Origin of the sequence: Streptomyces sp. NPDC088810 (genome assembly GCF_044750305.1) — a bacterium.
Classification (GTDB): Bacteria; Actinomycetota; Actinomycetes; order Streptomycetales; family Streptomycetaceae; genus Streptomyces.
The window spans coordinates 658,954-712,251 of record NZ_JBIVJQ010000003.1 but is presented as its reverse complement, the minus strand read 5'-3'; the positions used below and the strand labels follow the sequence as shown (position 1 = coordinate 712,251).

Annotated in this window: 58 protein-coding genes and 1 pseudogene (1 of these 59 only partly in view); 22 read left to right on the top strand and 37 right to left on the bottom strand. The window is 72.9% G+C overall.

The window, feature by feature from the left end:
* From ACIP4Y_RS14100 to ACIP4Y_RS14090, 3 genes are all read right to left on the bottom strand, one after another.
* Positions 1–872: the 5' portion of an FAD-dependent oxidoreductase gene (locus tag ACIP4Y_RS14100; RefSeq protein WP_401392267.1), read on the bottom strand. 1,141 nt of this gene lie to the left of the window's left edge; only the first 872 of its 2,013 coding nucleotides appear in the window; its start codon is at positions 870–872; its stop codon lies beyond the left edge, outside the window.
* Between the two features lie 228 nt (positions 873–1,100).
* Entirely contained in the window at positions 1,101–1,475 is a 375-nt protein-coding gene (locus ACIP4Y_RS14095; RefSeq protein WP_358636625.1) for a hypothetical protein, read from the bottom strand.
* Between the two features lie 95 nt (positions 1,476–1,570).
* Positions 1,571–2,452 (bottom strand): hypothetical protein, encoded by an 882-nt coding sequence (locus ACIP4Y_RS14090; RefSeq protein WP_401392263.1) that lies wholly within the window; start codon positions 2,450–2,452, stop codon positions 1,571–1,573.
* A 311-nt stretch (positions 2,453–2,763) separates the two neighbouring features.
* Here ACIP4Y_RS14090 and ACIP4Y_RS14085 point away from each other — a divergent pair, with 311 nt between their 5' ends.
* On the top strand, positions 2,764–4,842 hold the full coding sequence (locus tag ACIP4Y_RS14085) for a SpoIIE family protein phosphatase (RefSeq protein ID WP_401392260.1): 2,079 nt from the start codon (positions 2,764–2,766) through the stop codon (positions 4,840–4,842).
* A 17-nt stretch (positions 4,843–4,859) separates the two neighbouring features.
* Here the strand turns inward: ACIP4Y_RS14085 and ACIP4Y_RS14080 are convergent, their stop codons facing one another.
* Entirely contained in the window at positions 4,860–5,648 is a 789-nt protein-coding gene (locus ACIP4Y_RS14080) for a putative protein N(5)-glutamine methyltransferase (protein ID WP_401392257.1), read from the bottom strand.
* A 275-nt stretch (positions 5,649–5,923) separates the two neighbouring features.
* Positions 5,924–6,988, bottom strand: a complete 1,065-nt coding sequence (locus ACIP4Y_RS14075) for a hypothetical protein (protein WP_401392254.1) — start codon at positions 6,986–6,988, stop codon at positions 5,924–5,926.
* Between the two features lie 125 nt (positions 6,989–7,113).
* On the opposite strand from ACIP4Y_RS14075, the gene ACIP4Y_RS14070 reads away from it, so the two are divergent.
* Positions 7,114–7,512 (top strand): MarR family winged helix-turn-helix transcriptional regulator, encoded by a 399-nt coding sequence (locus tag ACIP4Y_RS14070; RefSeq protein WP_401392528.1) that lies wholly within the window; start codon positions 7,114–7,116, stop codon positions 7,510–7,512.
* Between the two features lie 13 nt (positions 7,513–7,525).
* Here ACIP4Y_RS14070 and ACIP4Y_RS14065 read toward each other — a convergent pair whose 3' ends face one another.
* On the bottom strand, positions 7,526–8,290 hold the full coding sequence (locus ACIP4Y_RS14065) for a GNAT family N-acetyltransferase (protein ID WP_401392251.1): 765 nt from the start codon (positions 8,288–8,290) through the stop codon (positions 7,526–7,528).
* 237 nt (positions 8,291–8,527) lie between these two features.
* On the opposite strand from ACIP4Y_RS14065, the gene ACIP4Y_RS14060 reads away from it, so the two are divergent.
* The 6 genes from ACIP4Y_RS14060 (at position 8,528) to ACIP4Y_RS14035 (ending at position 14,070) form a co-directional block, all read left to right on the top strand.
* Positions 8,528–9,133, top strand: a complete 606-nt coding sequence (locus ACIP4Y_RS14060) for a sulfite oxidase-like oxidoreductase (RefSeq protein WP_358636637.1) — start codon at positions 8,528–8,530, stop codon at positions 9,131–9,133.
* Positions 9,126–9,881, top strand: coding sequence for a ferredoxin reductase (locus ACIP4Y_RS14055; RefSeq protein ID WP_401392247.1), 756 nt, complete (start codon positions 9,126–9,128; stop codon positions 9,879–9,881). Before ACIP4Y_RS14060 ends, ACIP4Y_RS14055 begins: the two co-directional genes overlap by 8 nt.
* A 257-nt stretch (positions 9,882–10,138) precedes the next feature.
* Positions 10,139–10,723 carry a DUF3592 domain-containing protein gene (locus ACIP4Y_RS14050; RefSeq protein ID WP_401392525.1) on the top strand — a complete coding sequence of 195 codons (585 nt, stop codon included), beginning with the start codon at positions 10,139–10,141 and terminating at the stop codon, positions 10,721–10,723.
* 192 nt (positions 10,724–10,915) lie between these two features.
* The gene (locus tag ACIP4Y_RS14045) at positions 10,916–11,884 is read left to right on the top strand and encodes an acetylxylan esterase (RefSeq protein WP_401392244.1); all 969 of its coding nucleotides are present in this window, start codon (positions 10,916–10,918) and stop codon (positions 11,882–11,884) included.
* Positions 11,885–11,992: 108 nt separating this feature from the next.
* Complete coding sequence (locus ACIP4Y_RS14040; protein WP_401392241.1) at positions 11,993–13,174, top strand: serine hydrolase domain-containing protein; 1,182 nt, start codon at positions 11,993–11,995, stop codon at positions 13,172–13,174.
* Positions 13,175–13,326: 152 nt separating this feature from the next.
* Positions 13,327–14,070, top strand: coding sequence for a GntR family transcriptional regulator (locus tag ACIP4Y_RS14035; RefSeq protein WP_401392238.1), 744 nt, complete (start codon positions 13,327–13,329; stop codon positions 14,068–14,070).
* Here the strand turns inward: ACIP4Y_RS14035 and ACIP4Y_RS14030 are convergent.
* The 3 genes from ACIP4Y_RS14030 to ACIP4Y_RS14020 all read right to left on the bottom strand — a co-directional run bounded on the left by ACIP4Y_RS14030 (position 14,048) and on the right by ACIP4Y_RS14020 (position 16,307).
* Positions 14,048–14,812: a class I SAM-dependent methyltransferase gene (locus tag ACIP4Y_RS14030; protein ID WP_401392235.1), complete on the bottom strand. Its 765-nt coding sequence runs from the start codon at positions 14,810–14,812 to the stop codon at positions 14,048–14,050. The genes ACIP4Y_RS14035 and ACIP4Y_RS14030 overlap by 23 nt on opposite strands.
* A gap of 44 nt (positions 14,813–14,856) precedes the next feature.
* Positions 14,857–15,330 carry a hypothetical protein gene (locus ACIP4Y_RS14025; RefSeq protein ID WP_401392232.1) on the bottom strand — a complete coding sequence of 158 codons (474 nt, stop codon included), beginning with the start codon at positions 15,328–15,330 and terminating at the stop codon, positions 14,857–14,859.
* 119 nt (positions 15,331–15,449) lie between these two features.
* The gene (locus ACIP4Y_RS14020) at positions 15,450–16,307 is read right to left on the bottom strand and encodes a hypothetical protein (RefSeq protein ID WP_401392229.1); all 858 of its coding nucleotides are present in this window, start codon (positions 16,305–16,307) and stop codon (positions 15,450–15,452) included.
* Positions 16,308–16,828: 521 nt separating this feature from the next.
* On the opposite strand from ACIP4Y_RS14020, the gene rho reads away from it, so the two are divergent.
* Positions 16,829–17,977, top strand: a complete 1,149-nt coding sequence (gene rho / locus ACIP4Y_RS14015; protein ID WP_401392226.1) for a transcription termination factor Rho — start codon at positions 16,829–16,831, stop codon at positions 17,975–17,977.
* A 113-nt stretch (positions 17,978–18,090) separates the two neighbouring features.
* Positions 18,091–19,263: a D-alanyl-D-alanine carboxypeptidase family protein gene (locus ACIP4Y_RS14010; RefSeq protein WP_401392223.1), complete on the top strand. Its 1,173-nt coding sequence runs from the start codon at positions 18,091–18,093 to the stop codon at positions 19,261–19,263.
* A 361-nt stretch (positions 19,264–19,624) separates the two neighbouring features.
* On the opposite strand, the gene ACIP4Y_RS14005 is transcribed toward ACIP4Y_RS14010, so the two are convergent.
* From ACIP4Y_RS14005 to ACIP4Y_RS13945, 13 genes are all read right to left on the bottom strand, one after another.
* Positions 19,625–20,554, bottom strand: coding sequence for a glutaminase (locus ACIP4Y_RS14005; protein WP_401392221.1), 930 nt, complete (start codon positions 20,552–20,554; stop codon positions 19,625–19,627).
* 118 nt (positions 20,555–20,672) lie between these two features.
* Positions 20,673–22,085 (bottom strand): aspartate ammonia-lyase, encoded by a 1,413-nt coding sequence (aspA, locus tag ACIP4Y_RS14000; protein WP_401392218.1) that lies wholly within the window; start codon positions 22,083–22,085, stop codon positions 20,673–20,675.
* 132 nt (positions 22,086–22,217) lie between these two features.
* Entirely contained in the window at positions 22,218–23,234 is a 1,017-nt protein-coding gene (locus tag ACIP4Y_RS13995) for an asparaginase (protein WP_401392215.1), read from the bottom strand.
* A 40-nt stretch (positions 23,235–23,274) separates the two neighbouring features.
* The gene (locus tag ACIP4Y_RS13990; protein WP_401392212.1) at positions 23,275–24,714 is read right to left on the bottom strand and encodes an amino acid permease; all 1,440 of its coding nucleotides are present in this window, start codon (positions 24,712–24,714) and stop codon (positions 23,275–23,277) included.
* Complete coding sequence (locus ACIP4Y_RS13985; protein WP_358636802.1) at positions 24,711–25,388, bottom strand: FadR/GntR family transcriptional regulator; 678 nt, start codon at positions 25,386–25,388, stop codon at positions 24,711–24,713. Before ACIP4Y_RS13985 ends, ACIP4Y_RS13990 begins: the two co-directional genes overlap by 4 nt.
* Positions 25,389–25,560: 172 nt before the next feature.
* Positions 25,561–26,397 carry an undecaprenyl-diphosphate phosphatase gene (locus ACIP4Y_RS13980; protein WP_401392209.1) on the bottom strand — a complete coding sequence of 279 codons (837 nt, stop codon included), beginning with the start codon at positions 26,395–26,397 and terminating at the stop codon, positions 25,561–25,563.
* A 75-nt stretch (positions 26,398–26,472) separates the two neighbouring features.
* Positions 26,473–26,847, bottom strand: a complete 375-nt coding sequence (gene crcB, locus ACIP4Y_RS13975) for a fluoride efflux transporter CrcB (RefSeq protein ID WP_401392206.1) — start codon at positions 26,845–26,847, stop codon at positions 26,473–26,475.
* A complete protein-coding gene (locus ACIP4Y_RS13970) occupies positions 26,844–27,224 on the bottom strand; it encodes a DUF190 domain-containing protein (protein WP_401392203.1) in 381 nt (126 codons plus the stop codon). Before ACIP4Y_RS13970 ends, crcB (ACIP4Y_RS13975) begins: the two co-directional genes overlap by 4 nt.
* Complete coding sequence (gene crcB, locus ACIP4Y_RS13965) at positions 27,221–27,682, bottom strand: fluoride efflux transporter CrcB (protein ID WP_401392200.1); 462 nt, start codon at positions 27,680–27,682, stop codon at positions 27,221–27,223. The genes ACIP4Y_RS13970 and crcB (ACIP4Y_RS13965) overlap by 4 nt, the downstream gene beginning before the upstream one ends.
* 68 nt (positions 27,683–27,750) lie before the next feature.
* On the bottom strand, positions 27,751–28,710 hold the full coding sequence (locus ACIP4Y_RS13960; RefSeq protein WP_401392198.1) for an SMP-30/gluconolactonase/LRE family protein: 960 nt from the start codon (positions 28,708–28,710) through the stop codon (positions 27,751–27,753).
* A 62-nt stretch (positions 28,711–28,772) separates the two neighbouring features.
* Complete coding sequence (locus ACIP4Y_RS13955) at positions 28,773–29,060, bottom strand: ArsR family transcriptional regulator (RefSeq protein WP_401392195.1); 288 nt, start codon at positions 29,058–29,060, stop codon at positions 28,773–28,775.
* 190 nt (positions 29,061–29,250) lie between these two features.
* Positions 29,251–30,813, bottom strand: coding sequence for a glycosyl hydrolase 53 family protein (locus tag ACIP4Y_RS13950; protein WP_401392192.1), 1,563 nt, complete (start codon positions 30,811–30,813; stop codon positions 29,251–29,253).
* Positions 30,814–30,929: 116 nt separating this feature from the next.
* Positions 30,930–32,951: a beta-galactosidase gene (locus ACIP4Y_RS13945; RefSeq protein ID WP_401392190.1), complete on the bottom strand. Its 2,022-nt coding sequence runs from the start codon at positions 32,949–32,951 to the stop codon at positions 30,930–30,932.
* Between the two features lie 236 nt (positions 32,952–33,187).
* Here ACIP4Y_RS13945 and ACIP4Y_RS13940 point away from each other — a divergent pair, with 236 nt between their 5' ends.
* From ACIP4Y_RS13940 to ACIP4Y_RS13925, 4 genes are read left to right on the top strand one after another with little or no spacing between them, the layout of a single operon-like run.
* Positions 33,188–34,504, top strand: coding sequence for an ABC transporter substrate-binding protein (locus ACIP4Y_RS13940; protein ID WP_401392188.1), 1,317 nt, complete (start codon positions 33,188–33,190; stop codon positions 34,502–34,504).
* A complete protein-coding gene (locus ACIP4Y_RS13935) occupies positions 34,501–35,427 on the top strand; it encodes a carbohydrate ABC transporter permease (RefSeq protein WP_401392185.1) in 927 nt (308 codons plus the stop codon). The genes ACIP4Y_RS13940 and ACIP4Y_RS13935 overlap by 4 nt, the downstream gene beginning before the upstream one ends.
* Positions 35,424–36,329, top strand: a complete 906-nt coding sequence (locus ACIP4Y_RS13930; protein ID WP_401392182.1) for a carbohydrate ABC transporter permease — start codon at positions 35,424–35,426, stop codon at positions 36,327–36,329. The genes ACIP4Y_RS13935 and ACIP4Y_RS13930 overlap by 4 nt, the downstream gene beginning before the upstream one ends.
* Positions 36,326–37,357 carry a LacI family DNA-binding transcriptional regulator gene (locus tag ACIP4Y_RS13925; RefSeq protein WP_401392180.1) on the top strand — a complete coding sequence of 344 codons (1,032 nt, stop codon included), beginning with the start codon at positions 36,326–36,328 and terminating at the stop codon, positions 37,355–37,357. The genes ACIP4Y_RS13930 and ACIP4Y_RS13925 overlap by 4 nt, the downstream gene beginning before the upstream one ends.
* A gap of 26 nt (positions 37,358–37,383) precedes the next feature.
* Here ACIP4Y_RS13925 and ACIP4Y_RS13920 read toward each other — a convergent pair whose 3' ends face one another.
* Complete coding sequence (locus ACIP4Y_RS13920) at positions 37,384–37,761, bottom strand: hypothetical protein (protein WP_401392177.1); 378 nt, start codon at positions 37,759–37,761, stop codon at positions 37,384–37,386.
* Here ACIP4Y_RS13920 and ACIP4Y_RS13915 point away from each other — a divergent pair.
* The gene (locus ACIP4Y_RS13915; RefSeq protein ID WP_401392174.1) at positions 37,760–37,972 is read left to right on the top strand and encodes a hypothetical protein; all 213 of its coding nucleotides are present in this window, start codon (positions 37,760–37,762) and stop codon (positions 37,970–37,972) included. The genes ACIP4Y_RS13920 and ACIP4Y_RS13915 overlap by 2 nt on opposite strands.
* A gap of 10 nt (positions 37,973–37,982) precedes the next feature.
* Here ACIP4Y_RS13915 and ACIP4Y_RS13910 read toward each other — a convergent pair whose 3' ends face one another.
* Together ACIP4Y_RS13910 and ACIP4Y_RS13905 are read right to left on the bottom strand one after the other, a co-directional pair.
* Positions 37,983–38,690 (bottom strand): response regulator, encoded by a 708-nt coding sequence (locus ACIP4Y_RS13910; RefSeq protein ID WP_401392171.1) that lies wholly within the window; start codon positions 38,688–38,690, stop codon positions 37,983–37,985.
* Positions 38,687–39,379, bottom strand: a complete 693-nt coding sequence (locus tag ACIP4Y_RS13905; protein ID WP_401392168.1) for a sensor histidine kinase — start codon at positions 39,377–39,379, stop codon at positions 38,687–38,689. Before ACIP4Y_RS13905 ends, ACIP4Y_RS13910 begins: the two co-directional genes overlap by 4 nt.
* Positions 39,380–39,397: 18 nt before the next feature.
* On the opposite strand from ACIP4Y_RS13905, the gene ACIP4Y_RS13900 reads away from it, so the two are divergent.
* The 3 genes from ACIP4Y_RS13900 to ACIP4Y_RS13890 all read left to right on the top strand — a co-directional run bounded on the left by ACIP4Y_RS13900 (position 39,398) and on the right by ACIP4Y_RS13890 (position 40,510).
* The gene (locus ACIP4Y_RS13900) at positions 39,398–39,568 is read left to right on the top strand and encodes a hypothetical protein (RefSeq protein WP_401392165.1); all 171 of its coding nucleotides are present in this window, start codon (positions 39,398–39,400) and stop codon (positions 39,566–39,568) included.
* Positions 39,569–39,675: 107 nt separating this feature from the next.
* On the top strand, positions 39,676–40,026 hold the full coding sequence (locus tag ACIP4Y_RS13895; RefSeq protein ID WP_401392163.1) for a VOC family protein: 351 nt from the start codon (positions 39,676–39,678) through the stop codon (positions 40,024–40,026).
* A gap of 73 nt (positions 40,027–40,099) precedes the next feature.
* Positions 40,100–40,510, top strand: a complete 411-nt coding sequence (locus tag ACIP4Y_RS13890) for a MarR family winged helix-turn-helix transcriptional regulator (protein ID WP_401392161.1) — start codon at positions 40,100–40,102, stop codon at positions 40,508–40,510.
* On the opposite strand, the gene pqqB is transcribed toward ACIP4Y_RS13890, so the two are convergent.
* The 7 genes from pqqB to ACIP4Y_RS13855 form a co-directional block, all read right to left on the bottom strand.
* On the bottom strand, positions 40,507–41,346 hold the full coding sequence (pqqB, locus tag ACIP4Y_RS13885) for a pyrroloquinoline quinone biosynthesis protein PqqB (RefSeq protein ID WP_401392158.1): 840 nt from the start codon (positions 41,344–41,346) through the stop codon (positions 40,507–40,509). The two genes, ACIP4Y_RS13890 and pqqB, sit on opposite strands and share 4 nt — an antisense overlap.
* A gap of 159 nt (positions 41,347–41,505) precedes the next feature.
* Positions 41,506–41,904, bottom strand: coding sequence for an SseB family protein (locus ACIP4Y_RS13880; RefSeq protein WP_358636711.1), 399 nt, complete (start codon positions 41,902–41,904; stop codon positions 41,506–41,508).
* 184 nt (positions 41,905–42,088) lie between these two features.
* A complete protein-coding gene (locus ACIP4Y_RS13875) occupies positions 42,089–42,796 on the bottom strand; it encodes a GntR family transcriptional regulator (RefSeq protein WP_401392155.1) in 708 nt (235 codons plus the stop codon).
* Entirely contained in the window at positions 42,793–43,344 is a 552-nt protein-coding gene (locus tag ACIP4Y_RS13870) for an isochorismatase family protein (RefSeq protein ID WP_401392152.1), read from the bottom strand. Before ACIP4Y_RS13870 ends, ACIP4Y_RS13875 begins: the two co-directional genes overlap by 4 nt.
* Positions 43,345–43,384: 40 nt before the next feature.
* Complete coding sequence (locus ACIP4Y_RS13865; protein ID WP_401392149.1) at positions 43,385–44,890, bottom strand: purine-cytosine permease family protein; 1,506 nt, start codon at positions 44,888–44,890, stop codon at positions 43,385–43,387.
* A gap of 90 nt (positions 44,891–44,980) precedes the next feature.
* Positions 44,981–45,298 carry a DUF2795 domain-containing protein gene (locus tag ACIP4Y_RS13860; protein ID WP_401392145.1) on the bottom strand — a complete coding sequence of 106 codons (318 nt, stop codon included), beginning with the start codon at positions 45,296–45,298 and terminating at the stop codon, positions 44,981–44,983.
* Between the two features lie 9 nt (positions 45,299–45,307).
* Positions 45,308–45,460: a hypothetical protein gene (locus tag ACIP4Y_RS13855; RefSeq protein ID WP_358636720.1), complete on the bottom strand. Its 153-nt coding sequence runs from the start codon at positions 45,458–45,460 to the stop codon at positions 45,308–45,310.
* 201 nt (positions 45,461–45,661) lie between these two features.
* Between ACIP4Y_RS13855 and ACIP4Y_RS13850 the strand changes: the two genes are divergently transcribed.
* Positions 45,662–45,856 carry a DUF2795 domain-containing protein gene (locus ACIP4Y_RS13850; protein WP_358636722.1) on the top strand — a complete coding sequence of 65 codons (195 nt, stop codon included), beginning with the start codon at positions 45,662–45,664 and terminating at the stop codon, positions 45,854–45,856.
* A 139-nt stretch (positions 45,857–45,995) separates the two neighbouring features.
* On the opposite strand, the pseudogene ACIP4Y_RS13845 reads toward ACIP4Y_RS13850, so the two are convergent.
* Positions 45,996–46,208, bottom strand: a pseudogene (locus ACIP4Y_RS13845) (hypothetical protein); the annotation flags it as partial.
* Positions 46,209–46,686: 478 nt separating this feature from the next.
* Here ACIP4Y_RS13845 and ACIP4Y_RS13840 point away from each other — a divergent pair.
* On the top strand, positions 46,687–47,505 hold the full coding sequence (locus tag ACIP4Y_RS13840; protein WP_401392141.1) for a CAP domain-containing protein: 819 nt from the start codon (positions 46,687–46,689) through the stop codon (positions 47,503–47,505).
* Here the strand turns inward: ACIP4Y_RS13840 and ACIP4Y_RS13835 are convergent.
* The gene (locus ACIP4Y_RS13835; protein ID WP_401392139.1) at positions 47,481–48,668 is read right to left on the bottom strand and encodes an MFS transporter; all 1,188 of its coding nucleotides are present in this window, start codon (positions 48,666–48,668) and stop codon (positions 47,481–47,483) included. The two genes, ACIP4Y_RS13840 and ACIP4Y_RS13835, sit on opposite strands and share 25 nt — an antisense overlap.
* A 54-nt stretch (positions 48,669–48,722) precedes the next feature.
* Between ACIP4Y_RS13835 and ACIP4Y_RS13830 the strand changes: the two genes are divergently transcribed.
* On the top strand, positions 48,723–49,460 hold the full coding sequence (locus ACIP4Y_RS13830; RefSeq protein ID WP_401392136.1) for an AraC family transcriptional regulator: 738 nt from the start codon (positions 48,723–48,725) through the stop codon (positions 49,458–49,460).
* Here ACIP4Y_RS13830 and ACIP4Y_RS13825 read toward each other — a convergent pair.
* Positions 49,455–51,155: a sigma-70 family RNA polymerase sigma factor gene (locus ACIP4Y_RS13825; protein WP_401392134.1), complete on the bottom strand. Its 1,701-nt coding sequence runs from the start codon at positions 51,153–51,155 to the stop codon at positions 49,455–49,457. The genes ACIP4Y_RS13830 and ACIP4Y_RS13825 overlap by 6 nt on opposite strands.
* A 139-nt stretch (positions 51,156–51,294) precedes the next feature.
* Entirely contained in the window at positions 51,295–51,714 is a 420-nt protein-coding gene (locus ACIP4Y_RS13820; RefSeq protein ID WP_401392131.1) for a winged helix-turn-helix transcriptional regulator, read from the bottom strand.
* Positions 51,715–51,811: 97 nt separating this feature from the next.
* Here ACIP4Y_RS13820 and ACIP4Y_RS13815 point away from each other — a divergent pair, with 97 nt between their 5' ends.
* A complete protein-coding gene (locus tag ACIP4Y_RS13815) occupies positions 51,812–52,675 on the top strand; it encodes an alpha/beta fold hydrolase (protein WP_401392128.1) in 864 nt (287 codons plus the stop codon).
* A gap of 24 nt (positions 52,676–52,699) precedes the next feature.
* Here ACIP4Y_RS13815 and ACIP4Y_RS13810 read toward each other — a convergent pair.
* A partial coding sequence (locus tag ACIP4Y_RS13810) for a DUF4232 domain-containing protein (RefSeq protein ID WP_401392125.1) occupies positions 52,700–53,298 on the bottom strand: 599 nt, incomplete at its 5' end.

Below are 53,298 nucleotides of genomic sequence, written 5' to 3'. Positions count from 1 at the left end.
ATGCGGTTGGTGGTCACCAGGGGCACGGAGACCTCGCCCATGAGCTTCTTGGTGACCCAGGTGTAGGCGCCGCGCGGCACGGAGGTGGCGATGGTGGGGATGCGGGCCTCGTGCCAGCCGATGCCGGTGTTGATGATCGTGGCCCCGGCGGCCTCGACGGCCTTGCCGAGGGTGATCACCTCGTCCAGCGAGGAGCCGCCCGGGACCAGGTCCAGCATGGACAGCCGGTAGATGACGATGAAGTCCTCGCCGACGGCCTCGCGCACCCGCTTGACGATCTCGACGGGGAACCGCATCCGGTTCTCGTACGAGCCGCCCCAGCGGTCCGTGCGCCGGTTGGTCTGCGCGGCGATGAACTCGTTGATCAGGTAGCCCTCGGAGCCCATGATCTCGACGCCGTCGTAGCCGGCTCGCCGGGCCAGGCGGGCGGCGCGGGCGTAGTCCTCGATGGTGCGCTCGACGTCGGCGTCGCTCAGCTCGCGGGGCACGAAGGGGCTGATCGGCGCCTGGATCGGGCTGGGCGCGACGAGGTCGCGGTGGTAGGCGTACCGGCCGAAGTGGAGGATCTGCATCGCGATCCGGCCGCCCTCGCGGTGCACGGCCTCCGTGACGGTCCGGTGCTGCTCGGCCTCCGCCTCGGTGGTGAGCTTGGCCCCGCCCTCGTAGGGCCGGCCCTCCTCGTTGGGGGCGATGCCGCCGGTGACGATGAGTCCCACTCCGCCGCGCGCGCGGGCCGCGTAGAACGCCGCCATCCGCTCGAAGCCGCGCTCGGCCTCCTCCAGGCCGACGTGCATCGAGCCCATCAGGACACGGTTGGGCAGCGTGGTGAAGCCCAGGTCGAGCGGGGTCATCAGGTGCGGGTAACGGCTCATCGGGCCCTCCGTGCGCGGTGTCGTCGCCTCTGTTGTAGAGGAAGCCCGACGCTTTATGCAACTAGTTGCACAACCGGCTGACGGTGACCCCGCCCACGTACCTGCTCTGTAACTACTGGTATGTACACCCACTGCTGAGCGGTACGCCCCGGCCGACGAGGGGTCGGCCGGGGCGCTGTCCTGGACATGCGGCCCGACGCATTCAGCCGGCGGTCACACCCCGGGAATTCAACGGCTTTCCAGGCGCAGGTGCAGGTCACGCTCCTGGTCGCCGGAGGCCGTGCAGGTCTCCTGCACGGTGAACATCGCGTCCAGGGTGGTGCGGAAGCGCTCCACCGCCCAGTAGCTGCCCTGCACGTCCGCCTGAACGGGCGAGCCGAGGCGGACCGGCGGGCAGCCCCCGCCGCGGGCGTCCGCGACGTCGTACGTGCCGAGCCACACCATCGGACGTGACTCGTGGAGTTGCTGTGGTACTTCTTCGGGATCCCGGTCGGAGGAGAAGCAGGCGCTGAGCGCTTCGAAGACGAGCCGGGCGTCGTCCTTGGAATATCCGCTGATCTCCACCGAGACGGTTTCCGGATGCGACCGCTCCGTGTCTGCCATTGATCGCTCCTTTCGTGGCCGTGCTGCGGTGGAACGGGGTACCCCGCCGAACCGCGTCCATCCTCAGGAAAGCACCACGAGCCGCCGGACACACCTCAGCCGCGTGAGAACTTGTACGTCTTGCTGTCCGTGAGCACACAGAAGCCGGGCGAGATCACGATCACGCGCAGGACGCCGCTGCGCCGGTCGTAGTCGATGCCCTCCGCCTCGAAGCCGCCCGAGCAGGAACTGCGCAGCGGCAGCTGGCGCAGCGCGGTGACATGGCCGGAGACGTCGGCGGTGCCGTTCGGGGCGGCCGACAGGTCGATCTGGAGCAGCGGCTTGGTGAGCCCGAAGAGGCTGCCCTCCGGGTCGTCGGAGGAGCACAGCAGGGTGGTGGGGCCGGAGAAGTCGCAGCCCTGGACGTCACGGACGGCGTGGTCCAGGCGGACCGTGGAGGCCTGCGGGAGGTTCGCCGAGGGGGACGTGGACGGGTTGACGCCGGGGGTCGGGAAGACCAGCAGGCGGGTCATCGTGCCCCACTCGCCGGACAGCATCCACTGGCCGTCGGGCGAGATCGCGACCCAGGAGTTGTTCGGCGCCTCGCCCGCGCCGAGCGTGTGGACGTACTCCGTCCAGGCGCCGCCGGGCGCCTGGACGCGGAACATCTTGGAGTTGCCGGAGTCCCGCTGGTAGGGCTCGATGTAGTAGCCGTTGTACGAGGCGTCGGGGTCGCCGACGTGGTTCCAGCCGCGACTGGAGACGCCGAGGGGGATGGTGCCGATGCCGGTGTAGTGGTTGGGGCTGTTCGCGGGGACCTCCACCGAGGTCAGGCCCTGGCTCTCGGTCAGCGGGTCGGCGCGGTCGGAGCCGGCCTCGGTCCAGATGCCGGCCGCGCCGGCGGGCGTGGGCGCGGCGAGGGACACGACGGCGGCGGTGGCGAGGGTGACGAGTCCGGCGAGGACTGCGTGACAGCGTTGCCGTGCGGACGCGGGCATGGCCGGCTCCTCGGAGGTGGGGGGCACTCGGTCGGCGGACAGTCTGGCGTGGCGCGGTGGTCATGTACAGACCAAATGCGCAACATGGGCGTGAACTCTCACGGCCCGCGGGACCGCGCTGTACGGTCTCGGCAGGAGACCCCGCACGCGCAGCACCGGCGCGGCGACTTCGGCGGACGTCCGCCGCCGTGTTGAGAGATGGTGGAGGTAGACGGCGACGGCGTCGGAGAGTCGGGTGTGAGCGCGGTAGAACAAGGGGAGTCGGCACGGGGGACGACGTGCCGTGCGGACGGGCGAAGGCGGTGCGTGGCATGAGTGCAGCCGAGGCTCCGGCGACGGAGAACGGCGAGCCGGCGCGCGGGCCGGTGCCGCCGGGCGGACTGCTCGACGTCCTGGGCGTGGCCTCGGTGGTGCTGGACACCGACGGCCGGATCGTCCTGTGGAGCCCGCAGGCGGAGGAGCTGTTCGGTTACACCGCGCAGGAGGCCCTCGGCCAGTACGCCGCCCGGCTGATGGTGCACGAACGGCACATCCAGCTGGTCGGCAGGCTCTTCGCCGACGTGATGCGGACCGGGGAGAGCTGGGCGGGCGGCTTCCCGATCCGGCGCAAGGACGGCAGCACTCGGTTGGTGGAGTTCCGCAACATGCGGTTGCTGGACGACCAGGGGGACGTGTACGCGCTCGGGCTCGCCGCCGACCAGTCGACCATACGGCGGCTGGAGCAGGACGTGGCGCTGTCCGAGCGGATGGTGAAGCAGTCACCGATCGGGTACGCCGTCCTCGACACCGAGCTGCGGTTCGTCTCGGTCAACCCGGCCCTGGAGAAGATCAACGGGGTGCCGGCGGCCGAGCACGTGGGCCGCACGCTGCGCGAGGTGCTGCCGATGCTGGACTCCACGTCCGTGGAGGCCGGCGCCCGGCAGGTGCTGGAGACCGGCGTGCCGGTGATCGACGACACGCTGGTCGGCCGTACGCCCGCCGACCCGGACGAGGACCACACCTGGGCGCACTCGCTGTACCGGCTCGAGGACGCGATGGGCAACGTGCTGGGCGTGGCGGTGTCGGTGGTCGACATCACCGAACAGCACCGGGCCTCGGTCGAGGCGGAGGCCGCCCGGCGCCGGCTCGCGGTCATCGCGGACGCCTCCGCCCGGATCGGTACGACGCTCGAACTCGAACGCACCGCCTGCGAGCTGGCCGACGTCGCCGTACCGGAACTGGCCGACGTGGCCGCCGTGGACCTGCTGGACGCGGTGGTCGAGGGCCGGCAGAGCACGCTGGGTCCCTCGGAGGCGGCGGTGATCCGGGCCCTCGCGGTGCGTCCGCCGAACGGGACGGAGGCCGTGCGCGCCGCCGACCCGCCCGGCCAGATCGCCCGGTACGCGCCCGACCGCCTGGTCACCGAGTGCGTGCGCACCGGCGAGGCGGTGCTGGTACGGCAGGTCAAGGACGAGGACCTGCCGCGCATCGCCCGCTCCCCCGAGGCGGCCGTCCTGCTCGGCCGCGCGGGCCTGCACTCGTACCTCGCCGTGCCGCTGATCGCGCGCGGCGAGGTGCTGGGCGCGCTCGACCTCAAGCGCACCCGCAATCCGGCGCCCTTCGACGAGGACGACGTCCTGCTGGCGAGGGAGCTGGCCGCCCGTGCGGCCGTGCAGATCGACAACGCGCGCTGGTACCAGAACGCCCGCAACACCGCCCTCACCCTCCAGCGCAGCCTGCTGCCCAGTCATCCGCCGGTGACCACCGGCCTGGAGGTGGCCTCCCGCTACCAGCCGGCGGGCGCGACCAGCGAGGTCGGCGGGGACTGGTTCGACGTCATCCCGCTGGAGGGGGGCAAGACCGCGCTCGTCGTGGGTGACGTGATGGGCAGCGGCATCAGCGCGGCCGCCACGATGGGCCGGCTGCGCACCGCGACGACCACCCTGGCCGCCCTGGACCTCGACCCGGCCCGGCTGCTGGAGCACCTGGACAAGACCACCTCGGCGCTGGACCACTCCATCGCGACCTGCGTGTACGCCGTCCACGACCCGCATCTGCGCCAGTGCCGGATCGCCAACGCCGGCCATCTGCCGCCGGCCCGGGTACGGCCCGGCCACCCGCCGGAGCTGCTGGACCTGCCCACCGGGGTGCCGCTGGGGGTGGGCGGGGTGGAGTTCTCCACCGTCACGGTCGACTTCGCACCGGGCGACGAGCTGGTGTTCTACACCGACGGGCTGGTGGAGACCCGCCGCCACTCGCTGGACGAGCGGCTGGCCTTCATGCTGTCCCTCCTCGACGATCCGGCCCGCCCCCTTGAGGAGGCCTGCGACCTCCTCCTGCGCACGCTGCACCACCCGGACAACCACGACGACGTGGCCCTGCTGATCGCCCGGGCCCAGGAACTGCCGTAGCGCCCGGCGGGCGTGCGTCACCGGCGCAGTACGCCGATCACCACATGCGCGTACAGGTCCTCGTCCACCGCCAGACGGGGCGTCAGACCGGCGTCCGCGAAGGCCTGTACGGCGGCCGGTGCCTGGCGCTCGCTGGTCTCCGTCAGCAGGCAGCCGCCGGGGGCGAGCCACGCGGGGGCCCCGGCGGCCACCCGGCGCAGCACGTCCAGGCCGTCGGCGCCGCCGTCCAGCGCGACCAGCGGCTCGTGGTCGCGGGCCTCCGCCGGCAGCAGGGCCACTTCGGCGGTGGGAACGTAGGGCACGTTGGCGGTCAGGATGCCCACCCGGCCGCGCAGGCCGGCGGGCAGGGCGTCGTACAGGTCGCCCTCGTGGACCCGGCCGTCGAAGGGGACGAGATTGCGGCGGGCACAGCGTACGGCGGCCGGGTCGACGTCGGCGGCGTGCACCTCGGCTTCGCCCAGGGCGGCGGCCAGGGCCACGCCGAGCGCCCCGGAGCCGCAGCACAGGTCCACGACCACGGTCGCATCCGGTACGGCGGCCAGCGCCTGGTCCACGAGGAACTCGGTACGGCGGCGGGGCACGAAGACGCCCGGTTCCACGGTGACGCGCAGCCCGTGGAACCCGGCCCAGCCGAGGACCTGTTCGAGCGGCAGTCCGGCGGCGCGCCGGTCCACCATGCGGGCCGCCTCCTCGGGCGTACGGGCGGTGGCGAGGATCAACTCGGCCTCGTCCTCGGCGAAGACACAGCCGGCGGCGCGCAACGCGGAGACGGTGGCGGAGGGGGAGAACGGTGCGGGAGTGGGCATGGAAGCCGAACCTTTCGGGAGCGCGAAGCCTTCAGGGCGCTCCCGCGGTCACCGCTGCCGGTGTACCGCGCCGTCACGAGGAGAGAGCACCCCAGCCGACACAGCGGTAATGGGACTCACCTCCTCGTCATCGGCGCCGCGTTCACCGCGGCCGGACGGCCACTTTAGCGCACCGCCCACGAGGACTCTGCGGCCACGACCACGCGAAGGCCTTGGCGAGCCGCGGAGTTCGGCGGCCGCGGGCGGGCGGGGCGTCGCACGGCAGCCCCGGCGGGTCAGACGCCCACCGTCTCCTCGGCCTCCTCCTCGGCGTCCTGCTCCACGTCCTCGGTGTCCCGCTGGTGCTTGCGCTCGGCGTCGGGGGTCGCGGCTGTCTGCCGGGGGCGGCGGGTGTGCTCGTACAGGGCGGCGATCGCGGTCACCGCCAGGCCGGCCAGGAGCCAGGCGGCGAGGGTCCATACCGTGCGGGCGAGGCCGTCGTCACCGAAGTAGAGCAGGCTGCGGACGCCCTCCACGAAGCCGGCGCCGTTCCAGAAGGCGTGCAGGGTGCCGAAGAAGCCGTTCTGCAGTTCGGGCCGGAACAGGCCGCCGGAGCTGGTGAAGTTCAGCATGACGAACAGCACCATCATGGTGAGCGTGGTCCACCGCTTCAGGAAGGTGTGCAGGCCGACGCCGATGAGGAGGATGCCCGCCGAGTACAGCCAGGCCATGCCCCAGACGCCCGCGAGGTCGTGGTGGGCCAGGTGGAACACCGGCCCGGCGAGCAGCGCGCCGATGCCGCTGACCACCGCGGAGACGCCGAGCGCGAGCAGGGCACGGACCCGCATCGCGAGGGCGGCACCCGCGGCGCCGAGGGCGGCGACCGAGGCGTAGGAGCCGATGCTGACCGCGATCAGCAGGAAGAACAGGCCCTGGCCGGTGGGGTCGTCGGCGACGGGCTCGGCGACGTCGGTGATCTTCAGCGGGAGGCCTTCCCCGGCGGCGACCGGCGTGAAGACCTTCTCCACGGCGGTGGCTCCCATGTCGGACGCGGCGCTCGCCACCAGCAGCTCGGGCGCCTTGGCGCTCGGCACATAGGCGCCGGTCACCTCACGTGACCGCAGCAGCCGGACGGCGTCCCCACGGGTGGCGACCGTACGGACGTCGAGCTTGTCGCCCGCGGTGTCCTTGACCGTCTGCGCGAAGACCTTGGCCTCCGGGGCGGTGCCGACGACGGCGACCGGCAGGTGGTTCGGCTCCGGGGTGACGAACGCCCCCATGTACGCGAGCCCCATGCCGATGCACATCAGCAGCGGGGTGATCAGGTGCGTGAGCACATGGCGCAGTGCCGGTGACCTCATCGCGCGCGACCTCCAAAGGTTGGCTTATACAACTTTCACTCCAAGTTGTACTATACAACTACAATGCCGGAGGAGGTATTCCCGTGAGCGCAGCGGAGTCGGCCGTGGAGACGATCCAGCGCGAGATGACCATCTTCGCCCGCCGGGCCCGCGCCTCGGCGGGCCGCATGCACCCCGAGTTGTCCCTGGTGTCGTACACCCTGCTCGGCCACCTGGAGGAGCGCGGCGGCTGCCGGGCGACGGACCTGGCGGCGCACTACGCCCTGGACAAGTCCACGGTGAGCCGCCAGGTGGCGGCGCTGGAGCGGGCCGGGCTGATCGAGCGCCGGCTGGACCCGGAGGACCACCGGGTCCAGGTACTGCATCTGACGGAGGCCGGCCAGGAGATCCTGGCCCAGGTCACCCGCAGCCGCCGGGCCGCGTTCCGGGAGCGGCTCGCGGGCTGGCCGGAGGAGGACCTGGTGCGGTTCGCGGCCTACCTGGAGCGGTACAACGCGGAGCCGGGCGGCGCCGATCCGGCCTGAGGGAGCCGCCGGGTCACGGCACCGGCACCGCCGCGCGGCCGCCGTCCGTCAGCCGCTGCGGCACCCGGGCGGCGAGGAACGCCGTGCGGCGGCGCAGCCGGAAGCCGAGCGACTCGTACAGCCGGATCGCGGTGCCGTTCTCGGCACTGGTGTGCAGGAACGGCGCCTCCCCGCGCTCCCGGATGCCGTGCGCGACCGCGAGGACCAGCCGGGTGGCCAGGCCCTCGCCGCGGAAGGCGGGATCGGTGCAGACCGCGCTGATCTCGGTCCAGCCCGGCGGGTGCAGCCGCTCCCCCGCCATGGCGACCAGCGCGCCGTCACGGCGTATGCCGAGGTAGGTACCGAGTTCCACGGTGCGCGGGAGGAACGGTCCCGGCTGGGTGCGGGCCACCAGGTCGAGCATCTCGGGGACGTCCGCCGGGCCGAGGGGGACCGCCTCCGGGTCCGGTGCGGCGGCGAGGCCGTCGTCCACGAGCTGCACGCCCTCGATCCGGAAGGTGATCTCCCAGCCCTCCGGGACCTGCCCGCGGAAGCCGGGCAGCGGGACCTCGGCGCCGGGGCCGGCCAGCGCGGCGAGGTCCGCCCAGTCCCGGGCCTCGGGTTCGTCGGGCAGCGCCAGCCACGGCGAGACGTCGACCGGGTAGCGCAGCACCCGGCCGCGCCGCTCGGCGAAGCGGGCGTGCGGGCCGGTCAGGGAGGCGAGGGCCGGGTTGTCGAGGACGTGCGGGACGCCGGCGGCGGTCCGGCCGGGGCCGCCCGGGCTGCTCACGACGCTCATCCGGCCACCTCGGTCACGGTCTTGGACAGGTACGCCTGGGGCATCCTCGTTCCCTCACTTCTCTCGCGCTTCACCGGCGCGTCCCGCGCGCTGCCGTCGAGCACCGGAGCCGGCACCGATCGGCAAGGAGCGGCGACGGGCCCGGTATTCCCGGCTCCGGGGAGAGTTCATACGGCCGCAATGACGGGGGCGCGGGCCAGGGGCGGAGCACCCGCAGCGACAGCGTACGGTTGAACCATGAACGTCACGCGAGGCTTCTCGGGCCGTCCGCGCGTCCACAACCCGGGTCTGCCGCCCGGGCAGTACGACGCGCGCGACGACTGGCCCGTCCTGTCCGCCGAGGTCACCCCGGACCTCTCCCCCGCCGACTGGTCCTTCCGCATCGACGGCCTGGTCGAGCGCCCGCAGGCCTGGGACTGGGACGCCGCGCACGCGCTGCCCGCGTCGGCGTACGAGGGTGACATCCACTGTGTGACCGGCTGGTCGAAATTCGGCGTGCGGTTCGGCGGCGTCTCGCTGGACGCCTTCTTCGATGTGGTGCGGCCCCATGGGTCCGCCACCCATGCCGTCGCCCACTCCCACACCGGCTACACCACGAACCTGCCGCTCGCCGACCTCGCCGGCGGGCGGGCCTGGATCGTCTGGGAGTACGACGGCGAGCCGCTGCCGCCGGAGCACGGCGGTCCGGCGCGGCTGGTGGTTCCCCACCTCTACTTCTGGAAGAGCGCCAAGTGGATCGCGGGCATCACGCTGCTCGACCACGACGAGCCGGGCTTCTGGGAAAGCAACGGCTACCACGCGCGCGGCAACCCCTGGGAGGAGCAGCGGTACTCCGGTGACTGAGACGACGACTCCCCCGACCGGGTTCGCCGTGCCGGAGCGGATCGCCGTGAGCCGGCAGGCGGCGGCGGTGTGGCAGACCGCCACCCTGACGGAGATCCGGCGCGAGACGCCGCGCGCGGCGACGTTCCGGCTGGCGGTGCCGGAGTGGGCGGGGCACCTGCCGGGCCAGCACCTGATGCTGCGGCTGACCGCGCCGGACGGCTACGTCGCGCAGCGCCACTATTCGATCGCGTCGGCGCCGGACGACTCCGGCCACATCGAGCTGACCCTGGACCAGGTGCCGGACGGCGAGGTCTCGGGCTGGTTCCACACCGTGGCCCGGCCCGGCGACACGGTCGAGGTGCGCGGCCCGCTCAGCGGCTTCTTCGCCTGGCCCGGCGACCGGCCCGCGCTGCTGCTCGGGGCCGGCTCCGGCGTCGTACCGCTGATGTCGATGGTCCGGCACCACCGGACGCGCGGCCTCACCGTCCCGCTGCGGATGCTGGTGTCGGCGCGCAGCCCCGAGGAGCTGATCTACGCGGCGGAACTGGGCGCGGAGACGACGCCCGTCTTCACCCGCAGCGCTCCCCCCGGGGTGCCGGTGGGACGTATGACGGCCGCACATGTGGCGCCGCTCCTGGCCGAGCAGCCCGCCCATGGGTGGGAGGCCTATGTGTGCGGAACCAACGGGTTTGCCGAACATGCTTCCCGGCTGCTGGTCGCCGCGGGCCAGCCGGTGGAGCGGATCCGGATCGAGCGGTTCGGCTGAGACCGGGCGGCTCGGCCGGCATCGAGCGGCTCCGCCGGGCGCCCGGGTCGCGCGGCGGGGCATGGCGCGCCATCGTGGGGCGCATGGCGGGTGCCGTGCGTCATATGGGCTGGAAGTCGCGGTTCACGGCATGCGCGAGGTGCGCCGAACGGGGTACGAGACGGGTGTGGACGCTCGTGTGCGTGAGCGGTGGGGGCGGTGGACCGGCGGCCCGGCTCCTCCGGCTCTCCGGCTCCGGCGGTGGCGAGGAGGTGGACATGCGTACCCGGGTGCGTGGCTGGCGCTGGCGGCGCAATCCGCTGCGACGCCGGTCGGACGTCGTGGAGGCGTGGACGGTGCTGGTGGTCGCCGTCCTGCTGTTCGTGGTCGCGCCCCTGGTCGGGGTGGCCGCCGGCCTGCACGCGCACGACCGGGCGAGCGCGCTCGCCGCGGTGCAGCGGGCCGAGCGCCATCAGGTCCGGGCCGTGGTGATCGGCGAGGCGCCCGAGCGGCTGTCCGACGTGCACGGCGACCGCCGGCACCCCTATCGCGCCCAGGTCCGCTGGACCGATCCGGGCCAGGGGGTGCGGACGGCGTGGGCCCGGGTGCCGTCGGGGACCCGCGCCGGCGAGCCGGTCTCGGTGTGGTTCGACTCCCGGGGCCGCAGTGTCGCCCCGCCACCGGACGACCTGGCGGTCTCGCAGCACGCGGTCACCGTCGGGCTGTGCGCGGCCGGCGGCACGGCGACCGTGGTGATCCTCGGCTATGCGGTGGAACGCCGGATCGCGCTGCGCCACCGGCTGGCCGAGTGGGAGCGGGAGTGGGCCCGGACGGGGCCGCGCTGGACCCAGCCGCGCACGTGACGGGTTGATCACCCGACCACTGGGAGCACGAGGTGCCGCCTCGCCCACCCGGGAGCAAGCGCTTACTCACCGCACTACCAGCACCGGAACACCACGGGCGGAATGGCCGCAGCCCCGCCGAACCCTGGCGAGTCATCCGATCACCCACGTACGGTGAGTCGACGCAGTCTCCCTTCACAAAGGCGGTTGTTGATGGCCCTGTTCGATCTGCCCCTCGACGAACTCCGCGCGTACCGCAGCGAGTCCAGCGAACCGGAGGACTTCGACACCTTCTGGGACAAGACGCTCCAGCAGGCCCGCGAGCACGAACTGGACGCGCGCTTCGAGCCGGTGGAGACCGGACTGTCCACGGTCGAGGTGTACGACGTGACGTTCGCCGGGTTCGGGGGCCACCCCGTCAAGGGCTGGCTGCGGCTGCCGGCCGGGGCCTCGGAACCGCTGCCCCTGGTCGTGGAGTTCATCGGCTACGGCGGCGGGCGCGGCCTGCCGCACGAGAACCTGCTGTGGGCCTCGACGGGCCGGGCGCACTTCGCGATGGACACCCGCGGCCAGGGCAGCGCCTGGGGCGGCGGTGGCGGCACACCGGACCCGGTGGGCGCGGCGCCCGCGTACCCCGGGTTCATGACGCGGGGCATCGACGCGCCCGAGAACTACTACTACCGCCGGGTGTTCACGGACGCCGTGCGGGCGGTCGAGGCGGCCCGCTCCCATCCGCTGACCGACGCGGCGCGGACCGCGGTGACCGGCGGCAGCCAGGGCGGCGGCATCGCCCTGGCCGTCGGCGGCCTGGTCCCCGACCTGGTGGCAGTCGCCCCGGACGTGCCGTTCCTGTGCGACTTCCCGCGCGCGGCGGTCCTGACGGACCGTCACCCCTACCGGGAGATCGGCCTGTTCCTCAAGACGCACCGCGGGCGCTCGGCGGACGTGCTGCGCACGCTGTCCTACTTCGACGGGGTGCACTTCGCGGCCCGGGGCCGGGCGCCGGCACTGTTCTCGGCGGCGCTGGAGGACCAGACCTGCCCGCCGTCGACCGTGTACGCGGCGTTCAACGCGTGGGCGCACGAGGACAAGGCAATCGAGGTGTACGACTTCAACGACCACGAGGGCGGCGGCCCCTTCCAGGAAGCGGCGAAGCTGCGCTGGCTGCGGTCGTACGCCTGAGACGCGCCCCGAGCACGCGGACTTCCCTCCGGTCCGACCAGTCGGTACGTTCGGTGCGCCCGGGCCGCGGCGTCGCGGCCCGGGTTCGCCGACGACGACGGAGGCCACATGTCCGCGCAGGAGACACGGCAGACACCGCAGCCGCGCACAGGGATCCACGGTCACTGCGATCCGCGGTTCGCCGCGGTACGGGAGGCGTTCGAGGAGAACTTCCGTGAACGGGGCGAACTCGGCGCCGCGGTGGCGGTCACCGTCGCCGGGGAGACGGTGGTGGACCTCTGGGGCGGCTGGGCCGACGCGGCGCGCACCCGGCCCTGGGAGCGGGACACGGTGGTGAACGTGTGGTCGACCACCAAGGGACCCGTGGCCCTGTGCGCGCACCTCCTCGCCGACCGGGGTCTGCTCGACCTCGACGCGCCGGTGGCCGCGTACTGGCCGGAATTCGCCGCCGCGGGCAAGGACAAGGTGCTCGTACGGCACCTGCTGTCGCACCGCGCCGGCCTGGCCGGACTGCGGGAGCCGCACACCCTGGAGGACCTGTACGACTGGGAGCTGACCACCGCCCGGCTCGCGGCCATGGCGCCCTGGTGGGAGCCCGGCACCCGGTCCGGGTACCACGCGCTGACGTACGGCTTCCTGGTAGGCGAGGTCGTACGACGGGTCTCGGGGCTGCGGCCGGGGGCCTTCCTGGAGCGGGAGGTGACCGGCCCGCTCGGGATCGACTTCACGATCGGCCTGCCGGCGCGCGAGTGGGGCCGGGCGGCCGAATTGGTGCATCCGTCGGCCGCGGCGGCCGGTGACCGGACGGCGGCGTTCAGCCAGTTGGCGCTGGCCGCCCTGGCCAACCCCGTCGTCGGGGCGGCGGAGGCGAACAGCGCCGGCTGGCGGGCGGCGGAGACCCCGGCGGCCAACGGACACGGCACCGCCCGGGCGGTCGCGGCACTGTACGGCGTCCTCGCCGGGCGCGGCGTGCACGGTGGCCGGCGGATCCTGTCCCCGCAGGCCGCGGAGCGGGTGCGCGAGGGCCAGGGCAGCTGTCGCGACCTGGTGATCGGCGCGGGCTTCGACGGGGAGACCGAGGCCGGGCTCGGTCTGTGGCTGAGCGGGTCCCACGGGTCGTACGGCCCGAATCCGCGAGCTTTCGGCCACGACGGATTCGGCGGTTCCTGTGGGCTCTCCGACCCGGAGGCAGGGGTGTCGCTGGGCTACGTCATGAACCGGATGGGCCCGCACATCGCCGATGATCCACGGAAAACCGCGCTGGTCGAGGCCCTCTACCGGGCCCTGTGAGCAGGCGTCGCGGCGGCCGGCGACCGCCGTGCGTGCGGGTGGATTTCGGTCGAACCGGCGGACCGCTCTTCCCTCGTGGTTTAGACCAATGCTAATTGTGGTCGCGGAACGAGCCCGCACGACTACGTTTTGTCACGACAGGAGGGCGCGGCATGGCCCGCACCACCCCGCACGATTCCCCGCCCGACGACGACCGGCCCCTGTACGGGCGGATCGCGGCGCTGCTGCTCGACGAACTGCGCGACGGCACCATTCCGCCGGGTGAACGGCTGCCGGGCGAGCGGCACCTGGCCGCGCATTACGGCGTCAGCCGGGAGACCGTCCGGCAGGCGCTGGAGGTGCTGCGCCGCAGCGGCCTGGTCGCCACCGACCGGCGGGGCAGCCACGCCACGCTGCCCGGCCGGCCGGTCGAGACGCCGGAGTCGCTCGCCTTCCCGGTGGGCGCCCGGTCGGCGGACCCCTGTGCGGTCGACCGGGCCACGGTGACCTGGGAGGCGCCGCCGCCGGAGCATGCGCGGGCGCTGGACCTGGCCCCGCACCGGCCGACCCTGGTCCACCGCTACCTGTCGGTGACACCGGACGGCCGGTCGCTGCGGACGGCGGTGACGTCGTTCTCGGCGGTGGTGCTGGCCGAGGTGGCTGAGCTGGCCCGCTACCGGGACCGGGCCGACGGGGCCACGCCCGCGCAGCTGCGGCGGGCCTACGACTGGATGCGCAAGGCCGGGCTGACCCTGCACCACCGGGACTCCATCACCCAGGTCGGCCATGCCTCCTCGGTGCGGGTGACCCGGCGCGTGCACGACCAGTACGCGCGCCCGCTGGAGATCACCGACCTGGTGGTGAACGCGGAACAGGACGCGCTGGTCTACGAGTTCACTCTGCCCGCGGCGGGCTGACCTGCGCGGGCCGTGCCTCGGGCCGGCGGGCCACCACCAGCCGGGCGCGCGGGCTGCCGTCGGCGCGTCGGCCGAACCCGGGCAGGACGCCCAGCTCGACCGTCAGACCCGCGCGCTCCAGTTCCCGCAGGACGGTGCCGAGCCGGAAGGCCCGGTAGTACATGACGAACGGCGGTCGCCACAGCGCGTTGCGCACCCGCATCACCGTGTCGAAGCCGAGCAGCATCCAGAAGCCGGGGTGCGCCGGCCGGGGCGGCGCGAACACCGGGAAGGCGAACCGGCCCCCGGGCCGCAGCACCGAGCCGACCTGCGCGAACAGGCCCGGCAGCTCCCGCGGCAGGAAGTGACCGAACGCCCCGAAGGAGACGACGAGATCGAAGGCGGGCGTGAACGGCAGGGCCCGGGCGTCACCGCGCACCCAGGCGATACCGGGCCCGTCCACGGGCCGCACCCGCTGCCGGGCGATGTCGAGCATGCCGGCGCTGAAGTCGACCCCGGTGACACTGCGCCGGCACAGCTCGGTCAGCACGCGCGTCCCGGCGCCGGTGCCGCAGCACAGGTCGAGTCCGTCCGTGAACGGGCCGAGGGGCGCCAGCGCCTTCGCCACCGCGTCCAGCACCCCGTCGGGGGTCCGGAAGGGGGTGTGGTCGAACTTCGGCGCGAGCAGGTCGTAGCCGTGCTCGACGGACGACAGCGCCTGCACGGCGAGTTCGCGGAGCGTGGGGCCTTGGGGACCGAACATGGCGTCAGCCTATGCCGGTCGCGGGTACCCGTGCCGCGGGCTCCTCAGCCGAAGGTGTCGTGGCAGAGCCGGACGATCGGGGGCTCGGCCACGCCGTCGGCCTGGCGGCACAGGTCGCGCATGCGGGCGGCGGCGGGCGGCCGTGGGACGGGGCGGGGGCGCCGGGCCGGGCGTCGTACGGGGGGCCGGCGCTCCGGGCGGGGGTGCCGCACCGGCGGGGCGGCGGGGGCCACGGCCCGGGAACGCGGCGCGGCCACCGGCACGCCGACGGGCCCGGGCTGCCGCCTCGGCGCGGCCGAGCGGTGCTTGTCCGGATGCGCGCGTCCGGTACGCACGAGCGCGGCCTTGCCGGACGGCGCTCGGACCGGTTCCTGGGGCACCGAGGGGCGCACCACCGTGTCGGGTGCGAGGGAGGGCCGGGAGCGGGCGGTGTCGGGCGGGGGGACGGAGCTGACGGTGGTGCAGCCGGCGAGGCCCATCAGCGCCGCGGCGAGCAGCGGGAGAAGTCGGCGAGACACCCGCCCACTGTGCCGTACCGCCCGAGGTCACGGGCGGTACCGCGGGGCATCACCACTCCGACGGGCGACCGGCGGGTACGAGGGGTGACGACAGCGAGTCCGGCGCGGTGCCGGGGCGGTCAGTCCTGGAGCTGGCGCAGCGTCGCCTTGGTGTCGGTCTTCAGCCAGTCGGTCACGTCGGTGAGCGCGGGCGGGTCCTTGTCCGCGTCGTAGGAGGTGACGTAGGTGCTGTAGGTCATCAGGTACGTCACCCAGCCGTCGCGGACGGCGAGCGTGGCGTAACGGGACCCGCTGGAGGAGCCGTTGGTGGTGTCCTGGCTGATCAGGTAGGCCTCGTCCCCGATGCCCTCGACCGCGTCGACGTCGTAACCGGTGTGGCTCTCGCCGTAGTTCTTCCAGGTGGCGGTGAACTCGGGCCCCGGGTCGGTCTTCTTGTGCAGGTCCAGCTGGATGGTCAGGTAGGCGTCCGCGTACGACGAGCCGGACTTCTTCAGGCTCAGGCTGCAGTAGCTCTCCTCCAGCGCCTTGTCCTCGAGGGAGGTGCGGGTCGGCGAGGAGTCGTCCTGGGTGTACTCGTCCTTGAAGGAACCGTAGTCGGCGCTGGAGCACATGTTGGAGGGCGCCGCGTAGCCGCGCAGGTCCGCGCTGTCGCCTTTCCCGCCCAGGAGGAGGACGCCGGCCGCCCAGGCGGCGGAGGCCACGACGGCTCCGACGGCGGCCCACAGCACCGCCCGGCCGGCCCCTCCCCCGCCGGCCGGCGGGGCGGGCGGCACGGGCCCGTACTGGGGCGCCGCGTAGGGGTTCCCCTGCTGCGGCTGCCCCGGCGCGGGCTGGCCGACCAGCGTCGGCTGCGCGTAGAAGGCGCCCGCCGGGGGCGACTGCGGGTTCGGGTAGGGGTAGGCCGTCGGCTGCGGCGGGACGCCCGGCTGCTGCGCGGGCTGGCCGGCCGGCTGCGGGGGCTGCGGTGGCGTGGACATGCCGCGAAGATAATACAGGGTTGGTGGTCAAGTCCCCCGACGTCCGGGATCGTTATGGTCTGTGGACATCTGCTACGGATCCATGGGTGCCGCCGACACGCGGACCGGGATCCGAGCGGGCCGGGGCGAGGTATACCGGCAGGCTCCGTAGTCTGACGTCCCCCTGGCAAGACGCTCGATCCTCCCACCCCGGGAACAGGCCGCTGCGGCGGTGTGTTGAGGCGACCACGGACACGGCACGCCATCGGGTGGTACCGTGCCATCAGCACTCGTGCACGCCCACCGTGGCCGCCGGTGCCGGTTTCTCTCCTTCACGCTGATCCGTCCGCCGTTCCCCCGGATATCCGGCTCGCGGCGCGTCAGCTTCCCAGCACCACCTCAGGACGAGCGTTCTCCGCCGTGGCCGAGGTGCCGTTCCCGCCGCCCGGAGGCAGTCGCAGACGCCTCCCGCTCGCGGCCTCACCCCTTTCTTTCCCGTCCCTGTTCCGTCCGCGACATCCGTCCGCGAAAGGACTCCCGCCATGACCACCACACTCGAACACCCTCCCGAGGTCCGGCAGGCCCCGGTCGCCCCGCTCGTCACCGGTGTCCTCGACATCGACGCGCACGGAAAGGGGCACCTGAGGGCCGCGAGCCTCCTCCCCTCTCCCGCCGATCCGCAGGTCGCACCGGCGCTGATCCGCCGCCACGGACTGCGCAAGGGTGACCTGGTCGAGGGCGTCCGGGGTGCGCAGCGGGCCCTGACCGAGGTCGCGCGCGTCAACGGGCGCGCCCCCGGCGATGTGCGCTCCCGGCGGCACTTCAGCGACCTCACCCCGCTCCACCCGCACCGGCGCCTGCGCCTCGAACACCCCGCCTCCGGCCTGGCCGGACGCGTCACCGACCTGCTCGCGCCGGTCGGCAAGGGCCAGCGCGGCCTCCTCGTGGCCCCGCCGAAGAGCGGCAAGACGGTGCTGCTCCAGCAGCTCGCCGCCGCCGTGGCCGGCAACCACCCCGAGTGCCGGCTGATGGTCCTGCTGCTGGACGAGCGGCCCGAGGAGGTCACCGAGATGCGCCGCTCGGTGCGCGGCGAGGTGTACGCCTCCACCTTCGACCGGTCGCCCAAGGAGCACATCTCCCTCGCCGACCTCGTCGTGGAGCGCGCCAAGCGCCTGGTGGAGGCCGGCGAGGACGTCGTCGTCCTGCTGGACTCGCTGACCCGGCTGTGCCGGGCGCACAACAACGCCTCCGCCGCCGGCGGCCGTACCCTGAGCGGCGGTGTGGACGCCGGTGCGCTGCTCGGCCCCAAGCGGTTCTTCGGCGCCGCGCGCCAGGCGGAGGAGGGCGGCTCGCTCACCATCCTCGCCACGGTCCTGGTCGACACCGGCTCGCGGGCCGACGGCTACTTCTTCGAGGAGCTGAAGAGCACGGGCAACATGGAGCTGCGCCTGGACCGGGAACTCGCCGGCCGCCGCGTCTTCCCCGCCGTGGACCTCGACACCACCGGCACCCGGCGCGAGGAACTCCTCCTCACCCCGTCCGAGTTGACGGCCACCACCGGTCTGCGCCGCGCCCTGCGCTCCCGGGAAGCCGGGCCGTCCGCCCTGGAGACCCTCCTGGAACGGCTGCGCGCGACGCCGGACAATGCCGCGTTCCTGCGGCAGATCCGGCCCACCCTGCCGGCCGGCTGACGCCCGGCCACGGGGCGGCCGGGCGGGGCGGCCGGTGCGGCATCCGGGTTGCCCGGCGACCCGAACGGCCCGGGCAGCGTGGTGCACGCGGACCATGTTCGTACGTTGATCGTATGGTCACCGGATTCTGTCATCGCGCGGCTGTGTCGGCCTGCTCCCTCTGTGTGGCGGGCCTGCTGGCACTCACGCCGGCCGCTGCCGCCGCCGGACCCCGGGCCGGCGAGCCCGCTCCGCCGCGCCCCCCGGCCACGACGCCCGGGCCGTCCCTGCTCTACCGCTCCGGCGTCCAGGTCCGGCCGCACCGGGGCACGCCCGCACCGCCGGAGGTCTCGGCGCTTTCCTGGCTCGTCGCAGACGCGGGCAGCGGGGAGGTGCTGGCGGCGAACGACGCGCACCGCGAGCTGCCGCCCGCGAGCACCCTGAAGACCCTCTTCGCGCTCACCGTGCTGCCGGGACTGCCCGGCGGGCAGCAGCACACCGTGCGCTACGAGGAGCTGGCGGACGTCGGGGAGGGCAGCAGCCTGGTCGGTGTCGAGGAGGGCCACACCTACCAGGTGGCTGACCTGTGGCGCGGGGTCTTCCTCAGCTCCGGGAACGACGCCGTGCACGTGCTGGCCCGGCTGAACGGCGGCTGGGAGCATACGGCCCGCCGGATGCAGGACAAGGCCCGTTCGCTCGGCGCCCTGGACACCCATGTGGTCTCCCCGGACGGCTACGACGCACCCGGCCAGGTGTCCTCCGCCTACGACCTGGCGGTGTTCGGCCGGGCGGGCCTGCACAATCCCGACTTCGCCCGGTACTGCGCCACCGCCGAGGCACTCTTCCCCGGTGACGGGTCGTCGTACCCCATCGAGAACACCAACCGGCTGCTGACCGGCGAGGACGGTGTGGCGCCGTACCCGGGGCTGATCGGCATCAAGAACGGCTACACCAGCAACGCGGGCAACACGCTGGTGGCAGCGGCCCGGCGGGGCGGGCGCACACTGGTGGTGACCGTGCTGAATCCTCAGGACGGCGGCGGGCTGACCGTGTACGAGGAGGCCCGCGCCCTGCTCGACTGGGGCTTCGCGGCGGCCGGGCAGGTGGATCCGGTCGGCTCGCTGGACGGACTGCGCCCGCCGTCCCGTACGCCGGTGTCCGCCAAGCCGGTGGCGGCGGCCGTGGCACCGGACGACGAGGGCTCGGACTGGTCCGGCACCGCCGTCGTCGCGGGTCTCACCGGGCTCGGCGCGGGAGCCGTGGCGCTGGCGCTGCGGGCCAAGGGGGGACGGTCGGCCCGCGACTGACCCGTCGGCAGGGCGAGCGGCAGGCAGGGCGCCCGCGGCCCGCCAGTGCCCGGCGCGCAGCACCGCGAAGGCGACAGCCACGTCTGGCCGACCAGCGGCGGCACGAGCAGCAGGGCGCGAGGGCGGCTAGGGGGCGCGGACCAGGCCGCGATCGGCAGGACGCTCCCGAAGTACACCCTCACCTGGCTCAGCGCCGCCTGTGCCGAGTCACCGCCGAGGGCGTGGAAGGCGGTACCGGCCGGGCCCAGCGTCTGCCGGCACCGGGTCAGGCCGTCGGCGCCGGGTGGTCGGAAGGCGACGGCAGCCCTGAGCCGAGATGTGACGGCGCGGGGTCGGTGCCGGCCGGCTCCGGTCACGCCTCTCAGAACACCGACAGGCCGGTCAGGGTCGTGAAACGGTCCAGGGCAGCCACACCCGCCACCGAGTTCCCGCGTTCGTCCAGGCCCGGGCTCCACACGCACAGCGTGCACCGGCCCGGTACGACGGCGATGATCCCGCCGCCGACCCCGCTCTTGCCGGGCAGGCCGACGCGGTAGGCGAAGTCGCCGGCCGCGTCGTAGGTGCCGCAGGTCAGCATGACCGCGTTGACCTGCTTGGCCTGGCTGCGGCTGAGCAGCCGGCTGCCGTCGGCGCGGATGCCGTGCCGGGCGAGGAAGCCGGTGGCGAGGGCCAGGTCGGCGCAGGAGGCGGCGATGGAGCACTGCCGGAAGTACTGGTCGAGCAGGGCCGGCACCTCGTTGTCGATGTTGCCGTAGGACGCCATGAAGTGGGCGAGGGCGGCGTTGCGGTCGCCGTGCGCGGTCTCGGAGGCGGCGACCTCCTGGTCGAAGTCGAGCGCGGGGTTGCCGCTCTCGGCGCGCAGGAAGGACAGCAGTTCGCCGGCCGCGTCGCCGGTACGGGTCTGCAGGCGGTCGGTGACGACCAGGGCACCCGCGTTGATGAAAGGATTCCGCGGGATGCCGTCCTCGTACTCCAGCTGGACCAGCGAGTTGAACGGGTTGCCGGAGGGCTCGCGGCCCACGTGCTCCCAGAGTTCGTCGCCCTCGCGGGCCAGGTCCAGGGCGAGCGTGAAGACCTTGGTGATGGACTGCGCGGAGAACGGCTGCCGCCAGTCCCCGACCCCGTACACGGTGCCGTCCAGTTCGGCGACGGCCATGCCGAAACGGCGGGGATCGCAGGCGGCGAGTGCCGGGATGTAGTCGGCGGACCGGCCGCGCCCGGGAGTGCGTTCGATCTCCGCCAGGATGCTGTCGAGGACCGGTTGGAACTGCGAGGACATGATCGTCATCATGCCGCACCGCCGGATCCGGGGCGCCACGGGGGCCGCGGTGTGGGGTGCGGGGGTGACGGCACCCGCGTGCCGGCCCCGCCCGGCGGACCGGAGCGGGCGGCACGCGGGTGCCGTGGCGTCAGATCACCTGCGGGGTCCCGTTGCATGCGAGCACCTCCGGGCGGAGCAGCGCCGTCAGCCGTTCGGCGGGCAGCAGGCCCTTCTCCAGCACCAGTTCGGCGACGCCGCGGCCGGTGCGCAGGGCCTCCTTGGCGATGTCGGTCGCCGCCGTGTAGCCGATGTGCGGGTTGAGCGCGGTGACCAGGCCGATGGAGTTCTCCACGGTGGCGCGCAGCCGCTCGGTGTTGGCGGTGATGCCGGACACGCAGCGCTCGGCGAGCGTGCGGCAGGCGCTCTGCAGGTGCGTGATCGACTCCGACAGGGAGTGCAGGATGATCGGCTCGAAGGCGTTGAGCTGGAGCTGTCCGGCCTCGGCGGCCATGGTGATGGCGACGTCGTTGCCGATCACCTCGAAGGCGACCTGGTTGACCACCTCGGGGATGACCGGGTTGACCTTGCCCGGCATGATCGACGAACCGGCCTGCACCGGCGGCAGGTTGATCTCGCCGAGGCCCGCGCGCGGCCCGGAGGACAGCAGACGCAGGTCGTTGCAGCTCTTGGAGAGCTTGACCGCGATCCGCTTGAGGACGCCGGACATCTGGACGAAGGCGCCGCAGTCCTGGGTGGCCTCGACCAGGTTGGCGGCCGTGACCAGGGGCAGGCCGGTGATGGCGGACAGGTGGCGGCGGGCCGCCTCTGCGTAGCCGGCGGGCGCGTTGAGGCCGGTGCCGATGGCCGTGGCGCCGAGGTTGATCTCGTGGATCAGCTCGACGGCCTCGGCGAGGCGGCTGCGGTCCTCCTCGATCATGACGGCGAACGCGGAGAACTCCTGGCCGAGAGTCATCGGCACGGCGTCCTGCAACTGGGTACGGCCCATCTTGAGCACGTCACGGAACTCGACGGCCTTGCCGGCGAACGCGTCCTGCAGTACGGACATCGCCTTGAGCAGTCCACGTACCGCGAAGACCGTCGCTATCTTGACGGCGGTCGGGTAGACGTCGTTGGTCGACTGGCCGAGGTTGACGTCCTCGTTGGGGTGCAGATACGCGTACCGGCCCTTGGCGTGGCCGAGCAGTTCCAGGGCTCGGTTGGCCACGACCTCGTTGGCGTTCATGTTGGTGGACGTGCCGGCACCGCCCTGGATGACGTCCACGACGAACTGGTCGTGCAGTTTGCCGGCGCGGATCTCCCGGCAGGCCGCGACGATCGCCGCGGCCTTCTCGGGCGCCAGCAGGCCGAGTTCCTCGTTGGCGAGCGCGGCGGCCTCCTTGACGGCGGCCAGGGCGTCGATCAGATGCGGGTACGCGGAGATGGGGGTGCCGGTGATGGGGAAGTTCTCCGTCGCGCGCAGGGTGTGGACACCCCAGTACGCGTCGGCGGGGACGTCACGGTCGCCGAGCAGATCGTGTTCGCTGCGGGTGGCGGCGGTCATGGGAGTACGGGTCCTCTTTCTGAGGTACGGAGGTGAGAGCGCCTGGAGAGGGGCGCGGGGAACTGCGCGATCGACCACGGACGGCCCACGGACCGACGACGGCCCGCAGCCCCTGGCACGAGGCGGCGGAGGCTAAGCGCAGGCGGTGAGCGGAACCGGATCCAGCGCACGCACCGGCCGCACACAGCCCACCGGCTCCCCGCCGCCCAGCAGCGGCTCCCCCGCGAATGCGGTGAGGAGTTCGGGATCCACGCCCGCGCGCGCGAGCGCGGCCGCCGCCACCGGTATCCGCGCCCGGTTCGCCCCGTCTGCGATCTTCACGGCGACCGCCGTGCCGTCCGGCAGCGCAGCGACCTGTACGCCCTCGAAGCCGTCCTTGGCGAGCAGCCCCGGCACGGCCCGCATGAGCGCGGCCACGTCGCGGCCGGCGCCGGAGGCCATCTCGGCGTGCTCGCGCATCGCGTCGGCGACCCGGGCCTCGGGGGTGCCGGGCTCGGCCGAGGTGATCCGGGCCAGGGCGCGGGCCAGGCCGTGCAGGGAGATGGAGAACAGCGGGGCGCCGCAGCCGTCCACGGTGACCCGGGCGACGCGCTGGCCGGTCAGCTCCTCGACGGTCTCGGCGACGGCCTGCTGGAGCGGGTGCGCCGGGTCCAGGTAGTCCTCCAGGGACCAGCCGTTGATGCGGGCCGTCCACAGCATGGCGGCGTGCTTGCCGGAGCAGTTCTGGGCGAGGCGGGAGGGCAGCCGGCCCTCGCGGACCCAGGCGTCCCGGACGGCCGGGTCGAACGGCATGTCGGGCACGTTGCGCAGGTCGTCCTCGGTGAGACCGGCGAGTTCGAGGATGCGCCGGGTGCCGGCGAGGTGGCGTTCCTCGCCGGAGTGGCTGGCGGCGGCCAGCGACAGCAGTGCGCCGTCGAGCGGGAGCCCGGCCCGCAGCATGGCCACGGCCTGGACGGGCTTGAGCGCCGAGCGCGGGTAGAAGGCCGCCTCGATGTCGCCGAGCTGGAACCGCACCTGCCCGTCGGCGCCGAGGACGACGACGGAGCCGTAGTGGATGCCTTCGACGACCCCGCCGCGGATGAGGTGGGCGACGGGGGCGTGGAGAGGTTCGCGGACGACGGGGGCGTCGGCGGGGGAACTGCTGTACATCACTGCCTGATCAGGGGGTCGGGGTCGGCCGGTACGCGGGTCACGCGTCGGCGCCGGTGGACGTGCGGGACGTGCGGGCGCGGATGGCGTACCAGCCCGCGACCAGTGCTGCGACGATCAGCGGCAGGCACAGCACGGTGGTGCGTCCGGCGCCGCCGTCGGCGTACATGAGGACCAGGACGGAGGCGAGGAACGCCAGCGTCACGAGTTCGGTCCAGGGGGAGCCCGGCAGCCGGTACGACGGCCGGGTCAGCTCGCCGCTGCGGGTCTTCCGCCAGAAGAGCAGGTGACAGAGCATGATCATGCCCCAGGTCGCGAGGATGCCGATCGCCGCGAAGTTGAGGACGATCTCGAACGCGTCGGCGGGGACGACGTAGTTCAGGCCCACACCGAGGACACAGATACCGCTGGTGAGCAGGATTCCGCCGTACGGGACCTGGCTGCGGCTCATCCGGCCGGTGAACTTCGGGGCGGAACCGCTCATCGCCATGGAGCGCAGGATGCGGCCGGTGGAGTACAGGCCGGAGTTCAGCGACGACATGGCAGCGGTCAGGACGACCAGGTTCATCACGCCGCCGGCGGCCGGGACGCCGATGTTGGACAGGACCGTGACGAAGGGGCTCTGCCCGGCTGAGTACTTGCTCCACGGGAGCAGCATCGACAGCAGGACGACCGAGCCGACGTAGAACAGGCCCACGCGCCACATGATCGAGTTGATCGCCTTCGGCATGATCTTCTCGGGGTTCTCGGTCTCGCCCGCGGCGACGCCGACCAGCTCGACGGAGGCGTAGGCGAAGACGACGCCCTGGATGATCAGCAGCATGGGCAGCAGGCCGTTGGGGAAGACGCCGCCGTTGTCGGTGATCAGGGACGGGCCGGGGTGGTGGCCGTCGACCGGGTGCTGGGTGACCAGCAGGAAGATGCCGATGCACATGAAGACAACGAGCGCGCCGACCTTGACGATCGCGAACCAGAACTCCAGCTCACCGAATATCTTGACCGAGATCAGGTTGACGGTCAGGACGACCGCGAGGGCGATCAGTGCGATCAGCCATTGAGGGATGTCGGAGAACATGCCCCAGTAGTGCGTGTACGTGGCGACGGCCGTGATGTCGGCGATGCCGGTGGTCGCCCAGTTCAGGAAGTACATCCAGCCCGCGGTGTAGGCGCCCTTCTCGCCCAGGAACTCCCGGGCGTACGACACGAAGGCACCGGAGGACGGGCGGTACAGGACGAGTTCGCCGAGGGCACGCACGACCAGGAAGGCGAAGACGCCGCAGACGGCGTACGCGATGAACAGGGAGGGTCCGGCGTCGGCGAGCCGGCCGCCCGCGCCGAGGAAGAGGCCGGTGCCGATGGCGCCGCCGATGGCGATCATGTTGACGTGCCGGTGCTTCAGGCCTTTGCTGTAGCCGGCGTCTCCGGCGTCGACATGGCCGGACGAGGGGCGCGTCTCGTCTTTGAGGTGCTGCTCGCTCACGCCTCGGGTCCGCCTTCCGTAGGGGGGTCCGTCCGCTGGGGACGCACGATGTCGGTGAGGGTCGTCTCGACGCGGTCCAGGTGGTGGCTCATGGCCTCCACCGCGTCGTGTTCGGAACCGTCGGCCAACGCCTCGACGATCGCCCGGTGCTCCCGGTTGGACTGCTCGCGGCGTCCGCCCAGCTCGTTGAGGAAGGCCGACTGACGCGCCAGTGCGTCGCGGATCTCCTCGATGACCCGGCGGAAGACCGGGTTCTGGGCGGCCTCGGCCACGGCGAGGTGGAAGAGGGTGTCCATCGCGACCCAGGCGGTGGTGTCCGTCTCCCGCTCCATGCGGTCGAGCAGGTGGGCCAGGTGGTCCAGGTTCTCCGGGGTGCGGCGCAGGGCCGCGTACCCGGCGACCGGGATCTCGATGTGCCGACGCACCTCCAGCAGGTCGCTGGCCGCGTAGTCGCCGAAGGTGGGGTCCTCGACGGCGTTCGCGACGACGAAGGTGCCCTTGCCGGTCCGGGAGACCGTGAGGCCCATCGTCTGCAGGGCGCGCAGCGCCTCGCGCAGCACGGGCCGGGACACCTCGAGGGTGCGGCACAGCTCGGCCTCGGAGGGGAGCTTGTCGCCGATGGCGTACCGGCCGCGCTCGATGGCGCCGCGGAGGTGGTCGAGCACCGCTTCCATGGCGCTGACGCGCCGCGGGACCGGACCACCTGTCTGGCTGTCTGACAGGTTCACGGGAGCGATCCTGCGGGGTGCCGGCGTGGAGTGTCAAGGTGTCGAGTAAGGAAACATTCACGGGGTGCGGTGCCTGAATGCAGGCATCCGCACCCCCAGCGTGATCAGCGGCGTTCGCTCAGCTGCTGAGCGTGCCGGTGGCGAGCAGGCCGAGCAGGCCGACGCCGATGATGATCCGGTAGATCACGAAGGCGTTGAAGGAGTGCTTGGCGACGAACTTGAGCAGCCAGGCGATGGAGGCGTAGGCGACCACGAACGAGACGACCGTGCCGACGGCCAGCGGGGCGGCACCCACGCCCGCGCCGAGGGCGTCCTTCAGCTCGTACAGGCCCGCGCCGGTCAGGGCCGGGATGCCCAGGAAGAACGAGAGCCGGGTGGCGGCGACGCGGTCCAGGTCCAGGATGAGCGCGGTGGACATGGTGGCACCGGAGCGGGAGAAGCCGGGGAAGAGCAGGGCGAGGATCTGGGAGCAGCCGACCCACATCGCGTCCTTGAAGGACGTGTCGTCCTCGCCTCGCTTGTGCCGGCCGATCTGGTCGGCGGCCCACATCACACCCGAGCCGACGATCAGCGAGCCTGCGACCACCCACAGCGAGGCGAGCGGGCCGTCGATCAGCGGCTTCGCGGCCAGGCCCACCACCACGATCGGAATGGTGGCGGCGATGACCCACCAGGCGAACTTGTAGTCGTGGTGGTAGCGCTCCTCGCGGTTGGTCAGACCGCGGAACCATGCGGAGACGATCCGCCTGATGTCCTTGAAGAAGTACACGAGCACGGCGGCGATGGCGCCGACCTGGATGACGGCGGAGAAGCCGACCACGGACTTGTCGTCGACGGGGATGTCCATGAGCCCCTCGGCGATCTTGAGGTGGCCCGTGGAGGACACGGGGAGGAACTCGGTCACCCCCTCGACTACTCCGAGGACGACGGCCTGACCGACGGAGATGGCGCTCATGGGATCCAGTTCTGAGGAGGGTTGGTCGACATTGCTGTAGACAGTACTTACCGTGCCCGGCCGGGTGGCAAGCGCTCAGGCCCACAGGGCGCCGGCGAGTGAGACCCCGGTAAAGGCCGCCGCGAGCCCCGCCGCCACGCTTGCCGCGACGTTCAGGGCAGCGTAGAGGCCGGAGCCGGCCTCGGTCAGCCGCAGGGTCTCGTAGGAGAACGTCGAGTACGTGGTCAGCGCACCGCACAGCCCGGTGCCCAGCAGGAGCTGGAGATGCGGCCCGGCCGCCCCGGCGGAGACGGCGCCGGTGAGCAGCCCGAGGACCAGGCAGCCGACCACGTTCACCACGAGGGTGCCCCACGGGAAGAGCGAGTCGTGGCGGGCCTGCACGGCGCGGTCGGTGAGATAGCGCACGGGTGCGCCGACCACGGCTCCCGCGATGACCAGCAGCCAGTTCACAACGACTTCTTACCCTCCGAGTCCGTTTTGTCCGGGCCGGGGATGCGCCCCGCGTACCGGACGACCTCGCACTCCTCCACCGTGACGAGTTCCCCGTCGACCAGTTCCGCCAGCTGCGGCAGGAACGCCCGGACCCGCTCCTCGGCGTCCACCACGACCACCGCGACCGGCAGGTCCTCGCTCAGGGACAGCAGGCGGGACGTGTGGATGCGGGACGAGGCGCCGAAGCCCTCCACGCCCCGGAAGACGCTGGCCCCGGCGAGCCCGGCGGCGTGCGCCCGGTGCACGATCTCGGAGTAGAGGGGCCGGTGGTGCCAGGTGTCGTTCTCGCCGAGGTACACGGTGAGCCGGAGGGCACGGTCGGTTCGGAACGTCATCGCCGCCTCCCCGTCAGCAGTCGGCGGGTGGCGGCCGAGGCGAGCCACACCGCCGCGAGGGCCGCGCACAGGGTCGCGGCGAGATAGGCCAGGCCAGGGCCGGGACGGCCGGCGTCCACCAGCCTGCGGATGTCGACCGCGTAGGTGGAGAAGGTGGTGAAACCGCCGAGGACGCCGGTACCGAGGAACGGGCGCAGCAGGCGGTGGGCGGCCCACACCTCGGTGACGAGCACCATGAGCACGCCCATGGCGGCGCTGCCGGAGACGTTGGTCCAGAAGGTCGCCCAGGGGAAGCCGCCGGCGGACGGGGGCCAGGCGAGCGTGAGGGCGTAGCGGGCCGTCGCACCGAGCCCGCCGCCGGCCGCCACGGCCGCGACGACGGGCGCCTGGGCACGCCACTCGGGCCACCACGCCGGCGCGGGGCGGACGTGTCGGGTCTCGGTCTCCGGGGCGGTCATCCTGGTACGTCTCCTGTTCGGCCCCTGCCCCGTCGGGCGATCAAGGCCAGGACCAGGGTACCGCCGCCTCAGCGCACATCAGGGCGGGCGCAGACCGCCACACCGGACTCCCAGAGGCTGCCCAGCACCAGGTGGTCACCGGTCGCGCACACGCTGGTGACCATGCGGAAGCCGGAGCGCCGGCGGGTGAGGTGGTGGACGGTCCGGCCCCCGTCGTCCACGGCGACCACGGCGGCGGTCCCGCTCGGCCGGTACGGCGCGTGTACGGCGGCCCGGGCGGCGCTCCTGCGGACGGCCCGCGGGGCGCGGTGCAGCAGGTCGAGCGGGGGGACGCGGGGACTGGCCAGGGCGACCCAGAGCGGACCGTCGGGGCCCTCGCGCCAGAGGTTGTCCGGCATGCCGGGCAGGTCGGCGAAGGGCTCGGCGCGGCCCGCGCGGGGGCCGGTGAGCCGGAAGCGGGTGAGGCGGCAGGAGCCGGTCTCGGCGATCACCAGGAAGGAACCGTCGGCACTCACGGCGAGCCCGTTGGCGAACTGCAGCCCGTCCAGCAGGACTTCGGGTTCCCCGCCCGCGGGGGCGAGCCGCAGCAGGCGCCCGGTGCCGGTGTGTTCGACGATGTCGCCGATCCACCGGTGGAGGGGGTGGCGGCGGCTGGATACGGTGAAGTACACGGTGCCGTCGGACAGGGCGACGGCGTTGCTGCAGAAGCGGAGCCGTTCCCCCGCCGCCGAGTCCGCGAGGACGCGGACGGTACCGTCCTCGGTGTCCACCCGCAGCAGGCCGCGTTCCGCGTCGCACACCACCAGGCCGCCGTCCGGCAGGAGTTCGAGCCCCAGGGGCCGGCCGCCGGTCTCGGCCAGCACCTCCGTGCGGGCCGTGAGCGGGTCGCCGAGGTGGTGGACGCGCAGGATGCGTCCGTCCGCCACTCCGGTCAGCACGCGCCCGTGCGGGTCGGCGACGACGTCCTCGGGGCCGCGGGCGCCCAGGGCGACGTAGTGGAGCGGCACGAGTGCCGTCGGTCGGTCCATGTGCGTCCCTTCTCCGTCGGGGCGCTCGCCCCCCTGCCGGCAGTCCCCCGCCCGGGGGTCCGTCACCAGCCCTTCTCGAACATCCGGGCCACCTCGGCGATCCGGATCTCGTCGCGCCGGTAGTAGGTGCGGCAGCGGATCCGGCGGGTGCGCAGGAGGCCGAGGCGGGTGAGGAGGTCCAGGTGGGCGAGGGCGGTCCGGCGGGGTACGCCCAGCTTGACGGCGACGGCCCGCGCGGTGACGCCGATCGCGGCAGGGTCGCCGCGGCGCGCGGCCGGGAAGTGGGCCGGCGGATCCTTGAGCCACTCCAGGATGGTCTGCCGCATCCGGCCCGAGGGAGTCCCCGTCATGCGTCCGCCCTCCCGTCCCGGCCTCCTGATACGCAGTCTTCCCACTGTCGCGCGGGCGACGCCGTCGCGTCCGGGACTCGGCGGCCGTTGTCCGGTACCGGACGGCCGTGCGCCCGAGGAGGTGTCCCACGGCCCCGGGAACAGGGCGAGGGCCCGGCCGCCTGGTGCGACCGGGCCCCGACGAGGCGGTTCAGCGGTGGCTGAACCACGTCATGGAGGAGAGCGCCTTGTCGTCGTAGCCGAACAGGGCCTGGTTCTCCCAGCCGTTGCCGGAGGTGGCGTCCGTCGGGTCCCAGCCGTTGCCGTTGACGGCGGTCCAGGTCGCCTCCCAGTAGAAGACGCCGAGCCCGCGTCCGTTCGGGACGGCCTCCACGATGCTCGCCACGTCGTTCATCCACTTGGTCTGGCCGGCCACCGTCGCCGGGTAGCCGGAGACCAGCTCGCCGGTGGTGTCGATCTGGTTGGTGAGCGAGTCGTCGCTGTCCAGACGGAAGGGGTAGGCCGTCTCGGCGACGAACACCGGCTTGCCGTAGCGGGATGCCGCGTCGTCCAGGGTGGTCTGGAAGTCGGAGAGCGGGCCGTGCCAGTAGCCGTAGTACGACAGGCCGATCGCGTCGAACTTCACGCCGCTCGCGACCGCGTTGTCGAACCACCACTCGGTGCCGGCCTTGTCCCCGCCCTTGGCCAGGTGCAGCGCGACGACGGTGGACGAGTTGACCGCCTTGACGGCGTCGTAGCCGGAGTTGATCAACCCGGCGAGCCGGCTCCAGTTGTTCGTGGATCCCTCGGACCACAGCATGCCGCCGTTGATCTCATTGCCCACCTGGACCATGTCGGCGGTGGTGCCTTGCGCCTTCAAGGCGTTCAAGACGTCGTACGTGTGGTTGTACACGTCCGTCCTGAGCTGACTGTACGTATGGCCCGCCCATGCGGCCGGCTTGTTCTGCTGGCCCGGGTCCGCCCAGCTGTCCGAGTAGTGGAAGTCGACCAGGAGCTTCATGCCCTGCGCCTTGATGCGCTTGGCCACCGCGAGGACGTGCGCCTTGTCGTTGAAGCCGTCGGCCGGGTTCACCCAGACCTTCAGGCGCGCGTAGTTCATGCCGTACGACGTGAGGATGGCGAGGGCGTCCCCGGTGGTCCCGGAACTCGACTTGTAGACACCGCCCCTGGCCTCGCTCTTGGCGAGGGAGGAGATGTCGGCGCCGTGGATGGATGTACCGGTGCTGCCGGACGTGAAGGTCAGATCGTCAACGTTGATCCAGTTGCCGGCATTCGCGTCACTGTTGACGCTGATGGTGCACTGGTTGCCGGTCACCTTGACCGGCGTGACGATCCGTATCCACCCACTGGCCGATATCGGCAGGTCGGTGCGCTGTTCGGAACCGCCGCAGTTCCTGAGCGCTAGGTACGCGGCCTTCTGCCCGCCGCTGGACCTCACCCACGCCGTGAGCTTGTAGCTGCCGTTGGCCAGCCCGGACAGGTACTGGTACGTCTCCACCTTGTAGGCGGAGGAGGAGTAGTGGGAGAGGCGGTAACTCCCGCTGTGGCCGCCGGACTCGGTGTACGAGGCGCCGGTGTCGCCGTACTCGGCCCAGCCGGCGGGGGTGGCCGCGCCCGCGCCGTCGGACTCGAAGCCGCCGTTGGCGAGGGTGCTCGCGGCGCGGGCGGCCTGGACGGGCAGGGCGGTGAGGGCGAGCCCGGCCGCGAGCGGCAGCAGCAGGGCTCTGATGGTGCGTCTGGGATGGAACTTCATCGTCCGTCGTCCCTTCGACGTAACTGGGGAGGGGTGAGGGGTGTCCTCCAGCGGGGCTGGAGGAGAACCCCTCCGCCCGCGGCTGTCGTGGCACACACGGGCGGAGGGGAGCCGGCTCAGCCGTCGAGTCGTACGACCCGGACGGCCCCCGCCGGCACCGCGAGGCGGCCCACGGCGCGTTCGCCCGTCAGCAGCTCGGTACCGGGCGTGTCCAGCGGCACCTTGGTGTCACCGGCGGTGTGGTTGATGACGAAGAGGTAGGTGCCCGACTCTCCGCCGCGGCGCACGACCTCGACATCGCGGGGCAGGTCGGCACGCGGGGCGAGCACGGCGTCGTCGGCGGCCCAGCCGACGAGCGCGTCCAGCCCCTGCGCGTCGAGGCGGGTGGAGACGTACCAGGCGGTGCCGCGGCCGAGCCGGTGCCGGGTGACGGCCGGCCGGCCCGCGGTGAGCCCGTCGGTGTACGTCCAGACGGTCTCGGCGCCGCGCGGGACGACGAACTCCGTCCACACGTCCCCGGTCAGCTCGGAGCCGTCCGGGCCGGTCAGCCGCACCCGCTCGTCCTTCAGCAGCGGCGAGAACTCCTCCACGGTCAGCCCGAGGACGTCACGCAGTGCGCCGGGGTAGGCGCCCTCGTGGACGGCATCGTGCTCGTCCACGATGCCGGAGAAGTACGACACCACGAGCGTGCCGCCGTTCTCGACGTACTGGCGGACGTTGTCCCCGGCGGCCTCCGTCATCAGGTACAGGGCCGGGACGACGACCAGCGGGTACCGCGACAGGTCGGCTTCCGGGTGGGCGAAGTCGACCGTGAGGTGGCGGTCGTAGAGGGCCTCGTAGAAGGAGTCGGCGCGCTCGCGCGGGTCGTGGTCCTCGCTGGGGCGCCAGGACAGGTTCTGCGCCCACCAGGACTGCCAGTCCCACAGCATCGCCGCGTCCGCCACGGTGCGGGTGCCCCGGATCTCGCTCAACGCCCCGACGGAGGAGCCGAGTTCGGCCACCTCACGCCAGACGCGGGTGTCGGTTCCGCCGTGCGGCAGCATCGCCGAGTGGAACTTCTCGGCGCCGCGCCGGGACTGGCGCCACTGGAAGAACATCGCGCCCTCGGAGCCTCGTGCCACGTGCGCGAGGGAGTTGCGGGCCATCTGGCCCGGCGCCTTCGCGGGGTTGCGGGGCTGCCAGTTGACGCCCGAGGTGGAGTGCTCCAGCAGCAGCCAGGGGGCGCCGCCGGCGACCGAGCGGGTGAGGTCGGCGGCCATGGCGAGGTTGACGTGGGTGCGGCGGCCGTCGGTGATCAGGTAGTGGTCGTTGGTGACGAGGTCGACCTCGCGGCCCCAGGCCCAGTAGTCCATGGAGTCGCACTGGCTGAGGGCGGTCATGAAGTTGGTGGTGACCGGTACGCCCGGCGAGAGGCGGTGCAGGATGTCCCGCTCGGCGCGGAAGTTCTCCCGGATGGTTGCGTCGGTGAACCGCTTGTAGTCCAGCGCCTGGCCGGGGTTGCCCACCGTCGGGGTGGCCCGGGGCGGGTTGATCTGCGCCAGGTCGGTGTAGTGCTGGCCCCAGAAGGCCGTTCCCCAGGTCTCGTTGACGGCGTCCACGCTGCCGTAGGTGTCCGCGAGCCAGCGGCGGAACCGGTCCGCGCAGGTGTCGCAGTAGCAGGCGGAGACGGGGACGCCGTACTCGTTGTGGACGTGCCACATCGCGAGCGCCGGGTGGTCGCCGTAGCGCTCGGCGAGCCGGGTGGTGATGTTCGCGGCGGCGGCGCGGTAGTCGGCGTTGCTGTGGCAGATCGCGCCGCGCGAGCCGAACTCGTAGCGCACGCCCTCGGCGGTGACCGGCAGCGCCTCGGGGTGTGCCCGGTAGAACCAGGCGGGCGGCACCACGGTGGGCGTGCCGAGGTCGACGCGGATGCCGTTCTCGTGCAGCAGGCCGATGACCCGGTCGAGCCAGCCGAAGTCGTACTCCCCCGGCGCCGGCTCCAGCAGCGCCCAGGAGAAGATGCCGACGCTCACCATGGTGACGCCGGCCTCCCGCATCAGCCGGACGTCCTCCGGCCAGACGGATTCCGGCCACTGCTCGGGGTTGTAGTCCCCACCGAAGGCGAGCCTCGTGAGGCCCCTGGGGCTGGTGTCCGGCATCGATGTCTCCCGGAAAATCGATCATTTGGGAACGTGCACACACAGTATTGGCCGTGCGAGCCCAACATAACCGCACAGTAACAACCATTGACAAGTGTCCGGGATGTTTCTCTACTGTGAACGCTCACAGAAGCATGGCAGGGGCTCCCGCGCAGGGAGCACCCGGGTCGTGTGAACGTGCACATCTGCATGGCAGGTCCCCGCAGCGGGCGGGGACCCAGGTCAGGGGAGAAACCATGCCGCACACGAAGCGCCGTCGCCTCGTGACAACCGCCGTCGCCGTGTCCCTCGGCGCCACCGCCCTCGCCGCCTGCGGTTCCGAGGACGACAGCAAGGCCGAGTCGGGTCCCGTCTCGCTGACGTACTGGACCTGGACACCCGGCATGGACAAGGTCGTCGACCTGTGGAACAAGGGGCCGGGGAAGAAGGACCAGATCACCGTCACGGTGAAGAAGCAGGCGTCCGGCGACACGCTGGTCACCAAGATCCTCACCGCGCACAAGGCGAAGAAGGCCCCTGACCTGGTGCAGGCCGAGTACCAGGCGCTGCCGACGCTGGTCAGCAACGACGCCCTGGCCGACATCTCCAAGGAAGTCGGGCACGTCGAGGACAAGTTCGCCGAGGGCGTCTGGCAGCAGACCACGCTCGGCACGGACGCCGTCTACGCGGTGCCGCAGGACATCGGCCCGATGATGTTCTACTACCGCGAGGACCTGTTCGAGCAGTACAACCTGAAGGTCCCCACCACCTGGGAGCAGTTCGCCGAGACCGCCCGCCTGCTGAAGAAGAAGGCGCCGGACAAGGACCTGACCACCTTCTCCGCCAACGACTCCGGTCTCTTCGCGGGCCTCGCCCAGCAGGCCGGCGCCAAGTGGTGGACCACCTCCGGCGACAAGTGGAAGGTCGGCATCGACGACGCCGCCACCCGGAAGGTCGCCGCGTTCTGGGGCGGTCTGGTCAAGGAGGGCGTCATCGACAACCAGCCGATGTACACCCCGTCCTGGAACAAGGCGCTGGACACCGGCAAGCAGATCGCCTGGGTGAGCGCCGTGTGGGCGCCCGGCACGCTGACCACGGCGGCGCCGGACACCAAGGGCAAGTGGGCCATGGCCCCGCTCCCCCAGTGGTCGGCCGACCAGGACGTCACCGGCAGCTGGGGCGGCTCCTCGACGGCGGTCACCACCGACTCCGCGCACAAGGAGGCCGCCGCAGAGTTCGCGGCCTGGCTGAACACCGACCACGACGCCCTGAACGCGCTGGCGAAGGAGGGCGGCATCTACCCGGCGTCCACCTCCGCCCAGTTGAGCGGCGCCTTCTCCAACCCGCCGGCGTACTTCGCCAACCAGCCGGACTTCTACACCAAGGCCGCGGACATCGCGAAGACCACCGCGCCCTCCGCGTGGGGCCCGAACGTGAACGTCGCCTACACGTCCTTCAAGGACGCCTTCGGCTCCGCCGCCAAGAACAAGTCGGACTTCACCGCCGCCCTGGGGAAGATGCAGCACGACACGGTCGCCGACATGAAGAAGCAGGGCTTCGAGGTCGCTCGGTGAGCAGCCCCGCCAGCCGGAAGTCGTACGGGGTCAAGGGGGCCCCGTACGGCTTCCTCCTCCCCGCCACGATCCTGTTCGCCCTCTTCTTCGCGCTGCCCATCGGCTACGCGGTCTGGCTCAGCTTCCGCAAGGTGCACGTCACCGGCCTCGGCCTGGGATCGGGCGCCCGCAAGGAGGTGTGGGCCGGTGTCGAGAACTACACCGGGGCCTTCCAGGACAGCGAGCTGCTGAACGGCGCGCTGCGCGTGCTCGGCTACGGCTGCATCGTCGTCCCGGTGATGCTGGGCCTGGCGCTGCTCTTCGCGCTGATGCTGGACACCGACAAGGTGCGGCTCGCCCCGTTCACCCGGCTCGCGATCTTCCTGCCGTACGCCGTCCCCGGCGTGGTGGCCGCGCTGCTGTGGGGCTTCCTGTACCTGCCGGACGTCAGCCCGTTCTACTTCGTGCTGGACAAGCTGGGCCTGCCGCAGCCGGACCTGCTGGACGGCGGTCCGCTGTACCTCGCCCTGTCGAACATCGCGGTCTGGGGCGGCACCGGCTTCAACATGATCGTCATCTACACCTCGCTCCGGTCCATCCCGGCCGAGGTGTACGAGGCGGCGAAGCTGGACGGTGCCACCCCGCTGCAGATCGCGCTGCGCATCAAGATCCCGATGGTGGCGCCGTCGCTGGTGCTGACCTTCTTCTTCTCGATCATCGCGACGCTCCAGGTGTTCAACGAGCCGACCACCCTGAAGCCGCTGACCAACTCGGTCAACACGACCTGGAGCCCGCTGATGAAGGTGTACCAGGACGCCTTCGGCCGGAACGACATCTACGCGGCGGCGGCCGAGGCGACGCTGATCGCCGTGGTCACGCTGCTGCTGTCGTTCGGGTTCCTGCGGGCCGCGAACCGCCGCAACAAGCAGGAGGCAGCGCAGTGAGTACTCTTGCCGTCCGCAAGGCCGCCCCGGCCGCCGGCACCACCCCGGGTACGGCGCAAGGCCCCCCGCTGCGCCGCCGGATCGCCCTGATCCCGACGGTCACGCTGCTGCTCGGCGCCATCTACACCCTGCTCCCGGTCGCCTGGGTGGTGATCGCGTCGACCAAGTCCGGGCACGAGCTGTTCTCCACGTTCACCTTCCTGCCCGGCACCGGTTTCGCCGACAACATCAAGGATCTCAACGCCTACCGGGGCGGCGTCTACTGGAAGTGGATGGGCAACTCCGCCCTGTACGCGGGTCTCGGCGCGCTGCTGTCCACCGCCGTGTCGGCGTTCAGCGGCCACGCGCTCGCGACCTACCGCTTCAAGGGCCGCGAGACCATGTTCAACGTGCTGCTCGCGGGCGTCCTGATGCCGCCGGTGATCCTCGCGATCCCGCAGTACCTGCTGCTGGCCAAGGCCGACCTCACGGACTCCTACCTGTCCGTGCTGCTGCCGCAGATCCTCTCCCCGTACGGCGTCTACCTCGCCCGGATCTACGCGTCCGCCGCCGTGCCGGCCGACGTGGTGGAGGCCGGACGGATGGACGGGGCGAGCGAGTGGCGGATCTTCACCCGGGTCGCGCTGCCGATGATGATCCCCGGCATGGTCACGGTGTTCCTGTTCCAGTTCGTCGCCATCTGGAACAACTTCCTGCTGCCGTTCATCATGCTGAGCGACGACGAGAAGTTCCCGCTCACGCTGGGTCTGTACACGCTGCTGGAGCAGGGCTCCAACACGCCCGCGCTGTACACCCTGGTGATCACCGGGGCGTTCCTCGCGGTGCTCCCGCTGATCGCCCTGTTCCTGGTCATTCAGCGGTTCTGGAGTCTGGATCTGCTGTCCGGGGCCGTAAAGTCATGACCATGGGCAATCCGGGGGGCCGGCGCAGACCGCCGACGATCCACGACGTGGCGCGCGAGGCAGGCGTCTCGCGCGGCACCGTCTCGCGCGTGCTCAACGGCGGGCACTACGTCAGCCCCGCCGCCCAGGAGGCGGTCAACGCCGCCATCCGCAAGACCGGGTACGTCGTGAACCGGCACGCCCGTTCGCTGATCACGGGCCGCTCCGACTCGGTGGGCTTCCTGCTGACCGAGCCGCAGGAGCGGTTCTTCGAAGACCCCAACTTCAACGTCCTGCTGCGCGGCTGCACCCAGGCGCTGGCCGCGCACGACGTCCCTCTGCTGCTGATGCTGGCGGGGACCGAGGACGAACGCCGGCGCATCACGCGGTACATCACCGCCGGGCACGTCGACGGGGTGCTGCTGGTCTCCAGCCACTCCGGCGATCCGGTCGCCGAGGAGCTGCGGGAGGCGGGGGTGCCGCTGGTCGCCTGCGGCAAGCCGATCGGGCTCGGCTCGAAGGTGAGTTACGTGGCCGCCGACGACCGGGACGGCGCCCGGGACATGGTCCGGCATCTGCTGTCGCTGGGCCGGCGCCGGATCGGCGTGGTCACCGGCCCGCTGGACACCCCCGGGGGCGTGGAGCGGCTCGCCGGGTACCGGGAGGTGCTCGCCGAGGCGGGCATCGCGGCCGACGAACGGCTCGTCGTCTCCGGCGACTACAGCCGGGCCAGCGGGGAGGCGGGCGCGGAGCGGCTGTTGGCGCAGGCGCCGGACATGGACGCCGTGTTCGTCGCCTCGGACCTGATGGCGCAGGGCGTGCTGACGGCCCTCCACCGGGCCGGGAAGCGGGTACCGGACGACATCGCCGTCGGCGGTTTCGACGACTCGCCGGCGGCGACCGCCGCCACCCCGGCGCTCACCACGATCCGGCAGCCGTGGGACCGGATCAGCAACGAGATGGTCCGGGTGCTGCTCGCCCAGATAGGCGGGGAGGACCCGGCGGCGGTGATCCTGCCGACGGAGCTGGTCAGGCGCGACTCGACGTGACGTCGGGTGTCTTGGTCCGCTGGACGTCACGGCACTTGGCCTGCGACGCGCCGCCGCAGGCGTGACGGTGGTCCGGGTGCCCGTGACGGTGCCGTCCAGGCAGAGCCGGCCGTCCATGACCGCAGGCCGAGCGTGAACTGGCCGGGTGCGGGATCGGGCGTCTTCTCCGGGGTGTCGCCGATCCGCCGGGCGTGGACGCGGGCCTCGCGCTTCTCGACGCCGGTCGGCGCCAGCTCTTCGCGGGGGCCGGCCGGCGTCCCGGACGTCTCGGGGGCCGGCCTGCCCGGGAGCGTGGGCGGCTGTGTGGGCGCGGTGCGCGGCTTCCCCTGCCCGGACGGCTCGGGCGGGACGGTGGCCGGTGCCTGGGGCACGCACGGCCCGGCGAGCGAGGTGAGGAGCTCCATGCACTGGACGAACTCCGGTCCCTCGGAGTGCGTACGGGCGGTCGCGGACCGGCTGCCGGCGCTGTCGCTCCCCGCCTGCCGGCCGGCCGCCCGCTCGCTGCCGCAGGCGGCCAGGACCAGCGCGCACAGGGCTGCCCGGCCGGCAGAGGACGTTCCGCTGAAGAGCGGCTTCGTGGATGCGGTCCCGGGTGCGTGCGGCAGCCGGGCATGAGTACGGCTGCTCAGTGCCCGTCCGCGCGCCGGCGCGGCTGGTCGCCGGGTGTCACCAGCCCCGTCTCGTAGGCGAGGACCACCGCCTGGGCGCGGTCGCGCAGACCGAGTTTGGCGAAGATGCGGGCCACGTGGGACTTGACCGTGGCCTCGCTCAGGATCAGGTCGGCGGCCAGTTCGGCGTTGGACAGGCCGCGGCCCATCAGCGTCAGCACCTCCCGCTCGCGGGGTGTGAGGGCGGCCAGCCCGTCGGGCACGGGTGCGGGGGTCCGCTCGGCGTCGGCCGCGTACCGCTCCACCAGGCGCCGGGTGATCTGCGGGGCCAGCAGGGCGTCGCCGGTGCTGACCAGCCGTACGGCCGCCGCCAGGTGCTCCGGGGTGACGTCCTTGAGCAGGCTGCCGCTGGCCCCGAGCGACAGGGTCGTGTAAACGTACCGGTCCAGGTCGAAGGTGGTCAGCATGAGCACCCGGCAGCCGGGGGCCGCGGCCAGGATGTGCCGGGTGGCCTCCAGGCCGTCCATGACCGGCATGCGGATGTCCATCAGGACGACGTCCGGCCGCAGTTCGCGGGCCGCCGCGACCGCCTCGGCGCCGTCGGCGGCCTCGCCGGCCACCTCGATGCCCCGGGCGGTGAGGATCAGCCGGAAGCCGGTCCGGATCAGCGTCTGGTCGTCGGCGATCAGGACGCGGGGTGCCTGCTCGGGCGCGTCCGCGGTCACGGCCGGTCCAGGGGGATGCGGGCGCGGACGCGGAAGCCGCCGCCGAGTCTGCGCCGGGCGTCGAGGTCGCCGCCGTAGACGTCGACCCGTTCGCGCAGGCCGAGCAGGCCGCGTCCGGTGCCCTCGCTGTGCGGTCCCGGGCCGGCCGGTGCGGTGCCGGTGAGCACGCTGGGGCCGGAGTTGAGGATCTCGACGCGCAGGGCGTGGTCGGCGTAGCGCACGGTCACCTGCGCCTTGCCGCCGTCGCCGTGCCGGAGCGCATTGGTCAGGGCCTCCTGGATGATGCGGTAGGCGGTCACGTCGATGCCCTGCGGCAGCGTCCGCGGCTCGCCCGAGACGCTGACCTCGACGGGCAGCCCGGCGAACGATATCCGGTCCACCAGCGGGCCGAGGCGGTCGAGGCCGGGCTGCGGGGCGAGCGGCGTACCCACCTTTGCCGCGCCGGGGTCCGTGTCCCGTCCCGGGTCGTCGTCCGTGCCGTCCTGCGCGGGGGCGAGCAGGCCCAGCAGATGCCTGAGGTCGGTCATCGCGCCCCGGCCCGCGTCCTCGACGGCCCGCAGCGCGGTCGCCGCCTCGTCCGGCATCGTGCCGAGCACCTCGCGGGCGGCGCTCGCCTGGACGACCATCAGGCTGACGTTGTCGGCGCGCTGGGGTCGCTGCTGGGCGTCCCGCTGGGCATCGCCGCCCACCGGGTGGTGGTGCCCCGCATGGCGGCCGGGGTCGACATCACGCTGCCCCGCTCAATGACGGACGTCTGGCACGCGCCCCTCCTGGCCCTGGCGGCGCTCGCGGGCGTGGTGATCGCCGTCATGGGCGCGCTGGTCCCCGCCCGCCGAGCGGCCCGCCTCACCGTCGCCGAGGTGCTGCACAACGAGTGACGGGACCAAGCGGTCAGGATCGGAGAAGCCCTCGTGGGCCTCCCGGCCCTAGCGTGAGAGCACCGGCGGGGAGCCGTCGGGTTCCGCATCGCGAAGGAGTGAGCACCATGACCGCCGGCCTGCAGACGATCATCTACCCGGTGAAGGACCTGGCGCGCGCCAAGGCCGTGTTCGGCGCGCTGCTGGGCGTCGAGCCGTACGCGGACGAGCCGTACTACGTCGGTTTCAAGGCCGCCGGCCAGGACGTCGGCCTCGACCCGAACGGGCACGCCAAGGGCATGACGGGGCCGGTGCCGTACTGGCACGTGACGGATCTGCGGGAGCGGCTCGCGGCGCTGCTCGCGGCGGGGGCCGAGCTGCTCCAGGACGCGCAGGACGTCGGCGGCGGCCGGCTGATCGCCTCCGTGAAGGACCCCGACGGCAACCTCGTGGGGCTGCTGCAGGACCCGTCGGCCTGAGGCCCGTGCGACCGTCCGCCGGGCCACTAGTTGCACACTCAACGAGTGGCCTGATCGGTGCTACGGTGCCGTTATGGCAGTCACGACGGCCGACACCCGGCTCGAAGAGCGCTGGCGGGACATCCTCACGGTGCACGCGCACACGATGTGCGAGATCGACCGGGCCCTGCATCCGCACGGGCTCGGCGCCAGCGACTTCGAGGTGCTGGACATCCTGGCGGCGGAGTCGCCCGAGCAGGGTGACCAGTGCCGGGTGCAGAACCTGGCCGGCAGGGTCCATCTCAGCCAGAGCGCGCTGTCCCGGCTGATCGGCAGGCTGGAGAAGGACGGTCTGGTGGAGCGCTCGGTGTGCGTCGAGGACCGGCGCGGGGTGTGGGTCGCACTGACCCCCAAGGGCCGCGCCCTGCACGCCGAGGTGCTGCCGGTCCAGCGCGCGGTCCTGCGGCGCATGCTGAGCGGGCCGGCCCCGTCTCCGTCCCCCTAGAGCACCAGCTCGGTCCCGTCCGGCAGGATCTCGGCGCCGTGCTCGGTCACGCGTGCGCGTGCGGGCGAGGCGGGATCGAGGAGCGGGTTGGTGTCGGCGAGGTGGGTGTAGATCCGGCGCGGGCCGGGATGACGGGCCAGTGCCGCGAGGGACCCGCCCGGTCCGCCGACCGGGAGATGGCCCGGGGCGGCCTGCCCGGCACCGGAGCGCACCGCCCCGTCCGTCTCGTCGGCGGCGAAGCACGTGCCGTCCAGCAGCACGCAGTCGGCGCCGGCGCACAGCTCGTCCAGGACGCGGCTCCAGGCGCCGACGCAGGGCGCGTACACCAGCACGCGCCCGCTGGCCAGGTCCTCGACGCGGTACGCCGTCCACCCCGGCCCGGTGGGGTTCGTCGTACCCACCGGGTAGGCGGTCACGACGAGGCCGCCGGCCAGCACGAAGCCGCCGTCGGCCAGGCTGTCGGCCCATTCCCAGGGGGCGTGGCGGTCGAGGACGGCGCGCACCGGTGACGCGGCGTAGATCTTCAGACCCGCCGCTCCGCGCAGCTCGGCCAGACCGGTCGCATGGTCGTCCTCGGCGTCGGTGAGCAGCACGCCGCGCAGCGGGGTGTCCCGGGGGCCGGGCCACAGGGCCGGGGTGGCGGCGAACTGCGCCCGCAGGTCGGGCGAGGCGTTGAGCAGCCACCAGTCGCGGCCGTTGCCGGTGACGGCGGCGCACTCCCGGGTCCGGGCGGGCAGTCTGCCGTCGCGGGCGGCGGTGCAGAGCGCGCAGGCGCAGTTCCACCGCGGGAAGCCGCCCCCGGCGGCGGTGCCCAGCAGGACGACCCTCACGACCATCGGCTCCTTCGCGCTCGCCCGGACCTGTCTCCCGCTGGGATCTGCCCGCCGCGACGGCCGGTGACCACCGGCGGCGGGGGGCAGATCCGGCCGTCCTTCCGGCGGGAGGGCCCGGGCGGCACGCGGGCGCGGGTGGTGCGTGGTCGCTCGCCGGGCGGGTCAGCGGGCCAGCAAGGTGCGCACTCCCTGCGAGGTGAGGGTCAGCGCGTGGGCGGAGCTGCCGTCGATGGCGAGGGAGAGGTCCTCCGCGGGCCACTGCTCGGCGAGCGCGGCGAGCGGGATCAGGCGGTAACGCGAGACGAACGGCAGCAGCTCGGCCATCTCGCCCTCCGAGGTGAACACCGGGACGACATGGTCGCCCCCGGGCTGTTCGAGGACGGGCAGGGCCACCGTCGTGGCGTCGGCGCCCTCGCCGTCCACCGCGTCGTCCGGTACCGGGACGAGTACGTCACTGTGGGCGAGGGTGTCCAGGGCGGCCTGGTCCTCGGCGTTCTCGGCCAGCGCGTCCAGTGCCTGCTGGGCGGGCGTCGGCTGGGCCTCGTGTGCGGGTGTCTCCATGGCTGATCCCCAGGTTGCGGTGGTCGTACGGGCCGCCCGGGCGGGCTGGTGCCCGGGCGGGCTCCCGCCTCGCGTACCCGGTGGGGTGCCGGGCATGCGTGACGATGGGCGGGAGGTCCGGTGGGGAGGCGGTGCCCGCGGCGGAGGCCGGCGCCGTGATCAGGCCGCGCCCGTCCGTGCCGGCTCAGCCGACGGTGAGGGTCAGTTCGACGTGGTCGGGGTCGAGGAGGCAGACCACGTGCTCGACGAAGGAACCGTCGGCGGCCCGGCCGGTGCGCGTGGCGGTGAGGAACCACTCCCCCGGCGCGCGCCGCAGCAGCTCGGCCTCCCGGGCGTCGATCCGGCGCCCGGAGATCCGCTGCTCGCCGTGGTCGGGCCGCAGCCCGGCCCGCCGCAGCACCTCGGTGAGCGGCTCCCGGCCGAGGCCCCGGGCGGGCAGCTCACGGATCCCCGGCACGGGCGGCAGGAAGCACCGCTCGTACGACAGTACGGTCCCGTCCGCGACCAGTTCCCGGGTCCGCTCGACGCACACGAATGTGTCCTTCTCCAGGCCGAGTCCGGCGGCCAGCGCGCTGTCGCGGGTCTCGCGGACGTCGAGGGTCCGCACGGTGCTGTCCCCGTCCCGCGGGGCCACGGGCCGGGCCCAGCCGAGCCGGTCGTCCGGTGGGCGGCCGTCGAACAGGACGTAGGAGCCCTTGCCGGTGCGGGTGGTGATCAGGCCCTGCTCGGTCAGTTCGGCGAGTGCCGCGCGCACGGTCGTACGGCTGACGCCGAAACGCTGGGCGAGGGCGTGTTCGCCGGGCAGCCGCTCGCCGGCCGGGCGGCTGCCGGCGCGGATCTCCCGGGCGAGAACCCGGCTGATCCGCTGGTGCTTGAGCGGGACGCCGGTCACGGCTCGGCCTCCGCGAGCAGGTCGGCGAGGGTGGTGACCCGGATCAGCGGCCGGTACAGCTCCATGACCTGCAGGGCCCTGAGATGGGAGTCGTCGTCCGCTCCGGCGCAGGCGTCCGCCACGACCAGCACCTCGGCGCCGGCGTCCGCGGCGGCCAGGGCGGTGGACAGCACACAGCAGTCGGTGCTGACGTCGGCCAGGACAAGCCGGCCGTCCGGGCCGACCCGGGCGGCGAGTTCCGGGTTCCACTTGCCGAAGGTGGTGGTGTCCACGACATGGTCCGCGAGCGTGGCGAAGTCGTCCGTCAGTGACCAGAGGTCCGCGTCCGGCGGCCGGCGGGCGAAGGGCCACTGCGCGTAGTAGGCGCGCCAGGCGCCGGCCGGCTGCTCGGGGGCCAGGAAACGGGTGAAGGTGACACGGCCGGCGAAGGCCGGCAGCAGGGCGCGTACGCCCGCCGCCGCGTCGGCGTAGCGGGGGGCGGCCCAGGGGCTCGCCGGGTCGGCGAAGACGCGCTGCATGTCGATGACGGTGAGATGTCCGCTACTCATGAGCGGGGCACCCCCTCCTGGACGGCGTGGCCGGCGGTGCTCACGGGTTCAGCACCCCCTCGTCGAGCGCCGGGCTCGGCTCCTGGGCCTCCTGGGATCGCACCCGGCCCGGGCCCGGCAGCAGCGTGCCGAGGAAGGCGAGCGCCAGGGCGGCCAGGACGCCCAGGTTGGCGTAGGCCCAGGCGCCGGTCTTGCCGCCGAGTCCGAACGGCTCCAGCAGGTAGCCCTGCCAGGTCAGCCAGCTCGCGGCGGTGTTGGTGACCAGGCCCCAGCCGACGGCGGTGGCGGCGAGGGTGAGGAACAGCGGGAGGAGGGGGACGTCGCCGTAGCGGCCGTGCGGGCGGAACAGGTCGCCCTCGTCGTAGTCGCGGCGGCGCAGCGCCAGGTCGGCGAGCATGACACCGGCCCAGGCGGCGATGGGCACACCGAGTGTGGTGAGGAAACCCATGAACTGGCCGAGGAAGTTGTCGGCGAAGAACACGATGTAGACGGCGCCGGCGATCATCAACACCCCGTCGAAGAGCGCGGCCAGGTAGCGGGGCACGCGCAGGCCGGCCGAGAGCAGGGCCAGGCCGGAGGAGTAGATGTCGAGGACGGCACCGCCGACCAGGCCGAGGACGGCGACGACGGCGAACGGCACCAGGAACCAGGTCGGCAGCAGGGTGGTCAGCGCGCCGATCGGGTCGGCCGCGATCCCCTTGCTCAGCCGGTCGGAGGAGCCGGCCAGCAGCAGGCCGAAGAGCAGCAGGACGAGCGGGGCCAGGGAGGCGCCGAAGGCGGTCCAGCCGATCACTCCCCGGCTGGAGGAGCCGCGGGGCAGGTAGCGGGAGTAGTCGGCGGCGGCGTTGACCCAGCCGAGGCCGAAGCCGGTCATCATGAACACCAGCGCGCCGATGAACTCCTGTGCCGAGCCCGCCGGGAGGGCATCGACCGCGCTCCAGTGGACGTGGTCGGCGACGAGGGCGATGTAGACGATCGTGAGGATGCCCGTGATCAAGGTGATCCAGGTCTGCAGCCGCATGATGAGGTCGAAGCCCATGACCCCGCCGACGACGGTCAGCGCGGCCACCACCATGAGGGCGACGACCTTGGTCTCCGTGCCGCCGCCCCAGCCGAGGCTGCTGAAGACGGTCGCGGTGGCCATCGTGGCGAGCGCGGTCAGGACGGTCTCCCAGCCGACGGTGAGCATCCAGGAGACGACGGACGGCAGCCGGTTGCCGCGCACGCCGTAGGCGGCCCGGCTGAGCACCATGGTGGGTGCCGAGCCGCGCTTCCCGGCGACCGCTATGAAGCCGCACAGCAGGAACGAGACGGCGATGCCGAGCACACCGGCGGCGAGGGCCTGCCAGAAGGAGATGCCGAAGCCCAGGGCGAAGGCGCCGTAGCTGATCCCGAGCACGGAGACGTTGGCCCCGAACCAGGGCCAGAACAGGGAGCGCGGGGTGCCCCGGCGCTCCGCGTCCGCGATCACGTCGAGCCCGTGCGCCTCCACCTGGAGGGGGCGGCCGGCGGATCCGCGGTCGAGAGGGTCGTGCGGATGCGTCATCGCCGAGGCCACCTGCCCTACCTGTCCAGACGTGTCCAGTTCACGCTAGGTCCGGCCCCAGGGGCCGTCAAGGCGGGCCGGTCCGGCCGGTCAGCGGTCGAACTCCTCGTGGATCGGGGTCTTCGGCTCCTCCCACAGATGCTGGGCGAATCCCGGCTTGCCGCCGCGCCGAACCTGTTGCCCCCGCTGTGCGGCGGTGCGACCGGGGTCCGGGTCCACGCGGACCGAGCGGGCCACGTCGTCGCGGCCGGTGTACTCCTCGGCGGGCATGCCGCGCAGGGCCTTGACGACACCCTCGGAGGCCCCCGCCTGCCGGGCGGCCTCGACCAGGCGATCCTTGCCGGCCGGATAGGCCACGCCCTCCAGCGCGCCCAGCACCTCGGCGACGCTGGTGTGTGCCGTGCTCATTCCGCTTCCTTATGTGTCGTCCTCGGCGGCGTTCTCGTCCGCGTCCTCGTCGGCGGGATCGGGGCCTTCCGCCTGTGACGGGGTGGTGCGCGGCGGCTGCTGCGCCTCTGGGGCGGCCTCCTCCGGCTCGCCCTCGGCCTGGGAAGGGGTGTTCTCGCTCATTGGAGCCTCTCGGGTCGTCTCGGGTCGTCTCGCACGCGTGGCGCGCCTGCTGTCCGAAGCCCCCGAGTACCCGTGCGTCCCGGGACCCATCACCTGGCGGAATTCCTGAATCCGCTTCCGTGGAAGGGGTACCTGACCAGTCCGGCGCAGCATGCGGCGTCGGCCCGATGATCCTGAACCAACTCACCGCCTGGAGGAGCCATGGCGGGTATCACCCCACCTGATCTGCAGAAAGCCCTGTCCGGCGCGGAGTACCCGGCCAGTTCCGATCAGCTTCGGAAGGTCGCCGAGAACAACCACGCGCCCAAGGAGGTCACCGAACGGATCTCCCACCTCGGGAAGAAGGAGTTCCAGAACCCCGCCGAGGTCAGCAAGGCCGTCTTCCAGAACGAGTGACGGCGACCGGACACGGGTGTGCGGCGGCCGGGCCATCGGCCCGGCCGCCGCGCCACGCACGGATCACCCGGCAGCGGACCGGCCACTGACCGCACGGGGGGGCAGGGGGAAGGGGCAGCCGGCCACGTCCGCCCGTGGGAAGGTGGGCCCGCTTGAACTCGATGTACGACGGGCCCAGTCGGAGCGGCTTGTCGACGACCAGGTCGGCGACGACCGCGCCGATCCAGGCGACGGCAACGCTGGCCCACCAACGCCCGCTGTTCTCCGGGGTGTTGTCGGGTATGAAGCGCAGGTAGTCGACCTGCTCCCCGATCTGCGCGATGAGTGACAGCGCGACGCCCGCGCCCGCCCCCACGCCGAGCATGACGACGAGCGGCAGGATGTTCCGCGTCCGGCCGCGGTACGCACGACCACCGGGCGGGGCCGGTGGCGCGTGGGTGTCGACGATCTCCGTCACGGCACCCCCCTCGAAAACCCCGGGTCCCGCCGAGAGGTGACATCCGTCACAGCGGCGACGGCGACTAAGCGGGCCGGATAGTAGACACCGCTCCGGCGACATATGGGATTTGTCCGTCTTGCCGTGCGCGCGAACCGCCTTCCGAGCTGCGGCACACCCGTCCCTGCGCACCGCACCGCATTCGACACCACCAGCGCGTTTATGACGGCCCGACAGCGTCGCGCAAACATCGCGGTCGCGAAGTCGGCATCTCCCTGCTCGTCTGACAAGGGGCGCACATCCCTACGAGGCGAGGTAGTAGAAGGGCCCTTTGCGCCTGCTGTGCAGCCGTCCCAACAATGAGCGCTCGGCGATCACCGAGTGAGGTTGACGTATGGGCCAGCACCGCAAAACGAAGCACTACCGGCGAATAGTCATCGCTGCCGCCGCAGTCGGCGCCGTGGGCGTGCCGTCCGTCGCCCTGGCCTGCACCGAGTGGCCGTACGGCACGGACGACCCGGCGCAGACCGTCGCGACGACCGAGCCCGCGGGACAGTGGCAGTACACCCCGGGGCATTACCAGAGCAACGGTGAGGACACCGGCGCGCCCCTGGCCACCGTGCCGCCCGCGCCCTGGGCCACGGCATCCCCGAGCGCCCGGCCGAGTGTCCGCGTGACCGTGCGTCCGCACGCGAAGCACGCGAAGAAGCACGCGAAGAAGAAGGCCACGGCCCACAGGCCCCGGCAGACCGCAGTGCCCGGCACCCCCCGGGCCACCGCTCCCGCGTCCGCGGCCCCCGCCGCGCCCAGCACCCCGAAGCCGACGGCCACCGCGTCCGGGGTCACCGCCGAGATCCTGCGGCTGGTGAACGCCGAGCGGGGCAAGGCCGGTTGCCAGGCGCTGACCCTCAACTCGGTGCTGACCAAGGCCGCGCAGGCGCACAGCGAGGACATGGCGGCCCACCAGAACATGTCGCACACCGGATCCGACGGCTCCTCCCCCGGCGACCGCATCACCCGCGCCGGCTACGTCTGGAGCAGCTACGGGGAGAACGTCGCCTACGGGTACAGCACGGCCGAGCAGGTCATGGCGGCCTGGATGTCCAGCCCGGGCCACCGGGCCAACATCCTGAACTGCGGTTTCAAGGAGATCGGCGTCGGTCTCGCCCAGCCCGGCAGCTACTGGACTCAGGACTTCGGCACGGCTCGCTGAGCAGCGGCGGCCGGCGCCTCGGCCCGGCCGCCGGGGCCCGCTGGTTCGGGCAGGGCGCGGAACAGCAGCCAGCTGAGCGCCGGCATCAGGACCAGCGGGGCCAGGGCGGTCCGCAGGGACGTCGCGTCGGCCACCCGGCCGATGAGGGGGCTCGCCAGTCCGCCGACGCTGACGGTCAGGCCCAGGGTGACGCCGGCGGCGGTGCCGACCCGGGTGGGCAGGTAGTCCTGGCCCAGGGTGACCTGGAGGGAGAACGGCACGTACAGCCCGGCGGAGGTCAGGGCCACGCACAGGTACAGGGCGGGGCCCGGGACGAACACGACACCGGCGACCGCCGCGACCGACAGCAGGTACGACCAGCGGCACACCGTCACCCGCTCCCAGCGTCCGGCCAGCCGACCGCCCAGCACGGAACCGACCGCACCGCCCAGGTAGAGCACGAACAGCGCCGCCGTACCGGCGGCCGTACTGCCGCCCAGGCGCTGTGCCGCGTACAGCGACAGGAAGCTGCTCAGCCCGGTGAACACGACCGAGCGGCACACCACGGCCAGGGACAGCTTCAGGAAGGACGCCCGGTCGTCGGCGCCGGCCGCCGGTGCCGTACCGGTGAGGTGCCGCCGCCCCGGTGCGCGCAGAGCGGTCAGGTTCAGCGCCGCGCCGACGAGCGCCGGCAGCACCAGCAGCGGGGTCCAGCGCAGTCCGCCCGTGCCCACGACGGCCGTGACCAGCAGTGGGGCCAGGGCGAAACCCGCATTGCCGCCCAGCGAGAACCAGCCCATGGCGCTGTGGCTGCCCTCGCCTGCCAGCCGGGCGACCCGGGCGGACTCGGGATGGTAGGCGGCCACGCCGGCCCCGGACACCGCCACGCACAGCAGCGTCAGCACGTACGAGTCGCCGGTGCCGCTCAGCGCGATGCCCAGGCCGGCCAGGAGCGTGCCGGCCGGCAACAGCCAGGGCGCGGGGCGGCGGTCGGTGAGCGCGCCGAACAGCGGCTGGGCCACCGACGACAGCAGGGCGGCGGCCAGGACGACGCCCGAGGCCGCCGCGTAGCCGTAGGCGCGCTCGGCGACGAGGAACGGGATCAGGGACGCCACGGCTCCCTGGTAGACGTCGACGCAGGCGTGCCCGACGGACAGCAGGGTGATCGATGCCTTGCTTCGCACCCGGTCATGCTCCGGCCCCGCCGGGCTGTCGCGCTTTCGATAATCTGCCAGGTGATGACGGAGATCCGCCATGACCCGGTGGCCCCCACCCGCACCCAGTGGCTCGCGTCCGGCGCGGCGATAGCCGCCCACCGGCACGACGACCACCAGATCGTCTACGCGGGCCGGGGCGTGCTGGCCGTGACCACCGACGCGGGTTCCTGGGTCGCCCCGGCCACCCGCGCCCTCTGGGTGCCGGCCGGCACCGTGCACGCCCACCAGGCGCACGGCGCGCTCGAACTGCATCTGGTGGGACTGCCCGCCGACGAGAACCCGCTCGGTCTGGACACGCCGACCGTGCTCGCCGTGAGCCCGCTGCTGCGCGAACTGATCGTCGCCCACACCCGCGGCCCCCAGGACGGCAGCCCCGAACGGGCGCGTCTGCGCGCGGTGTTGCTCGACCAGCTGCGCGCCTCGCCCCAGCAGCCGCTGCACCTGCCGACGCCCGGCTCACCGGTGCTGCGGGCGCTGTGCGACATCCTGCGCGCCGATCCCGCCGACGGCCGCACGCTGGCGGAGCTGGGCCGGGAGGTCGGGGCGAGCGACCGTACCCTGTCCCGGCTGTTCCGCCGGGACCTCGGGATGACGTTCCCGCAGTGGCGCACCCAGCTGCGGCTGCACCACGCGCTGGTCCTGCTGGCCGAGAGGACGCCGGTGACCACGGTGGCGCACCGCTGCGGCTGGTCCTCGGCCAGCGCGTTCATCGACGTCTTCCGGCGCACCTTCGGGCACACGCCGGGCAGCGGCTCATAGCTTGGCGCCGAAGGCCTGGGTCCACCACGGGCCGCCGGAGCCGTCGTGGACGCCCACGCCGATGTTCTTGAACGAGCAGTTGAGGATGTTGGCGCGGTGGCCCGGGCTGTTCATCCAGGAGTCCATCACCGCCTGCGGGGTCTGCTGGCCCCTCGCGATGTTCTCGCCGTACGTGGACCAGCGGTAGCCGGCCGCGGTGATGCGCTCGCCGGGGCCCGCGCCGTCCGGGTTGGTGTGGTCGAAGAAGTTGCGCGCGGCCATGTCGTCGGAGTGGCCCTGGGCGGCCTTGTCGAGTTGCGGGTCCTCGGTGACCGGGCCGCACCCGGCGGTCGCCCGCTCCTTGTTCACCAGCGCGACCACCTGCGCCACCGTGCCCGCGGGCGCCGGCTGGGCCTGCGGGCTCCGGGGGGCGGGCGGGGTCGTGGGCGCGGCCGGCGCGGCCTTCGGCGTGCCGCTCTTGCGCGTGGGCCGGGGGCTCTTGGAGGGGCTCGGCTTCTTCGCGTGCGACGGGGACGGCGACGCGGACGGCGAGGGCGACGCCGAGGTCTGGACGGCGCTGGGTTCCGCGAGGTCCACGGCGGGAGCGCCGGCGGTCCGCGCGGCGGTCGCCTCCCTGCTCTGCGGTCGTCCGGAGTCGGTGCCGAAGTACCAGAGGCCGCCGCCCGCGACACAGGCGGCCACCACGGCACCGCCGACGGCCCGGCGCCGTACCCGCCGCCGTCGCCGGGCCTCACCGCGGCCGGTCGTACGACGGCGGGAGGCGTGGAGCCCGGCCGGGTCACCGGAGCCGCCGCCGGCGGCGCCGTGTTCGGCTCCGGCAGCTTCCTGGCCGGTGACGACGGCACCCGGGGCTTCGCCGTGGACCGGCGCGGGTGCGGCGGAGCCGGTCGCGGTCATGCCGGTCACGGCGGACCGGGTCGTCGTGAGCAGCGCCGAGGACACCGCGACCAGGGCCAGTCCGGCCAGCAGGCCCTCGGCGGGCAGCAGACCGCTCCACAGGCCGCCGCAGCGCGCGCACTCGCGGGCGTGCCGGGCTATTCGCTTGCGCCAGAGGGCGGAGGGCAGGCCGTCCCAGGCGGCCAGCACCCCGTGCAGCTCGGTGCAGGCGGGCCGGGTGTCGAGCGCCCGTACCACCACCCGGGCCGCCTCCAGCCGCGCCTTCATCCGCTGCACCCGTACCGCGGTGTGCTGCGGCGACACCGCGAGGGCCGCGGCGACCTCGGCCCGGGTCAGCTCACCGGCGCACTCCAGCCACCACAGCGACAGCACCTCCCGGTCGTCCGGCTCCAGCCAGCGGGTGGCGCGTGCGGTCTCCTGGCGCTGGCCGGACAGCTGGAGGCGGACGATGGTCAGGTCCACGAAGTCGGCGCCCGGATCGGCGACGTCGGCGGCCTCCTCCACGGCGTCCGGGGCGAGCTGCCGGTCCTGCCAGTGGGCTCGGACCCGGTTCATGGCGATGGCCACGAGCCAGGAGCGGAAGCTCTCCGGGTTCCGCAGGTCACCGAGCGAGCCGAGGGCCCGGAGCATGGTCTCCTGGACCACGTCGTCGACGTCGACGGAACCGTTCAGGGCGCGGCCCACGATGTTGTACACCAACGGGAGATAGTCGCTGACCAGGGCGTCCTGGGCCGCCGGGTCCCCCGCTCGGGCGGCGGTCACCAGTGCCGCCGTGTCCACCGTGTGCTGTGTCCTCATCAGAACTTCCCTGTCCTCGACGCCGAACGATGCTGTCCGTTACCTGGGAGACCGCCGGTTGCGGTGCCGATAACAGTTCTTCGGAAAATCGTTCGACGGGAGACTCACAGCAGCGGGGCGGGGACCGCAAGGAAGAAGGTCACACCGCGGCGGATCCCGGCCGGTCCTCCTGACCGTCGCTCAGCTCGTTGGCGCGGTCGACCTCGGCCATGTGCTCCTCGGCCCAGTCCCGGACGGTGGCCAGGACGGTTTCGAGCGACAGGCCGAGGGGGGTGAGCCGGTAGTGCACGCCGGGCGGTACGGAGGGCTCCACCCGGCGGGCGACCAGGCCGTCCCGGACCAGGTTCCGCAGGGTCACGGACAGCATCTTCTGGGAGACACCGGGCATCCGGCGCAGCAGCTCGGCGAAGCGCACCTCGTCCGGGGCCGCCTCCGCGAGCACCTTCACCGCCATCGACGTCCACTTCGTGCCGATCCGGTCGAGCAGCCGGCGCGTCGGGCAGGCGGGGTCGAACAGGTCGCCGCGCACGGCGGGGGCGCCCTTGGCCTGGGAGGTCACCTGAAGCTCACCAACTCACGGGAAAGTGCGGTCTGGTGACGCGGAGTTTAGTTACCTACCGTTTCCTTGTCACCATTGGTTACCCAAGGGATCGCTCATGACCGTCCGCTCCGTCCCCGGCGTGCGCCTGCGCCGGGTCACCGTCAACGGCGTCGGGCTCAACGTCGCCACGGCCGGTCAGGGGCCTGCCGTCCTGCTGCTGCACGGCTTCCCGCACACCTGGCGGCTGTGGACCGACGTCATCGGCCCGCTGGCCCGCCGCCACCGGGTGATCGCACCGGACCTGCGGGGCTTCGGTGACAGCGACCGGCCGGCCGGCGGGTACGACGCCGGAACGCTCGCCACCGACGCCGAGGCCCTGCTGGAGGCACTCGACGCCGGCCCGGCCGCCGTGGTCGGCATCGACCTCGGCGCCCCGCCCGCGTTCCTGCTGGCCATGCGGCGGCCCGGACGGGTACGGCGGCTGGTGCTGATGGAGTCGCTGCTGGGCGACCTCCCGGGCGCCGAACAGTTCCTGGCCGGCGGGCCGCCGTGGTGGTTCGGCTTCCACGCCGAACCCGGCCTCGCGGAGACCGTGCTCGCGGGCCACGAGGGGGCGTACGTCGGCTGGTTCCTGGAGCGCGGCACCCTCGGCCGGGGTGTACGGCCGGACGTCCGGGCCGAGTTCGTCCGCGCCTACGGCGGGAGCGAGGCGCTGCGCGCCGCGTTCGGGCCGTACCGGGCCCTGCCGGTCACCGCCCGGCAGATCCGCGAGGCGGTGGCCGGCGCCCGCCTCACCGTGCCCGCGCTCACGATCGGCGCCCACCCGGCCGGCCGCGCGCTGGAACGCCAACTGCGCCCGTACGCCGATCGGTTGACCGGCCAGGTGATCCCGGACTGCGGCCACATCGTCCCGCTGGACCGCCCGGAGGCTCTGCTGGAGCTGCTGGAGCCGTTCCTCGCCGGGGACGGCCGGGGCTGACCCCGGGTCCCCGGCCCGGAACGGTCAGGCGGGCTTCACCGCCGACACCGCCGTCGCGGTGACCTTGTTGTCGCACTCGGCGAACAGGCCGTCGTCCAGGGCGACCTGGTGCTTGCCCGCCCCCGGCAGGCCGACCACCAGCGTCGGGAACACGGAGGGGGTCGCGCCGGAGACGCAGTACCCGTCCGCCTCGCCCTGCACCTGTATGAAGGTCAGCTTCAGCCACGCCTTGCCGCCCGGCGCGAGGCGCACGGTGGTCGCGGTGCCGGACGGGGTCACCTTCAGCGGGACGGACCGCTGGGGCGAGCCGTTGCCCGCCCCGGCCACCGTCGGGTGGCCGCGCAGCACGCACGCCGCGGTGGAGACGTTGGTGAACTGGACGACCGCGGCCCCGGTGCCCGTGCCCCGGGGCCGGACGGCGGCCTGGTACGCCGACGCCTCCAGCGCCTTCGCCGTACAGGCCGGTGTGGAGCCGGAGGTGGTGCGGGCGACCGGGGAGGCGGGGGCGGGCGCGGCGGACGCGGACCGGGTGGAGCCGGTGGAGCCGGTGGAGCCGGTGGAGCCGGTGGAGCCGGTGGAGCCGGTGGAGCCGGTGGAGCCGGTGGAGCCGGTGGAGCCGGTGG

Excerpts from the sequence above, each read along its gene's own strand:
- ACIP4Y_RS14095 (WP_358636625.1), bottom strand. The coding sequence starts at position 1,475 with ATGGCAGACACGGAGCGGTCGCATCCGGAAACCGTCTCGGTGGAGATC.
- ACIP4Y_RS14090 (WP_401392263.1), bottom strand. The coding sequence starts at position 2,452 with ATGCCCGCGTCCGCACGGCAACGCTGTCACGCAGTCCTCGCCGGACTC.
- ACIP4Y_RS14085 (WP_401392260.1), top strand. The coding sequence starts at position 2,764 with ATGAGTGCAGCCGAGGCTCCGGCGACGGAGAACGGCGAGCCGGCGCGC.
- ACIP4Y_RS14080 (WP_401392257.1), bottom strand. The coding sequence starts at position 5,648 with ATGCCCACTCCCGCACCGTTCTCCCCCTCCGCCACCGTCTCCGCGTTG.
- ACIP4Y_RS14075 (WP_401392254.1), bottom strand. The coding sequence starts at position 6,988 with ATGAGGTCACCGGCACTGCGCCATGTGCTCACGCACCTGATCACCCCG.
- ACIP4Y_RS14070 (WP_401392528.1), top strand. The coding sequence starts at position 7,114 with ATGACCATCTTCGCCCGCCGGGCCCGCGCCTCGGCGGGCCGCATGCAC.
- ACIP4Y_RS14065 (WP_401392251.1), bottom strand. The coding sequence starts at position 8,290 with ATGAGCGTCGTGAGCAGCCCGGGCGGCCCCGGCCGGACCGCCGCCGGC.
- ACIP4Y_RS14060 (WP_358636637.1), top strand. The coding sequence starts at position 8,528 with ATGAACGTCACGCGAGGCTTCTCGGGCCGTCCGCGCGTCCACAACCCG.
- ACIP4Y_RS14050 (WP_401392525.1), top strand. The coding sequence starts at position 10,139 with ATGCGTACCCGGGTGCGTGGCTGGCGCTGGCGGCGCAATCCGCTGCGA.
- ACIP4Y_RS14045 (WP_401392244.1), top strand. The coding sequence starts at position 10,916 with ATGGCCCTGTTCGATCTGCCCCTCGACGAACTCCGCGCGTACCGCAGC.
- ACIP4Y_RS14040 (WP_401392241.1), top strand. The coding sequence starts at position 11,993 with ATGTCCGCGCAGGAGACACGGCAGACACCGCAGCCGCGCACAGGGATC.
- ACIP4Y_RS14035 (WP_401392238.1), top strand. The coding sequence starts at position 13,327 with ATGGCCCGCACCACCCCGCACGATTCCCCGCCCGACGACGACCGGCCC.
- ACIP4Y_RS14030 (WP_401392235.1), bottom strand. The coding sequence starts at position 14,812 with ATGTTCGGTCCCCAAGGCCCCACGCTCCGCGAACTCGCCGTGCAGGCG.
- ACIP4Y_RS14020 (WP_401392229.1), bottom strand. The coding sequence starts at position 16,307 with ATGTCCACGCCACCGCAGCCCCCGCAGCCGGCCGGCCAGCCCGCGCAG.
- rho (WP_401392226.1), top strand. The coding sequence starts at position 16,829 with ATGACCACCACACTCGAACACCCTCCCGAGGTCCGGCAGGCCCCGGTC.
- ACIP4Y_RS14010 (WP_401392223.1), top strand. The coding sequence starts at position 18,091 with ATGGTCACCGGATTCTGTCATCGCGCGGCTGTGTCGGCCTGCTCCCTC.
- ACIP4Y_RS14005 (WP_401392221.1), bottom strand. The coding sequence starts at position 20,554 with ATGATGACGATCATGTCCTCGCAGTTCCAACCGGTCCTCGACAGCATC.
- aspA (WP_401392218.1), bottom strand. The coding sequence starts at position 22,085 with ATGACCGCCGCCACCCGCAGCGAACACGATCTGCTCGGCGACCGTGAC.
- ACIP4Y_RS13995 (WP_401392215.1), bottom strand. The coding sequence starts at position 23,234 with ATGTACAGCAGTTCCCCCGCCGACGCCCCCGTCGTCCGCGAACCTCTC.
- ACIP4Y_RS13985 (WP_358636802.1), bottom strand. The coding sequence starts at position 25,388 with ATGGAAGCGGTGCTCGACCACCTCCGCGGCGCCATCGAGCGCGGCCGG.
- ACIP4Y_RS13980 (WP_401392209.1), bottom strand. The coding sequence starts at position 26,397 with ATGAGCGCCATCTCCGTCGGTCAGGCCGTCGTCCTCGGAGTAGTCGAG.
- ACIP4Y_RS13970 (WP_401392203.1), bottom strand. The coding sequence starts at position 27,224 with ATGACGTTCCGAACCGACCGTGCCCTCCGGCTCACCGTGTACCTCGGC.
- crcB (WP_401392200.1), bottom strand. The coding sequence starts at position 27,682 with ATGACCGCCCCGGAGACCGAGACCCGACACGTCCGCCCCGCGCCGGCG.
- ACIP4Y_RS13960 (WP_401392198.1), bottom strand. The coding sequence starts at position 28,710 with ATGGACCGACCGACGGCACTCGTGCCGCTCCACTACGTCGCCCTGGGC.
- ACIP4Y_RS13955 (WP_401392195.1), bottom strand. The coding sequence starts at position 29,060 with ATGACGGGGACTCCCTCGGGCCGGATGCGGCAGACCATCCTGGAGTGG.
- ACIP4Y_RS13950 (WP_401392192.1), bottom strand. The coding sequence starts at position 30,813 with ATGAAGTTCCATCCCAGACGCACCATCAGAGCCCTGCTGCTGCCGCTC.
- ACIP4Y_RS13945 (WP_401392190.1), bottom strand. The coding sequence starts at position 32,951 with ATGCCGGACACCAGCCCCAGGGGCCTCACGAGGCTCGCCTTCGGTGGG.
- ACIP4Y_RS13940 (WP_401392188.1), top strand. The coding sequence starts at position 33,188 with ATGCCGCACACGAAGCGCCGTCGCCTCGTGACAACCGCCGTCGCCGTG.
- ACIP4Y_RS13925 (WP_401392180.1), top strand. The coding sequence starts at position 36,326 with ATGACCATGGGCAATCCGGGGGGCCGGCGCAGACCGCCGACGATCCAC.
- ACIP4Y_RS13915 (WP_401392174.1), top strand. The coding sequence starts at position 37,760 with ATGCACTGGACGAACTCCGGTCCCTCGGAGTGCGTACGGGCGGTCGCG.
- ACIP4Y_RS13920 (WP_401392177.1), bottom strand. The coding sequence starts at position 37,761 with ATGGAGCTCCTCACCTCGCTCGCCGGGCCGTGCGTGCCCCAGGCACCG.
- ACIP4Y_RS13900 (WP_401392165.1), top strand. The coding sequence starts at position 39,398 with ATGGCGGCCGGGGTCGACATCACGCTGCCCCGCTCAATGACGGACGTC.
- ACIP4Y_RS13895 (WP_401392163.1), top strand. The coding sequence starts at position 39,676 with ATGACCGCCGGCCTGCAGACGATCATCTACCCGGTGAAGGACCTGGCG.
- ACIP4Y_RS13890 (WP_401392161.1), top strand. The coding sequence starts at position 40,100 with ATGGCAGTCACGACGGCCGACACCCGGCTCGAAGAGCGCTGGCGGGAC.
- pqqB (WP_401392158.1), bottom strand. The coding sequence starts at position 41,346 with ATGGTCGTGAGGGTCGTCCTGCTGGGCACCGCCGCCGGGGGCGGCTTC.
- ACIP4Y_RS13880 (WP_358636711.1), bottom strand. The coding sequence starts at position 41,904 with ATGGAGACACCCGCACACGAGGCCCAGCCGACGCCCGCCCAGCAGGCA.
- ACIP4Y_RS13870 (WP_401392152.1), bottom strand. The coding sequence starts at position 43,344 with ATGAGTAGCGGACATCTCACCGTCATCGACATGCAGCGCGTCTTCGCC.
- ACIP4Y_RS13865 (WP_401392149.1), bottom strand. The coding sequence starts at position 44,890 with ATGACGCATCCGCACGACCCTCTCGACCGCGGATCCGCCGGCCGCCCC.
- ACIP4Y_RS13860 (WP_401392145.1), bottom strand. The coding sequence starts at position 45,298 with ATGAGCACGGCACACACCAGCGTCGCCGAGGTGCTGGGCGCGCTGGAG.
- ACIP4Y_RS13855 (WP_358636720.1), bottom strand. The coding sequence starts at position 45,460 with ATGAGCGAGAACACCCCTTCCCAGGCCGAGGGCGAGCCGGAGGAGGCC.
- ACIP4Y_RS13850 (WP_358636722.1), top strand. The coding sequence starts at position 45,662 with ATGGCGGGTATCACCCCACCTGATCTGCAGAAAGCCCTGTCCGGCGCG.
- ACIP4Y_RS13840 (WP_401392141.1), top strand. The coding sequence starts at position 46,687 with ATGGGCCAGCACCGCAAAACGAAGCACTACCGGCGAATAGTCATCGCT.
- ACIP4Y_RS13830 (WP_401392136.1), top strand. The coding sequence starts at position 48,723 with ATGACGGAGATCCGCCATGACCCGGTGGCCCCCACCCGCACCCAGTGG.
- ACIP4Y_RS13825 (WP_401392134.1), bottom strand. The coding sequence starts at position 51,155 with ATGAGGACACAGCACACGGTGGACACGGCGGCACTGGTGACCGCCGCC.
- ACIP4Y_RS13815 (WP_401392128.1), top strand. The coding sequence starts at position 51,812 with ATGACCGTCCGCTCCGTCCCCGGCGTGCGCCTGCGCCGGGTCACCGTC.